Source organism: Streptomyces sp. NPDC059477, assembly GCF_042749375.1.
Classification (GTDB): Bacteria; Actinomycetota; Actinomycetes; order Streptomycetales; family Streptomycetaceae; genus Streptomyces.
Window position 1 is genome coordinate 1 of sequence record NZ_JBHYUG010000049.1, and the last position, 42196, is coordinate 42196.

The following is a 42196-nucleotide window of genomic DNA, read 5'->3' on the forward strand; positions in this document are numbered from 1 at the left end:
CTCCGACGTGGTGTCGGAGTACGCCGCCGTGGTGCGGTACCGCGTGGTTACTTCGGGTCGCGGTTGAAGAGGGACTTGGACCAGAAGTAGCCGAGGACGGCCAGGGCGAGGCACCACAGGACGGCCAGCCAGCCGTTGTGGCCGATCTCGGTGCCGAGGAGGAGTCCGCGCAGGGTCTCGATGGCCGGAGTGAACGGCTGGTATTCGGCGACCGGCCGGAACCAGCCCGGCATCGAGTCGATCGGGACGAAGGCGCTGGACAGGAGGGGGAGGATCATCAGCGGCATGGCGTTGTTGCTGGCGGCCTCGACGTTGGGGCTGGACAGGCCCATGCCGACCGCGATCCAGGTGAGGGCGAGGGAGACAAGGGCGAGCAGGCCGATGGCCGCCAGCCATTCCAGGGGGGTGGCGTCCGTGGACCGGAAGCCGATGGCGACCGCGACGGCCGCGACGAGGAGCACGCTCATCACGCATTGCAGCACGCTGCCGATGACATGCCCGATGAGCACCGACCCGCGGTGGATCGCCATCGTACGGAAGCGGGCGATGATGCCCTCGGTCATATCCATGGAGACGGACACCGCGCTGCCGATCGTGGTGCCGCCGATGGTCAGCAGGAGGATGCCGGGGACGACATAGGCAAGGTACTGGGATCGGTCAGCCCCGCCCGCCCCGATACCGGCGCCCATCGCGTCACCGAAGATGTAGACGAAGAGCAGGAGCAGCATCACCGGCGTGAGCAGCAGGTTCAGGGTGAGGGAGGGGTAGCGCCGGGCGTGCAGGAGGTTGCGGCGCAGCATCGTGGACGAGTCACGGACGGCGAGGGTGAGGGCGCTCATCGGGCATCTTCCTTGGACTGGGCGGGGACGGTGGACGCGGTGGCGGGTGCGGTGGTGGAGGCGGTCAGGGCGAAGAACACGTCGTCCAGGTCGGGTGTGTGCACGGTCAGTTCGTCCGCCTCGATGTGCTCCGAGTCCAGCCAGTCGAGGATGGACCGCAGTTCGCGCTGGCTGCCGTCGCTGGGGATCTGGAGCGCCAGCGCCTCGTCGTCCCGGGTGACCTCGCGCAGCGCGGCGGCTGCGCTCTGGTACGCGGCCGGGTCGGCGAACCTCAGCCGCACATGCCCGCCGGGGATCATGCGCTTCAGTTCCTCGGCACTTCCCTCGGCGGCGATCTTTCCGTTGTTCAGCACCGCGATGCGGTCGGCGAGTTCGTCGGCCTCCTCCAGGTACTGGGTGGTGAGGAAGACGGTGACTCCGTCGGAGACCAGTTCGCGGATGATCTGCCACATGTTGTGGCGGGAGCGTGGGTCGAGGCCGGTGGTCGGCTCGTCGAGGAAGATGATCCGCGGGTTGCCGACCAGGGTCATGGCGATGTCAAGGCGTCGCTTCATGCCTCCGGAGTAGGTGGAGGCGGGCTTCTTCGCCGCCTCCACCAGGTCGAAGCGGGCGAGGAGTTCGGCGGCGACCCGACGTCCCTCGCGCTTGGACAGGTGGTGCAGGTCGGCCATGAGGAGCATGTTCTCCTCGCCGGTGATCAGGCCGTCCACCGCCGAGAACTGACCGGTGACACCGATCGCCGCCCGCACTCCGTTCGGGTGAGCGGCGATGTCATGACCCGCCACCTGCGCCTGCCCGCCGTCGGCGGTGATCAGCGTGGAGAGGATTTTCACGGCCGTGGTCTTGCCGGCGCCGTTCGGGCCGAGCAGTGCGAACACGGACCCGGCCGGGATCCGCAGATCGATGCCGTCGAGCACGGTCTTGTCACCGTACGACTTACGCAGAGCGGTGGCGGAGACGGCGACCGGGGACGGGTGACCGCCGCCTCGCTTGGACGTGGGCATGACAGATGAAGGCATGGAGCCCTCCCGTTCGAAGGCTGGAGTGATGAGGGGATCAGGTGGGATGAGGCGCTTGGGATCTGGGGATGCGGGGAGAGCCGTGGCTCAGGGCTTGGCGCGGAGGATGTCGATGTTGCCCCAGTTGGTGCGGGCGCGGACCTTGACCGTCTCCTCGGTCTCCGTCGGGGTCTCCGAGGTGGCGAGCATGTTGCGCACCTGCCCACGGTGGGAGCTGACGTCGAGCCAGGCGGCGGTGCCCTCGCGGACACCGACCTCGATGTGACCGTTGGAGGTCTCCAGACTGACCTCGCCGCGGACGACTTCGGCGACACGGAGGGCGCCGTTGGTCGTGGTGGCGGTGACCGACGCCTCGGCGTGTGCGATGTCGATGCCGCCGTTGGCGCCGTTCACGCGCAGCTCGCCGGTCACGGCGCCGACGGTCATGGTGCCGTGCGAGTTCTTCAGGACGGCCGGTCCGTCGATGAGGCCGACGCGCACATTGCCGGAGCTGCTGGTGATCTCGGCCGGGCCTTCGACCCGGTCCACGGCGCTGGCGCCGTGCGACGCCTTCAGCCGGAGGGGGCCGGTGGTGTCGAGCCGCACATTGCCGGAAGAGCTGTTCACCCGCACCTCCCCGAGCCGGCCCTCGCCGATCACATGGGCCCCGGCGCTGGTCATGTCGATGTGCGAGCCCACGGGGAGTTCCACCGTCACGTTCACGGAGCCCGCGCGTCCCAGCAGATTGGCCTTGGGCGTGGTGATGGTCAGGGTGCCGCTCGCGTAACCGACCTCGGTCTGGTCGGCCGCCCGCACGTCCATGTCCTTCTTCGGGTCGAGGGGCCGCACCTCCACGACGGTGTCGAGGCGGTCGCCCGCGGCGAACTGCACGGAGCCGGTGTACACGTAGGCGGTGACCGAAATCGGTTCGGGAGTGTCGAAAGAAGGCATGACTGTACCGTCCTCATGGGTCCTTGAGCCGTCCCCGCAGGTGGGGCGCGGTGTGGGTGGAGTGACCTACTGAATGACCGAAGTGAGCGAAGTGACCGAAGCGGTGCGGCGCGGGTGCCGCTAGCGCACCCAACCGGTGAAGCTCTGCCCGACGGTGCGGGTCCGTTCCGTCGTACGCGGTCGGGTGCCGCCGTCGACCGCGGCCGAAACGGCGCGGACCAGCCAGGCGTTGACCGACAGTCCCTCACGCGCCGCGACTTCCTCGGCCCGCGCCTTGAGGTGCGCCGGCAGCCGCAGGTTGACCCGGGCGGTGCCGCCGTCGTCGCCGTCGGCCGGGGCCTTGAGCGGTTCGACGGGCAGGGCCGGCATCTCGGGCGCTCCACCGTCGCTGGGCGGCGGTGTCACCACGAAGTCGGGGTCCAGGCCGCGCAGCCGCAGGTCGACCGAGCCGGGGGCGAGTTCGCGAGTGATCTCGTCCATCGCGGCGGAGAGCACATTGAGCAAGGTCAGCCGGGTCGCCGACTCCAGCGGAGCGGTGAGCCGCTCGGCCAGCTCGCGGGCATCTTCCCCGCCGGCTTCGGCGGCCACCGCGAGTTCGCGGCGAAGGTTGTCGACGTAGGGCGTGAGGTCCATAACGTCATCATGGCATCACTATGGCGCCATCCGCAAGCCCGAATGGCACCGAGAGGGGCAGAGGAGTGACGAGTACCCGCCTGAGCTGCGTAAACAGCGTGACACCACCCTGGGTCCTGGTGGCATCACGCCCGCCCAGACGGCACGCGGGGGCACGAAATGGCGCCGGATGGCACTGGATGGCACTGGATGGCGCCAGGCGACACCAGCTGGCACCACCCGGCGCCACGCGTTCATGGCGCAGCCCGACGCTCGTCATGGCCGGCCCGGTCCTCCGGTCGCCCGGTCACCGTCGGCGGATTAGCTTGGTTGCGGTAAAGCAACCAAACCAGACGTATCCGATGGAAGTGATGTCCATGGGGACGAGCGAGGTCCGTGCCGCAGTGCCGTTCGGAAAGGGGACGGACCCGCCGCCGGGGCCCCGCTACCGCTGGGTCGCCCTGTCGAACACGACGCTGGGCGTCCTGATGGCCTCCATCAATACGTCGATCATGCTGATCGCGCTGCCGGACATCTTCCGTGGCATCGGCGTCGATCCGCTCCAGCCGGGGAACACCGGGCTGCTGCTGTGGCTGATCATGAGTTATCTGGTCGTCACCGCCGTGCTCGTGGTCAGCTTCGGCCGGCTCGGCGACATCTACGGCCGTACCCGGATGTACAACGCGGGCTTCGCGATCTTCACGCTCTTCTCCGTTCTGCTCTCGGTCACCTGGATGCACGGCACGGCCGCGGCGTTGTGGCTGATCGCCATGCGTGTCTTCCAGGGCGTCGGGGGTGCCATGCTGATGGCCAACTCCAGTGCGATCCTCACCGACGCCTTCCCGCCCGACCGGCGGGGGCTCGCGCTCGGGCTCAACCAGGTCGCCGCGATCGCCGGATCCTTCCTGGGGCTGCTGCTCGGCGGACTGCTCGGGCCGGTCGAGTGGCGGCTGGTGTTCCTGGTGTCCGTGCCGTTCGGGCTGTTCGGCACGGTCTGGGCCTACCTCAAGCTGCGCGATCAGGGGGTACGGGCTCCGGCCCAGCTCGACTGGTGGGGCAATGCCACCTTCGCCGTCGGCCTGATCGCGATACTGGCAGGTATCACGTACGGCATCCAGCCCTACGGCGGCCATGCCATGGGCTGGACCAATCCGGCCGTGCTCGGCGCGATCGGCGGCGGGATCGCCGTGCTCGTGCTCTTCTGCGTGATCGAGACACGGGTGGCGGCGCCGATGTTCCGCCTCGGTCTCTTCCGTATCCGCGCCTTCACCGCGGGGAACGTGGCGGGACTGCTCGCCTCGCTGGGCCGTGGCGGGCTCATGTTCATCCTGATCATCTGGCTCCAGGGCATCTGGCTGCCCCGGCACGGATACAGCTTCGCCGAGACACCCCTGTGGGCCGGGATCTACATGATTCCGCTGACCATCGGATTCCTGGTCGCCGGGCCTGTCTCCGGGTGGGCCTCCGACCGGTTCGGCGCACGGTTCTTCGCCACCGGGGGCATGCTGCTGGCCGCGGCCAGCTTCGCCGCGCTGGCAGTGCTGCCGGTGAACTTCGCGTACCCGTACTTCGCCGTGATCCTGCTGCTCAACGGCATCGGCATGGGTATGTTCGCCGCGCCCAACCGGGCCGCGATCATGAACAGTCTGCCGTCCGACCAGCGGGGCGTGGGCGCCGGCATCAGCTCCACCTTCCAGAACTCCGCGATGGTCCTGTCCATCGGGGTGTTCTTCTCCCTGATGATCAGCGGGCTCGCCAGTTCCCTGCCCGGCGCGCTCACCCAGGGCCTCACCGCGCAGGGGGTACCGGCGGCCGACGCGGCCCGGGTCGCCGCGCTGCCCCCGGTGGGCGTGCTCTTCGCGTCCCTCCTCGGCTACAACCCCATCCAGACGCTCCTGGGCACCCAGGTCCTGGACCGCCTCCCGCCCGGCGACGCCGCCTACCTCTCCGGCCGGGAGTTCTTCCCCCAGCTGATCTCCGGCCCGTTCCACAGCGGCCTGACCGTGGCCTTCACCTTCGCGATCGCCGCGTGCCTGATCGCCGCGCTGGCTTCGCTGATGCGTGGGGGGAAGTACGTCCATGAGGACGGGGGCGGCCCGGCGCGGGGCCGTGAGAGTGGCGAGGGAGGAAGGGAGAACCCGGAGCCCCGGAAACCGGGCAACACTCAGGTCACCGAGGTCACCGAGGTCACCAGGGAAACCCGGGACAAGCCGCCGCCGACGACGACACAGCCGACGGATCCGCCGCCGACGACACCAACGCCCACGCCGACGCCGACGACGCCCAGCCCGACACTGATGATGCGAGCCGCAAGGCGTCTGTACGGCGGGCAAGGAGGCGGACGATGACAGAGCAAGGGTTCGACGACCGGGCCGGGACGGCCGACGCGGAGTTGGCGGGCCGCCTCCGTATGGCTCTCCAGTACCTGGTCCCTCTCCTCCGGAGCAATCGGCGCACCCATCCCGACCTCACGCCCACCCGACAGGCCGCCCTCGGTGTCCTCGACGACGCCGGCCCGCTGCGCATCGGCGAACTGGCCACCCGGATGGGGATCTCCCTCTCCACCACGTCCCGTATGGTCGACCTCCTCGCCGCCGACGAGTGGATCGACCGCAGCCCCGATCCCACCGACCAGCGCGCCAGCCTGATCTCCCTCAGCGGGGAAGGCCGCTCGGTCCTCCACACGGCCCGGCGCGAGACCACGAGCGCGCTGTGCCACGAGATCTCCCGCCTGGACGACACATCGCGCCGCCTGCTGCGCGAGGCCCTGCCCGCTCTGGAGGCCCTCGGCAGGCAGACACGCGGCCGTCTCTCGCCGCCCGGAGGAGGAGTACGGGGCGTCCGCGACTCCGGGGAGAAGACCCGAGGACGGGATCAACTCCCCCCGTCGCCCCTGGGGGTGTCGCGGACGGCGAAGTAGAGTCCTGTCCATGGACGCCCTTATCCCGTTCCTTGTCGCGACCGCGTTCTTCGCCACCGTCGCGGGCCTCTTCGCGTGTCTGGCGGTGCGTATCCGTCGCCGGGGCCTCGGGGGCGGGGCCATGGGCGCGGCCCTGGCCTCGTACGAGGAGGCGTTCCGGATCACGGCCCATGAGTCTCATGTCGAGATCCGCGCCCAGGCGGAACGCAAGGCGCCGCTCCTGTCGCCCGACGGCCATCGGGGGCGGAACTCCGGCGAGGGCGGTGCTGCCGGGGCGGCGGATCCTCGACTGCGTCAGGCGCGTCCGCGCCGGTCACGGCGGGGTCTGGGCCGCTGGGTCGGCCGGCTGGGGCGCGGTCGCTGACCCGTGGACACCGTGGTGCTGGTGACGGGAGTGGTCGTCGGGCTGGGCGTCGCCGTGTTCCTGACGGATCGGGTGCTGCTGGCGACGGAGGCGCGGGGCTGGATCTACTGGCGCCGGACCAAGGGCCTGTCGTCCATCGGCGCCGACCTCCTCCAGGAGGGGGACCCGGGGGCCCAGGCCGTCAAACGCGCCATGGAACAGGAACGCGTACGCAAGAACGTCAGACCGGCCCAGAATCCGCCGTTCAGGGTGGACTTGGAGGCGGGTACGGTGCGGGTGCGCCGCGCGGCTCCGGTGAAGGACGAGACGTGAGCGTCGCTCGGCAGCGGCTGAGGCGGCCGACGTTCCGGTACTGGACGAACATCGCGGCGAGGGCGTCGATCCGTTCCTGGCGCCGGGCCACCCCGGGGTGCGTGGTGGCGACCTCGTCCCGGAACGGCATGGTGTGGACGATGCCGTTCGATTTCGTCGCCGAGGTCGTCGGGTGAAGGCGGCGCGGAAGCTGACGGTGACGTCGGGGTAGTGCTCGGGCGACACGCCGTTCCGTCCGGCGGCGATGGACGCCCGCCTACGTACGCTGCTTCTCCGATCCGGCGGCCCTTCACGCGTCGTGCGAGCACTACCGCGCGGCCGTCACCGTCGATCTCGCGCACGACGACGAGGACTTCGCGGCCGGGCGCCGGGTCGGCTGCCCGGTGCCCGCCCTGTGGGGCGAGCATGGCTTCGTCGGCCGCACCTACGACGTCCCCGAAGACGTGGCGGGCGTACGCGGCGGATGTGCGCGGCCGGGCGCCCCACTGCGACCACTATGTTCCCGAAGAGGCGCCCGCCGGCCCGGCGCGGCTGCTGTCCGACTTCCTTGCCGAGGTGAGCTGAGTGGCCGACGTCCCCGAATCCACCGGGCGGCAACAGCCCGCCCCCGGGCAGGACGCCCGTACCCGGCGCATGGTGCGGCGGCTGGCGGAGCTGGTCGGCTGCGAGAGTCCGTCCGGGCATCGCGCCGGGCTGGAATCCTGCTACGACCTGCTGGAGGGCTGGGCCCCAGAAGGGCTGGGCGAGGCGCGGCGGGTGGTGCGCGATGGGGTGCCGCATCTGTACTGGCCCGGTCCGGGCGGCTCGCCGCGGGTGCTCCTGCTGGGGCACGCCGACACGGTGTGGCCGCTGGGCACCCTCACCCAGCGCCCGTTCCGCGAGGACGGCGACCGGTTGAGCGGCCCCGGCGTCTTCGACATGAAGGCCGGTCTGGTCATCGCCCTGGAGGCGCTCGCGCTGGTCGGCGACCTCGGCGGGGTGGGTGTGCTCGTCACCGGCGACGAGGAGACGGGTTCGGTGACCTCGCGGGCGCTGCTCGAAGAGGTGGCCCGCGACGCCTCGGCGGTGCTGGTGCTGGAGCCGAGCGACGACGGCGCCGTCAAGACGGCCCGTAAGGGAGCGGCCTTCTACCAGGTCGCGTTCCGGGGCAGGGCGGCGCACGCGGGGCTTGAGCCGGAGAGGGGGGCGAACGCGCTGATCGAACTGGCCCACCAGGTCATCGCCATGGGCGAGTTGAGCGATCCGGCGGCGGGCACGACCGTGACGCCGACGCGGGCCCGGGCGGGCACCGCGATGAACGTGGTGCCGGACGCCGCCGAGCTGTGGGTGGACGTGCGGGCCTGGACGGCGGGTGAACTGCTGCGGGTGGAGGACCGGCTGAAGAACCTCACCGCGCGCACCCCCGATGTGGCGGTGACGGTGACGGGCACCGTGAACCGGTACCCGCTGGAGCCCGAGCGGTCGGCGTCACTGCTCCGGGTGGCCCGTGCGGTCGCCGCCGCCCGTGGTCTGCCGGAGGTCGGCGCGGTCCGGGTGGGCGGCGCGTCGGACGGCAACTTCACCGCGGCCCTGGGCGTGCCCACCCTCGACGGGCTCGGCCCGGTCGGCGACGGAGCACATGCCGTGCACGAGTGGGTCCAGGCCGGTTCGCTGGTCCGGCGGGCCGAGTTGGTGGCCGGGATCGTCGAGGCGCTGGGACGACCGGCATGAGACACCTCATCGTCCACGGCCGGGCGGACAGCCGCCGCCTTCCCGGCCAGGCCCGCCTGAAGGGCGTCCAGGAACAGCTCGACCGCCCCGTCGAACCAGCAAGGCTCCTTGGCGCTGAGGGGGCTCCCTGGCAGCGGCGCTTTCCTCCCGATACAACGTATCGTACAGTGACTCCCATGCCCCGCAGCTCTCCTTCCCTGGACCGTGCGACCCCCGAGCGCATCGCCACGTCCGCCCTTCAGCTCATCGACGAGGGCGGCCCCGGGGCGCTCACCTTCCGGGCGCTCGCGGCGCGGCTGGGGATCTCGCTGGCGTCGGTGCAGCGGCGGTGCACGGATCTGGCCGGGCTGCTGGACCTGTGCACCGATCATCTGGCGGCGCGGCTGCCGGACGTGGCGCCGGATACGCCGTGGGCCGAGGCCACCGAGACCCGGTTCTCCGCGCTCTACCGGCTGCTGGTGGCCCATCCGGGGCTGATCGCCCTGCGCGGGACGCGGCCCTGGCTCGGGCCCCATCTGCTGGGCCGGCTCGTGGAACCGCAGCTCGCCCACAACCTCGCCGCCGGGATGGGTCCCGAGACGGCGTTCGCCACGTACCGGCGGATGTATCTGCTGACCCTGGGCTGCGCCGGATTCGTCGATCACCGGGAGCCCGGCATCACCCGGACGGCCACCCGTACGGCGCTCGCCGCGCTCGATCCCCGGGAGTTCCCGGCGCTCACCGGCACCCTCGCGGCGCTTCTGCCCGTCATGACCGACCACGAGGTGTACTACGGCGCCCTCCGCCAGCTCATCCATGCCGCCGACCCCGAGACCGCCCCCGGCGACGAAGCCGCGGAAGAGACCGAAGGAACCTCCCGATGAGCAACGCCACTCCCCCGGCCCGCGTCTTCAGCAGCGACAACGCCGCGGGTGCCTCGCCCGAGATCGTCGAGGCCCTGGTCCGGGCCGCGACCGGTCAGGCCCTGCCCTACGGCGCCGACGACCTCACGGCCACCGTCCGGCGCCGACTGGGCGACCTCTTCGAACGTGAGGTGGACGTGCTGCTGGTCTCCACCGGGACGGCCGCCAACTCACTGAGCCTGGCCGCGCTGACACCGCCCTGGGGCAGTGTGCTGTGCCACCGGGACAGTCACATCAACAACGACGAGGGCGGAGCGCCCGAGTTCTACACCAACGGCGCGAAGCTGGTCCCGCTCGGCGGTGCCGACGCCAAGATCGACCCGCTGGAGCTGCGCGCGGCCGTACGGAACAAGACCGGGGACGTGCACAGCGTGCAGCCGTCCGTCGTCAGCATCACCCAGGCCACCGAGACCGGCGCCGTCTACGGCCTTGAGGAGGTCCGTGCCCTCGGGGCGGTCACCAAGGACGCGGGGCTGCGGCTGCACATGGACGGCGCCCGGTTCGCCGGTGCCGTCGCCGCCCTCGGCTGCACCCCGGCCGAGGTCACCTGGCGGGCCGGGGTGGACCTGCTGTCCCTCGGCGCCACCAAGAACGGCACCATGACGGCCGACGTGATCGTGGTCTTCGACCGGACCCTGACCACCGAACTCGCCCATCGCGGCAAGCGCGCCGGTCAGCTGACCTCCAAGATGCGCTATCAGGCAGCCCAGTTGGACGCCTACCTCGCCGGTGATCTGTGGCTGCGCAACGCCACCCGTGCCAACGCCATGGCCGCGCGGCTCCAGGACGGTCTCAAGGCCATACCCGATGGAGAACTCCAGGGGGTGACCGAGGCCAACATCGTCTTCTGCCGGCTGCCGCAGCAGGTCATCGACGGTCTTCTCGGCGACGGCTATGTCTTCTACCACGACCGCTGGGAGCCGGGCATCGTCCGCTTCGTCACCAACTTCACCACCACCGAGCGCGATGTCGACGCCCTCCTGCACGCGGTCGGACGGCACGCGGGCCGCCCGGACGCCCGCGCCTGAGCCGGGACACCCTTCCCTGCTCACCTCCCTCACCGCACCACCTCCACCAGATGCGGCACCACCCGGGTCAGCCGCAGAACCCCCCAGACGATCAGGCCCACCCCCAACGCCTCCGGGAGGAGCCACCACCCCGTGCGGATCGTCTCCTCGAAGAGGACGACACCCAGCAGGAGGCTCACGGACGCGTCACCGATGGTCAGCGCGGGCTGGGAGGCGGCGAGGGGACCGGCCTGGAGGGCGTTCTCCAGGAGGAGGAGCGCGGCGATCCCGGTGAGGGCGAAGCCGTAGGTCTGCCAGGCGGTGAGAAAGGCGGGCAGGCCCGCGTCGGCGAAGCGGCCCGCAGCCGATTTCATCAGGGCGGCGGTGAGGGCGTTGCCGATGGCGGCCCCCGTGGCCAGGGCGGCGGCCCGGAACAGGGGCGAGGTGGAGGTACGGGCGAGCAGCACCGCGGCCGTGATCGCGCCCACGGTGAGCAACAGCACCGGGAGCCACCGGGTCATCGGCGCCTGCTGCCGGCTACCGGCGGGCGCCGCGGAGGCGAGCAGCACGGTCAGTCCCGCGACCATGGCGGCGACGGCCCACCAGCCCTGGGCGTTCAGTCTGCGGTGCATCAGGGGGATCGCGACCAGCAGGGCGAACGGCAGTTCCAGGATGAACAGCGGCTGGACCAGCGCCATGGGCCCGTTGACCAGAGCCAGCGCCTGGAACAGCGCCGCTCCCGTGACCCCCGCGATGCCGATGGCCCAGGCCGGGCGGTGGACGAGTGCGCGCAGCAGCCGCACTCCGCCGCCCTGGGACACGGTGGAGGCGGCCTTGCGCTGGAACGCTGTGCCCACCGCGTTGCTCATGGCGCCCAGGACGGCGAACAGCACAGCGAGGACCATCATCACCCCACCATGCCCTGACGGTGCCGGGGCCGCCCCCGGTGCGCCTCGGGTGGACGGGTCGGGCCCCTCCCCGACCCACCCGCTCGGCGACGGCGGCCCGCCGGTCGATCCGTCAGAAGGGCTCCAGGTCGCCGGGCTGGAAGGGGCCCAGGTCGCCGGGAGGGTCAGACGGACATGAGCAGACGCTCCAGCGGCCTGGGTACGTGGGTCAGGTCGAGGTGGGTGACCAGTGCCCGCGCGTACTGGGCCTTGCGGCCACTGTGGGTGCCCAGGAAGCGGCGCAACTGGTGCTCCACGGGGCGTTCCCGCTGGGCGGGCTGGCCCTGGAAGGTGTGGAAGGGGCGCGTCTCGCCCTGGGCGTCGATGACCTGCCGGACTCCGTCGGCGCCGAGGGCGCGGATCAGTTCGTCCTCCAGGTCGGCGACACATACGTAGAAGCCCAGGGACTCCAGTTCGTCGGGCGTGCGGCCCGTGGCGAGGCCGACGCGCTCCAGATGGCGGCGGAAGTGCCGTTCCTCGCCGATGTCGCAGAGTCCGGCGAGCGGGAGACCCAGCCCCGGTGGGCCGCAGACGTCCAGGAAGCGGCCGATGTTGGTCGCGCCGCCGAGCGGGACCACGGCGACGCCCTCCGCGTCGAGGTCCCGGCCGTGCCGCGCGGCGAGCGCCGCCAGGGCCGCCTCGTCGCTGTGGCCCTCGACGAGCACGATCGTGCGGACCCCGCCGGCCAGCGCCCGCGCCTCGGACGCGGCCTCGCCCGCACGGGCCCCTCCGGCCGCCCATCCGCCCAGCGCCCGCCGGAACCGCCTCGACTCATCCACAGAACCTCGCCTCCCCCACACCATCCTGACATGGCGCTGATCCCGTACGCATGGGTGTTTACGGGGTGACGCGCCCGCGGAAATCTGTCGCGGTCCGCGAGGTCCGGGAGCTAGCCTGCGCGAGGGCGGGGGCGAGGGTCGTGTCCGCGCGTGGAGGCAGGGGGCCGCGGTGGAGACCGGGGACGTACGGACCGACCGTTTGAGTGTGCTGATCGACCAGTTCGACCAGGCCAGGGAGATGGCGGAGGTACGGCTCACGGGGCTCGGCGACGACGAGTATCTGTGGGAGCCGGTGCCCGGGTGCCACTCGATCCGGCGGCGTGACGAGGCGACGTCGCCCAGGGCGTTCGGGCCGGGTGACTGGCTGCTCGACCAGGGCGCGCCGGACATTCCGGCGAGCGAGTACGCCGAGGTGGCCCGGCAGGCCGAGAGCGGTATGCCGATCGAGAAGATCGCCGTGGACTGGAGCGTGAGCGTCGAGCGGGTGACGCAGGTCCTCGCCCACACCGGCCCGGTGGAGCCCGACGCGACGCCGGTCACCACCATCGCCTGGCGGCTGGGACATCTGCACTTCTGCTTCGCGGGCACCTGGGAGTGGACCTTCGGCGAACGGCAGCGGGATCCCAGACAACTGGTCGACTTCACCCCGTCCGCGTCCCTGGCCGTGGAGCGGCTCTTCTCGGCGCTGGACAGCTGGCGCGAGCGGATCGCCACGGTGACGCCGGAGCAGCTCGACACGATCGGCTTCTCCCAGTACCCGTACGGCTCCGACGCCGACGAGCCCTTCATCGGCGTGATCTGGGGCGGCAACCTCGAACTCATCCACCACATGGCCGAGATCGCCCTTCTGCGTGATCTGTGGCGGACGGGATTCAAGGGCGGGGGGAGGGCGTAGGGCCCACTTGATGGCCGATGGCCGGTGGCCGACGACCAGCTACCAGCTACCAGCTACCAGCCATCGGTCACCGATCACTGGCCACTGGTCACTGGTCACTGGTCACTGGTCACGTTCGCGCAAGTACGTCTCCAGTTCCGCCGCCCCGCCCAGTAGCGCGCGGCCCCGTGCCGACAGGCGGTTCCGCCAGTCGCGCAGGGCGTCTTCCAGGGGTTCCAGTCCGCCGGCCGCCCGTACCTGTGTGATCAGCGGGGCGATCTGCTCCAGCAGATAGCCGCCGCGCCGGAGCTGGTGGGCCAGCAGGGCGTCCCGTACGTCGGCCTCGGTGTAGACGCGGTATCCGGTCGCGGGGTCGCGGTGCGGGCGCACCAGTCCGGCGCGCTCCCACTTGCGCAGGGTGGCGGGCCGGATGCCGAGCCGCCCGGCCAGCGGCCCGATGAACATGCTGCCGCCGGGCGCCGGCTCCGGGCCGGGCTCGGGTTCCAGGTCGCGCAGGGCCCGTTCGACGGCCTCCAGGGTCCGCCGGTCGTCCAGGAGCTGAGTATGGCTCTGGTCGATGAGGCGGAACGCGTCCTCCGGCTCGCTCTCGTTCACCGCCCGCATGATCGCCGTGGCCGTGCGATGGCCGTGCCCGGGTACCAGGGCGAGGAAGGCGCGCAGGGCCGACGCGTGCAGGGGGGTGTAGGTGCGGTAGCCGTGGGGGGTGCGGTCGGCGGTGGGGAGGATGCCCGCGTCCTCGTAGTTCCTGACGGCCTGGGTCGACAGTCCGTGGGCGCGAGCCAGATCGACCGGCCTGAGCCTGGTCCGCCCTCCGCTTTGAAGGTTTTTCTCCATTCCCTCCCCTATCCCGCGCCGATCCCACGTAAAAGCTTCCACCGTTGGTTCAACGATACCGTTTAAGGCATGGCTACCGACATCGAGGACACCGTCCATGCCGTCGACGCCGCCGCGCTGCTGCGGCTGCTTCCGGCCCGGCCCCGGGTGCTCGCCCTGGGCGAACCCACGCACGGCGAGGACACCTTGCTGGAGACGCGCAACGCGTTGTTCCGGCAACTGGTCGAGGACGAGGGGTACCGGACCATCGCGATCGAGAGTGACGCTCTGCTGGCGCTGGTCGTGGACGACCATGTCACCTCGGGCGCGGGCACTCTCGATGACGTCATGGAGCACGGCTTCAGCCATGGGTTCGGGTCGTCCGCGGCCAACCGCGACCTCGTCCGCTGGATGCGCGCCCACAACGACGGCCGGCCGGTGGAGGATCAGGTCCGGTTCGCCGGTCTCGACGCCCCGCTGGAGATCACCGGCCCCGCGAGCCCCCGCCACGCCCTCCTCGCGTTGCACGGCTGTCTCGCGGCGGAGGTGGACGCCGAGTCGCTGCCCTGCACCGCAGCGACCCTGGACCGGTTGCTCGGCCCGGACGACCGCTGGACCGACGAGGGCGCGATGAGGGATCCCTCCCGGTCCGTGGGACGGTCACCGGAGGCGGGCGAGCTGCGGCTCCTCGCCGACGACATGACGTCCCTCGTCCACGAACGGTCGCCGCGGCTCATCGCGCGGACGTCCCGGGAGGCGTGGGACCGGGCGCGGTTGTACGGACGTACCGCCAGCGGGCTGCTGCGCTATCACTCCTGGCTGGCCGACACCTCACCGGGCCGGATGACACGTCTGCTGGGTGTGCGGGACCAGTTGATGGCCGACAACCTGCTCGCCCTCGCCGAGCGTGGCCCGACCCTCGCCTTCGCACACCATCTTCATCTCCAGCGGCACCCCGGCGAGATGCGGATGGGTGGGCAGCCGTTCCGGTGGTGGAGCGCGGGCGCGCTGGCCGCCGCGCGGCTCGGCCGGGAGTACGCCGTGGTGACGACGGGCCTCGGCACCATCCGGCACCGGGGTGTGGACACCCCGCCGAAGGACACCGTCGAGGGGCTCCTGTACGGGCTCCCGCAGGATCGCGTGCTCCTCGACACGCGGCGGCCGGCCACCGCCCTCACCGACCCGCCGCCCACCCCTCGGGTCTCCTCCTGGTTCGGCTACTTTCCGCTGACGCCGGAGCACCTGACCGGCAGCGACGCGATCCTCTACATCAGGGATGTGCCGCGGGTCTGACGCGTCCCCGTCCGTTCACAGCGGGACATCGTGATGACCAAGCGGCGGGTCAGCGCCTTCGCGGGCGGTGACCTCACCGGCGTACTGGGCGGCCTCGGGGTGTCCCGGCTGGTGCGTGTCGTGTCAGCCCCCGTCGCCGTCCCGGGCGGCCACCAGGTCGAGGGCGATGTCGACGATCATGTCCTCCTGGCCGCCGACCAGTCCACGGCGTCCGGCCTCCATGAGGATGGTCCGCACGTCGAGGCCGTACCGCTCACCGGCGGTCTCCGCGTGCCGCAGGAAGCTGGAGTAGACGCCTGCGTAGCCCAGGGTCAGGGTCTCGCGGTCCACCCGCACCGGACGGTCCTGCAAGGGCCGCACGATGTCGTCGGCGGCGTCCTGGAGGGCGAACACGTCACAGCCGTGCTTCCAGCCCATCAGGTCGGCCACCGCGACGAACGCCTCGATCGGGCAATTGCCGGCACCGGCGCCGTGCCCGGCGAGCGAGGCGTCGACGCGGACGACACCGTTCTCGACGGCGACGACGGAGTTGGCGACCGACAGGGAGAGGTTCTCGTGGGCGTGGATGCCGATCTCGGTGCCGTCGTCGAGGAGGTCGCGGTAGGCGCGGACCCGGTCGCGGACGCCGTCCAGGGTGAGTCGGCCGCCGGAGTCGGTGACGTACACACAGTGCGCGCCGTAGCTCTCCATCAGCTTGGCCTGCCGGGCCAGTTCGGCGGGCGGAGCCATGTGGCTCATCATGAGGAACCCGGCCACGTCCATGCCGATCTCGCGGGCGGTGGCGATGTGCTGGGCCGCCACGTCGGCCTCGGTGCAGTGGGTCGCCACCCGCACCGAGCGCACCCCGAGGTCGTAGGCACGCCTGAGTTCCTCGATGGTCCCGACGCCGGGCAGCAGGAGGGTGGTCAGCCGGGCGTCGGTCAGGTTGGCCGCCGCGGCCTCGATCCACTCCCAGTCGCTGTGCGAGCCGGGGCCGTAGTTGACCGAGCCACCGGCCAGTCCGTCGCCGTGGGCGACCTCGATCGCGTCGACCCCGGCCGCGTCGAGGGCGGCGACGATCCGGCCGACGTCCTCGGGGCTGATGCGGTGCCGGACGGCGTGCATGCCGTCGCGCAAGGTGACGTCTTGGACGAACAGGTCGACCTGACTCATCGCTGGCTCTCCTCCTGCTGGGCGATCCGCTCGGCCACCTGGAGTGCGGCGGAGGTCATGATGTCGAGATTCCCGGCGTAGGCGGGCAGGTAGTGGGCGGCGCCCTCCACCTCCAGGAACACCGAGACCCGGTGCGTGGGGCGGCTCGTGGCGCCGGGGGCGAGCAGGGTGTGGACCGGCTGGTCGTCCGGTATCGGGTCGATCTGCACGGTCTGCTTGAGCCGGTAGCCGGGCACATAGGCGGCCACGTCGCCGACCATCTCGGCGACCGAGGACCGGATCCGGTCGTGGGGGGCGGCGTCGGCGGCGTCGACCAGGCAGAAGACGGTGTCGCGCATGATGAGGGGCGGTTCGGCCGGGTTGAGGATGATGACGGCCTTGCCGCGCTCGGCGCCGCCGACGCTCCGGATGGCGTGCGAGGTCGTCTCGGTGAACTCGTCGATGTTGGCCCGGGTGCCGGGACCCGCGGAGCGGGACGAGATGGAGGCGACGATCTCCGCGTAGGCCACCGGGACGATCCGGGAGACGGCGGCCACGATCGGGATCGTGGCCTGTCCCCCGCAGGTCACCATGTTCACGTTCGGCGCGTCGACATGTGCGTCGAGGTTGACCGCGGGGACGACGAACGGGCCGACGGCGGCGGGCGTGAGGTCGATCAGCCGCTTCCCGAGGGGGGCGAGCCGGGCGTGGTTGGCGAGGTGGGCCTTGGCGGAGGTCGCGTCGAAGACGATCCCGATGTCCGCGAAGCCGGGCATGGCCAGCAGGCCCTCGACGCCCTCGTGGGTGGTGGGGACGTTGAGCCGGGTGGCGCGGGCCAGTCCGTCGGAGGCCGGGTCGATGCCGACCATGGCGCCCATCTCCAGTCGCCTGGAGTGCCGGAGCACCTTGATCATCAGGTCCGTGCCGATATTGCCGGAGCCGATGATCGCCACTTTGGTCTTCCGGGGGTCAGTCACTTGTCCCACTCCTGCTGAGGGCCGGGGGTGCCGGGGGTGCCTTGGGGATCGGGAGTGCCTTGGGGACCGGGGGTGCTCCGGGTGCCGGGGGTGCCCGGGATACCGGCGGTGCCCGAGGTGCCGTGCCTGCCCGGGGTGCCCTGGGTGCCGGCGGTGAATCTCGCGGTCACGGTCCCGAGTGGCCGGATGGTGGCCTGGACGGTCACTCCGGGCCGTACGGGGCTGAGCGGGCCGAGGGCTCCGGAGAGGATCACCTGACCGGAGCGGAGCGGGTCGCCGAACTCCCGGGCCCGCTGGGCCAGCCACGCGAGCGCGTTGAGGGGATCACCGAGGCAGGCGGCACCGCTGCCGGACGACACGAGTTCGCCGTCGACCTTCAGTGCCATGACCACATCGGCGGGTTCGAACGCGTCGAGGGTGTGCCGCTCGCGGCCCAGGACGTAGACACCGGCGGACGCGTTGTCGGCGATCGTGTCGGCGAAGGTGATGTCCCAGTCGGTGATCCGGCTGTCGACGATTTCGAGGGCGGGCATCGCACAGGCGACGGCCGCGCGGCACTGGGCGGCGTCCAGGGGACCCTCCGCGAGGTCGGCGCCGAGAACGAAGGCGACCTCGGCCTCCACCCGGGGTTGCAGCAGCCGCTCTATGGGGATCAGGGCCCCGTCGCCGTACTGCATGTCGTCGTACAGCACACCGAAGTCGGGCTGATGGACGCCGAGTTGGACCTGTACGGCTTCGGAGGTGGCCCCGATCTTGCGTCCTGTGACGGTCCTGCCCTGGGCGCGGAGGCTGTTGAACCGCTCCTGGATCCGGTAGGCGGCGACGATGTCGTCCGGGCCGATCAGATCACTGACCGGCGGACAGGTCACGCCGGTGACGGCGGCCGTGGCGAGCCGGTGTGCGGCCTCGTCGACGACCGAGTCCGGGACGGGCGCCCGCCGCGCGCCGGGAGATTGCTCGGATGACATACACACTCCTTCGTTGACACGTCCAGTGGACATGCCGGTCTTGGCCGCGCACCATGAACGTGGTCCACTGAGCGGACCGTTTCTTCGAGAGGTCCGTATGCCCGACACCCGCCCCGAAGCCCAGTTGGACGACCGCTCCGTGCTGGGCAGGGCCATGCGCATCCTGCGGTGCTTCCGCACGGAGGACCGGGGCGTGGGGCTGTCGGAGCTGGTACGCCGGACCGGGCTGCCAAAGGCGACCGTGCACCGGATCGCCCAGGATCTGGTGGCGGCCCGGATGCTCGCGGCGACCGACCGCGGCTACCGGCTGGGCGGCGGCCTGTTCGAGCTGGGCATGCTGGCGGCCCCCGAACGCAGTCTCATCGAGGTCGCCGTGCCGTTCATGCAGGACCTGTTCCTGCGGACCGACGAGACGGTCCATCTGGGGATCCGGGAGGGCACCGAGGTCGTCTACATCTCGAAGATCGGCGGTCACCGCCAGGCACCCTCACCCACCCGCCTCGGTGGCCGGATGCCGCTGTACTGCACGGCCATCGGCAAGGCCCTCCTCGCGCACGCGCCCCGGCCGGTCACCGACGCCGTACTGAACGGCCCGCTGGAGCGGCGCACCCCCCGCACCCTGATCCAGCCGGGGCTGCTGCGCAGACAGCTGGAGCAGATCGTCGAGCAGGGGGTGGCCTACGAGTACGAGGAGTCGGTGCCGGGGCTGGTGTGCATCGCGGCGCCGGTACTGGACGCGGGCGACCGGCCGCTCGCCGCGATCTCCGTCACCGGGCCGTCAACCCGTTTCCGCCCGGACCGCCACCAGGCCCCGGTCCGCGCCGCCGCGGCCGGAACGGCCTCGATCCTGGCCCGCCGGGGGCAGCTCGCACTGCCGGAGGAGGGCTGACCGCGTCCGCGGTGTCTGGTGGGGGCGGCGGCTCGGACACCAAACCGCAGGCGTCACGGCCACCTCCGCCACGCGCGTGACGCCCTCGGTGTCCGCGAGACCCTCGGCCCGCAGGAGTGGGTATGCGCGTGCCGTCCGGCCGATGGGGGTTCGCGGCGCGGTGAGCGGGCGGAACGCCACCCCGGTCACCGTTCAGTCGTCCCCCTGCGCCCAGGCGGCCACCGGCAGTGACAGATGGACGCCGAAGTCGCCGAGGGCGACGGTGGTGCTGATGCTCGTATGCAGCCGGTCCACCCGTTCCTGACGGTCGGCGGCCCGGCTCTCGACGTACGTGGACCGCACCTCGATCACCACGTCCAGTCCGCTGCGGTCGAGCGGCCCGAGCGCCCGGAAGCGGATCTCCACATCACCTGGTCGCAGTTCCCCGTCGTACGGCTCCTCCGGGCACCGAACGGCCAGCGACACCAGGTGGGGCAGCACGGAGCCCAGGTCACGCAGGGTCGCTTCGGGGACGTGGGGCGCGTAGGTGACTTCCACGAGAGGCACCGGCCCACCCTAGGTCATGGTCACCGGGACCCGTCAGGATTCGAGAAGCGTCCCCGACGCACCGCTCCTACGGTTGAGCCCATGACCGGCAGGACGACCGACGGAGGTGGCCCGATGACTCAGCAGCAGGCGGCGAAGCGCAGGCCGGGGACGCCCGGGGCGTTCTCCCGGTGGATGCAGCACAGGGCGAACGCCCGGCTGATGCGCAAGATCCGGCGCGGGGAGGGCGCGTTCATGGGCATGGACGTACTGATCCTGAACACGGTCGGCAGCAGAAGCCAGGAGCCGCGCGAGACGCCCGTGGCGTGGTGGGCCGACGGCGAGGGCGCCTGGCTGGTGGTGGCGTCGGGTGGCGGCACCCGGCATCCGGACTGGCACGACAACCTGCTGGCGCACCCCGACCGGGCGTCGATCGAACTGCCCGGCCGCGCCGCCCTGCCGGTCACCCCGCACCCGCTGGACGGCACCGAGCGGGAGCAGGCGTGGCAGCGCATCACCGAGACCCAGCCACGGATCGGCAAGTACCAGAGCAGGTCCGAGCGGCAGTATCCGGTCATCCGGCTGACCTCCCGCTGATCCCGACCCCCGCCGCCAGGGCTTTCCACGCGTCGGGTTTCGGACATTCCCCGGGTCCGGCCCGCCGTGCCGCCCTGACCCGACCACCATCGCCCTAAACTTCTACTCGCTTGTAGAGACAGCCCGGACCTGCCGGGATGTCCCGCGTGACGTACGCACGCACACAGACGCACGTACATGGATGCACGTAAAGGAGTGGACGCCGCGATGGTGTTCAAACGGCTGCTCGGTTCGCTCGGCGTGGGTGGGCCCACGGTGGACACGGTTCTGGAGGGAGGTCCGGCCGTGCCGGGCGGTGCCCTGGCGGGTGAGGTCCGGCTCAAGGGCGGGGACGCCGACTTCGAGATCGAGGAGATCGGCCTGGAGCTGGTGGCCCGGGTCGAGGCCGAGCACGACGGCGGGGAGAGCGAGGGGACCGTCGTCTTCGACCGGTTCACCGTGGGCGGCGGCTTCCGGCTTGCGGCCGGGGAGGAGCTGAGCACGCCGTTCCGTCTGACGCTGCCCTGGGAGACGCCGGTCACCGAGCTGTACGGCCAGCCGCTGGGCGTGATCCTGGGGGTGCGGACCGAGCTGGCCGTGGCGGGCGCCAAGGACAAGGGCGACCTCGATCAGCTCACCGTGGGCCCGCTGCCCGTGCAGGAGGCGATCCTGGAGGCGCTCGGCCAGCTCGGGTTCGGCTTCCGGACGGCCGACCTGGAGTACGGGCGGATCGGCGGCACGGGCCAGCAACTGCCGTTCTACCAGGAGATCGAGCTGACCCCGGCCCCGCGCTACGCCCACCAGGTCAACGAGATCGAGCTGACCTTCCTCGCCTCGCCCGGCGGCCTGGAGGTGGTCCTGGAGGCCGACAAGCGCGGCGGGCTGTTCTCCGGGGGACACGACGCGATCACCCGCTTCACCGTCGGGCACCACGACGTCCGTGACTGGAACGCCGAGGTCGACGGCTGGGTGCGGCAGTTGGTGGAGCACCGGGCGGCGTACGGCCATCAGGGCGGCCACGGGTATCACGAGCACCACGACGCCCACAGCTCTCACGGCTCCCATGGCTCCCATGACTCGGAGGGGCATCGCTCCGGTCCCGGGATGGGGACCGTCGTCGCCGCGGGCGCGGCCGGGCTCGCGGTCGGGGTCGTCGGGGGCATGGTCGCGGCCGAGGTCGTGGACGAGGTGGGTGACTTCTTCGAGGGGGACGACGAGGAGGAGTGAGCGGCCCCCGCCGGCCGCTACAGCGGGGTCGCCGCGTGCAGGATGACGACCAGGGTCACGGCCGAGTTCGCGGACGCCATCGCGGACACGGCCGTCCCCGCGGCGGCCGTCCACGCGGCGGCGCCGACCCCGGTGAACAGGGACGGCCAGGTGCGGGGTGCGGGCGGCGCGGTGCCGAGCAGGGCGGCGACCCGGCGCGGCACCGGGCCGGGCGCGGCGAAGCCCGCGAGAGCGGGCAGGGTGGTTCCCCGGGACACCAGGGCCGCCTTGCCGATGGCGCGGGCCACGGCCCGGCGGTCGCCGACCGCGCGGGCCGCCTCCTCGTCCGCCCAGCGTTCGGTGGTGTACGACACGGCGGTGCGCAGCGGGCGCAGGAATGGATTGGCGCGCGCCGCGAGCTGGGCGGTCAGCAGGAGGCGGTGGTGGCGGGCGGTCAGATGGGCGCGCTCATGGGCGAACAGGGCCCGGCGTTCGGCGGGCCCGAGGCGGTGCAGCAGCGCGGTCGTGACGACGATCCGGTCCCGGGTGCCGTGGCCGGGCAGGGCGTACGCGTAGGGCGTGGCGTCGGGCAGGACGGCGACCTCGGTGTCCGGCAGCCCGGCCAGTGCCCGGTGGGAGCGCCTGCGCACCCGGCGGTGCCGCCAGAGCGTACGGCCGCACGCGACGGCCACCACCAGCAGCGCGGGGATGGCGACGCGGCCCGCCACCTCGTCGTACGGCACCGCCGCGCGCACCTCGGCGTCGGACCAGCCGTCCGGCAGGGGGTTGCCGGGCAGTTGCGCGGTGCCGACGACCATCAGCAGGGCCAGGCAGACCGTGCTGCACAGCGCCATCACGCCCGCGACGGCGGTCAGCAGCCGGGTCGCGACGCGCGGGTGCAGATGCTGTTCGGCCAGCCGGGCGATCGGCCAGGCCGTGAGCGGCAGCAGCAGTGGGAGGAAGACGAAGATCCCCATCGCGGATTCAGTGTTCCCCTTCGCCCTCGTCCTCGTCCTTGGCTCTGTCGAGGAGGTCGCGCAGCAGGCGTTCGTCCTCGGGTTCCAGGGCGGTGAAGAAGCTGGCGAGGACCGCCTCCCGGTTCCGCTCGGCGTCCAGCACCTTGCGCATCCTGCGGGCGGCGAGTCCGGCCTCGTCGGAGGCGGGCGTCCAGGCGAAGGACCGTCCCTCGCGCCTGCGGGTCACCGCTCCCTTGTCCAGCAGCCGGGTCAGGATGGTGATCACCGTGGTGTAGGCGAGGTCACTGCCGAGCCGCTCCTGGACCCAGCCGGCCGTCGCGGGCCCGTCCGCCTCGCGCAGGGCGGCGAGGACCTGTGCCTCCAGCTCGCCCTGCCCCCGCCGCCGGGGCCGCCGGTGATCTGTCACGTCCTGTCTCCCTTCCGCTGCCATGCCCTTCGCAAGCGGTCCATCGTAAGGACACATGGTGCTCCGGGCACGCCACTCTACTTCTACAGTGTTGTAGAGTCGCAGGTAGTGCTGTGACTCAGTCGAACAGCTTGAACTAGGAGGATGACTGTGGGGGTTTCCCTGTCCAAGGGCGGCAACGTATCGCTCACGAAGGAGGCGCCCGGCCTGACCGCGGTCCTGGTGGGCCTCGGCTGGGACGTGCGCACCACGACCGGCGCCGACTACGACCTCGACGCCTCGGCGCTGCTCCTGGACACCGCGGGCAAGGTGCTCTCCGACCGGCACTTCATCTTCTACAACAACCTCACCAGCCCGGACGGCTCGGTCGAGCACACCGGTGACAACCTCACGGGTGAGGGCGAGGGCGACGACGAGGTGGTCAAGGTCAACCTCGCCGCCGTGCCCGTCGAGATCGACCGGATCGTGTTCCCGGTGTCGATCCATGACGCCGAGAACCGCGGCCAGAGCTTCGGTCAGGTGCGGGGCGCGTTCATCCGCGTGGTGAACCAGGCGGGCGGCGCCGAGATCGCCCGCTATGACCTGTCCGAGGACGCGGCCACCGAGACCGCGATGGTCTTCGGCGAGCTGTACCGCAATGGTGCCGAGTGGAAGTTCCGGGCCGTGGGTCAGGGCTATGCCTCCGGTCTCGCGGGCATCGCCGCCGACTTCGGCGTCAACGTCTGACACGGAGTGGGGTCGATATGTTCGGACTGAGTGAGCTGGCGATCGTGCTGATCGTCATCGCCGTCGTCATCGCTGTGAAGAAGGGTCCCGAACTCGCCCGTTCGGCGGGCAAGTCGGCCCGGATCCTCAAGGCGGAGGGCCGGGCGATGAAGGACGAGCACCCGGCGCCGGAACCCCGGCTGATCCAGGGCGAGACCGTCAATCCCCAGGGACCGCAGGGACCGCCGTCAGCGGAGGGCGGGCCGGGACACCCGCGCGGCTGACCGGCCCACCGGGGCCGGACGCAGGACGCCGGAGCCGCGCGACGGACACGGATGCGTGTCGTCGCGCGGCTCACGCGTGTCGTACGACATTCCCGGGCGGCCGGGCCCCGAGTGCCCGGACCCCCGAACGGCAGGGCCTCGGGCGGCCGGACCTCGCAGATCGGACCCGGCGGCCGAACTCCACACGGCCAACACCTCGAACGGCCGGACTCCGCTCCTCCGGACCCGGATGGCCCGGCCCCACGGATCGGACCCGGCGGCCGAACTCCGCACGGCAGAGCTTCCAACGGCCGGACTCCGATCTTCGGGACCCGGAGGATCGGAACGGGAGGGTCGGAACCTGGGTGGCAGAAGCCCGGGCGTCAAGACTCCCCGCCGCCGGGCCCGGGGCGGCAGAACCACAGGTTGCAGCACCCCGGTCGGTAGCACCCCAGGCCGCAACACCCCGGTCGGCAGAACCCCGGGCCGCCGGACTTCAAGGGCCAGAACCCGGGCGGAACCCCGGGCCGCCGGACCCCGACGGTCAGTGCGCGGGCGGCCGGACTTCGCGCCGTGCGGCCCCGGGCGTCACGCCCCCGACCCCACCCGCTGCTCCCGCCCCCGGCCGGGGACAGGCGCCCGTTCCCCGCGGCGCACGAGCAGTCCGTACGCCGTGTCCGCGATGTCGGACGGGTGGGCGCCGGCGAAGACAGGTACCTCGATGTAGCGGGTGCCGCTCGCCTCGTGGCGGGCCCGGACCGGGGCGGGTGGGCCGTCCGCGGCGCAGGGGGCGATGGCGACGATGCCGTTGCGGGCCAGCACCTCGGCCAGCAGGCCGGTGCGTTCGAGGGCCTCGCCGGGCGCGGACCCAGCGGACTCAGTGGCGAGAGGGCGGTCGATGATCTCGGCCCGCCTGCCGTCGGCCGTCAGGAGTTCGGCGAGGGCGCAGGCCGCGGCGCGGCGATCGGCGACGGACGGGCCGGTCACCCAGACGGTGGCTCCGGGGCACGTACATCGGCAGCTGGGGTCGTGCGGGTCGGTCAACATGGATACCCCCAGGCACGCGTGATCTCGCGCAGGGGGGCGGGGACATCCGCCGCCTCGGGCAGCGGCCGGGCCTTCTGGATCTTCCCGGACTTGATGTTCTCGCTCCAGTCGCCGATGAACGGCACGAACGGACCGTGATCGCCCTTGCGGTAGTCCAGCATCCTGGCGGTCCAGGGGACGCCGAGGTGGGCGCAGATCTGGCGGGTGACGTCCTCGGGGCGCTCGGTCAGGTCCTCGTAGCGGACCGTGAGGCCGGGCAGCGCGTTGCGGGCGGCCTCGACGCCCTCGACGTATCCGCGCACCTCACGGACGGTGGCGTTCAGGTCGCGGTCCGGCCGGTTGTTGATCAGCGAGCTGACCATGGAGGCCGGGTGACGCAGCAGGAAGATGTAGCGGGCGTTGGGCCAGCCCTCGTGCAGACGCTCCCACACGCCCGCGTTGCCCGGCGTCTTGTCGACCATGACCCGCTTGCCGCTGCGCAGCAGTTCCCGGTGCATGATCCGGTCCCACAGCAGGTACTCCAGCTCCCGCTCGTCCAGGCTGAGTTGTTTCATCGCCTTGACGGTGTAGGGCTTGGTCAGGCCGATCGACAGGGTGCGCAGATGCATCTCGTGCGGGGCGCGGATCTGCGGGTGACTGTTGAGCAGCACCCGCAGCAGGGTGGAGCCGGAACGTACGGACGACAGGACGAACACGGGGTCAGGTACCAGCCGGTGGGCCGACTCGGGCACCGGCGGCGCGGACCATCTCCGTATCCGCCGCTTCACCCCACGCGCCACTCGGCGCACCTGCGGACCCACCACCGTCATGTCCTGCCTCCCTCGACCCCCCGGTTGTCTGAAGCCTCACCCTCCCCCAGGTGGCTTTGACCTTACTGTGACGACCACATGGTTTCGCCATGGAATGCGGATGAGAGTTTCCTGAGATACGGGGGGCGGAGCCAACCACATCGCCCCTTCGGACATCAGGGCGTCAGGGCCGCGCGGGACGGCTCAGTCGGTGTAGAAGAGCCGGGTGGGTGTGTCGACCAGGATCCGGTGGCGGTCGGCCGCGTCGGGGGCCCAGTCGGCGAGGAGGTTGAGGTACTCCCCCGTGTCCCGTGCGCCGTCCGTGAGATGGGGCCAGTCGGAGCCCCACACCAGACGGTCGGGGCGGGCGGCGACCAGGGCGCGGCCGAGGGGGGCGACCGAGGACAGTGGCTTGTTCCCGGCGACACGGTAGGCGCCGGACAGCTTGATGTGGCAACTGCCGTGGTCCAGAACGCGGATGAGCTGCGCGTAGTCGTCGGCGGTCAGGCCGTCGGACTCCTTCATGTATCCCATGTGGTCGATGACATAGGTGTCCTCGAAGTCCGCGAAGAAGGGCAGCAGGTCACGTACGACGGTGCCGGGTGTGTAGAACTGGAGGTGCCAGCCGCGCGGCCGGGCCCGGTCGGCCATCGCCCGGATGTAGGCGATGAGGTCGGCGAGCGGCCAGCCGGCACGGGCGAACAGGTCGAGGCGGATCGCGCGCACGCCGAGGCGGTGGTAGGTGTCCAGTTCGGCGTCGGAGGTGTCGTCCGCGATGCGCACCACTCCCCGGCAGCGCGGTCCGACCGACTTGAGGACGTCCACGAGCAGGCTGTTGTCGGTGCCGTAGTAGGTGGGCTGGACCAGCACCATGCGGGTGATGCCGAGCCGTTCCATCGCGGCGAGGTACTGCTGGAGGGTGCCGTCGGGGAACTGGTACAGCGGTCCGGGTTCGACCGGGTAGCCGGGTTCGAAGACATGGAAGTGGGTGTCGCAGCTGTCCGGCGGGATCTCGAACACCGGCTCGGTGAGGGTCTCGGCGGCCCGCATGGGGGTGGGCCGGGGCAGGTCGGCGGTCATGGCGGCTCTCTCTGTGCGTAGGGGTGAGTGGGTGGGTGCCGGGCCTATGGGTGGGTGGGGCCGAAGGCGTCCAGGGTCCGGCGGGCGCGGGCCGCGGCGGCTTCGTGGAGCAGCGCGGTGTCGGTGCCGGTCATGCGCAGCGGGCACACCCCGAGCGGTACGAGTTCGTCCATCAGCTTCTGGTCGCCGATGCCGCCGAGGACCATGAGCTTGCCGTGCCGGCGGCAGGCGTCGGTGAGCTGTGCCACGGCGTCACGGACGCGCGGGTCGTCGTACTGTCCCGGGATGCCCAGTTCGGCGGTGAAGTCATTGGCGCCGAGGGCCAGCATGTCCACCCCGTCGAGGGCGGCGATGGCATCGGCGTCGGCGATGCCGCCGGGGGTCTCCAGGAGGATCTGCACGATCGTGCCGGCGTCGACGGCGGGGTTCATGGTGGCGGCCGGGGTGGGCCGCATGCCCAGTTGGGGGACCATGTTGGTCTGGGAGCGCTGGCCTCGGGGCGGGAAGCGGCAGGCGCCGACGATCTGGCGGGCCTGCTCGACGCTCTCGATGCGCGGGGCGACGATCCCGTGGGCGCCGCCGTCGAGCAGCCGGCCGATCATGCCGTACTCGCGTTCCGGGACGCGGACCAGCGCGGTCAGTCCGAGGCTGCCGGCGAGGGCGCACAACTGGGCCGCGGTGTCGGTGGACATGGTGGAGTGTTCGAGGTCCACCATGACGCCGTGGTGCCCGGTGGACGCGGCGATGTGGAGGGTGTCGGCCGTCCGGGCGGTGCGCACGATCAGCATCAGGGTGGGGTCGCCCGCGTGCAGGCGACCGAGGAATCCGGGGTGCGGGGGGTGGTGGGCCATCGTCGGGTCTCCTGCGGGTCAGGCCGCCGCGGACGCGGTGCCGAAGGCGGGGTAGGGCTCGTTGTCGAGGCCGGGGACCGTGACGGCCGACGGGTTGTTGTCATGGGCGATGAGCTGCTGGGCGGCGTAGTCGGTGACGGCACCGGAGAGCAGTTGGCGGGGGTCCTCCATCACCAGGCGGAGCCGGGTGACCAGGGAGAGCCAGTCGTCGACGGCCCGGATGACCGGCTGTTCGGTGACCAGGGCACTGGTGCCGGGGCCGGTGACCGGGTGGGGGCGGCCGGTGGTCTCGTCGCCGGGGTCGAAGGCGGGGTAGCCGTCGAACATGGCGCCGCCGAGTTCGACGGTGACGCGGGTGCCCGCCCACAGCTGGCGTAGCTGTTCCTCCACGGCCCTGACCTCGCGCAGATCGCCGTCCACGGGGGTGGCGAAACCGGCGGCGTGCGGGGCGATGTAGAGGTGGCTGAGCGGGAGTTTGCCCCGGGAGGCGGCGAGCACCATCCCGGCGACACTGTTGGTGCGCCAGGTGACCCCGGCCGTGGGGCGGCCGATCTGGCCCACCACGACGACCATGGCACGGGCCCAGTCGATGCCCCGCTCGTCGAGCCAGGTGATGAGCCGGTACGACGTGTCGAGCCCGACGAGGAAGAAGGTGGCGACCATGATCCGGTTGAAGGAGACCGGTGTCTCGGGGTGACCGTCGTCCAGGTAGGTGTCCCGCAGGGTCTGGTGGTTGAAGTAGCGGGCGGGTTCGGCCAGGGCGCGCAGCAGATAGCGTTCGGTGATCGCGCAGGCGTAGTCGACCATGGCCGCGACGGACTCCTCGCGCCCGCGCAGGGCCGCCGCGTCGATGCGGTCGCGCCACAGGGCGGCGCTGTTGGCGGCGCGGGCCCGCCGGGTGCGGCGCAGCAGCAGTTCGGCGTCCTGGCGCCAGACGCCGTCGGGTTCGCGGTGGTACAGCTCGGCGAGGGAGGAGAGGGCGGTGCCGAGGTGGGACACGGCGGCCAGTTCCTTGAAGCCCCGGTTGGTCATCCGGTACGGCAGCACGGTGGGCGGGGTGCCGTCGCCCGGGTACAGCGCCATGTCGGCCCCGGTGACGACGAGCAGGGGGTCGCGGGAGCGTCCCCGGGCCGCGCAGGCGCGCAGATGGGCGCCGATGGAGTCGGGGCCGGCGGTGTACGCCGTGAACAGATCGACGAGCTCGGGGCTCTCGTGGTCGGACATGTCATCTCTCCTTGGCCACGCCGTGGGCTGCCGGGTGGTGGTCACCGGGAACGCGGGGCGGGTCATCGGTCCGTGAAGCGGTAGACGCGTACGTGGGCGGAAAATCTCAGGTCGGGGCTGAGGGCATTGCTCTGGACGACGAGCGGGCCCTCGGCGCCCCGGAGGACCTCCAGGTCGGTTCCGCCGGTGGTGGGGAACTCCTCGACGAGTTCGAGGTGGTCCTTGTCCCAGCGGTAGATCTGGGACATCAGGGCCGCGGTGGGGTCGGCGGGGGTGCCGTGGATGAAGTTGACCCGGATCAGGTAGAGCGCCCGGTCGGTGCGGACGAGGGCGAGTTCCCGGCCGCCGGGTCCGTCGAGCGACTGGTGCTCGGTGAAGGTGCCGGTGGCGGCGTCCCAGCGCAGTACCCGGGACGGTCCGTCGATGCGGGCGACGACGAGGTGGGTGTCGTCGCCGCCGGGGTCCTGGAAGGTGGCGAAGGCGCGGCCCCCGGTCGGGGCGAGGTCCTGGTGGGCGACGAAGCGGGTGCCGTCCCAGTGGTGCAGCACGCTCGGGGCGGCGTGGTCGGCGTGCGCGAGGAAGAAGTGGCCGCCGACGGTGAACGGGTGCCAGTTGTAGCCCCATTGGGAGTCGATGTCCTGGAAGTGGGTGAAGCGGGTGCCGTCCCAGGTGTAGAGGGCGGAGGGCCGGTTGATGTCCTTGGTGTGGGGCAGGGCGACGCCCTGGGCGAGGGCGAGGAAGTGGCGGCCGTCGACGGTGAAGTGGCGCCACTGCTTGGCGGCGAAGCCGTCGAACGACTGGAAGGGCGTGAAGCCGCTGCCGGTCCACTCGTGGACGACGGAGGGCACCTGGTAGTCGTAGGGCCCGGCGCCGGTGCGGATGCTGGCGACGGCGAGGAAGGTGCGGTCGCCGATGGTGAAGGGTTCGGCGTCCTCGCCGCCCGGGGCGGGCAGGGTGCCCCAGGGGGTGAAGCGGTCGCCCTCGCGGCGCAGCAGCAGGAGTTCGGTCTCGCTGTCGCCGCCGTTGATGTGCGCGGGGGTCCCGGGGACGTCGTAGGCCAGTTGCGGGATCGCGAGGAGTTCCAGGTCCCCCACACGCAGACTGTGCGCGGCGCGCGCACCGGAGGCCGGGATGTCCTGAAGGGGGATGAGATGGCTGTGGGTCACGGCGACTGGTCTCCGTCGGTGCGGCTGGTGCGGCGGACCGGCCCATGGCGGGGGCCGTCCTCGGGTGGCGGTGAGGTGCGGTGGTGGCGGTGATGACGGTGGTACGGGGCTGTCTGCCGCGGCGCCTGGGGGTGCCCGGCGGGGTCGGACCGGCTCGCGGTGGTGGGCGGGGTGGAGGGGTGCGGCCCGGTCAGGCGGCGTTGGGAGGTGTGGTGGGTCGGGCCGTCTCCCGGTCGTGGGCGGTGTTGGGGGGTCCGGCCGGTCAGGCGGCGGCCTCGTGGTCGTAGGTTCGGGCCGGTCGGGAGACGTCGTGTCCGGCGTTGCCGCGCCGGATGAGGGCAGCGGTGTGGCCGCGTGCGGCGGGCAGCGGTCTCAGGGGCACGTCGAGCCGGGTGGCGAGGTCGGCGATCAGGGCCTGTGCCTGGGCGAGGCCGCCGATGGTGGCGATGGAGGCGGCCTCGCCGCCGGTGAGGGCGGCGGGCAGACAGTGGTCGAGCATGCTGCTGGCGCCGGGTGCGGACATCAGGACCCGTTTGCTCTCCCGGGGTGGCAGGCCGAGCCGGGAGATCAGGGCGGCGGCCTCGGCGGCTGCGTACAGTCCGACCAGCAAGTGACCGATGAGCAGGGCGGCCGGCAGTCCGTCGTCCGCGCGGTGGCAGCGGTCCTTGGGGGTGCCGTCGGGGAAGCTGTTGAGGATGACTTCGCAGTGGGCGAGGTGCTCGGGGCGGGTGACGAGTTCGGCGCCCGCCTCCTCCAGGTGGGTGGCGTCGACCCAGGAGGGACGCAGGCGGTGAGCCGGTGTCCGGCCGCGCTCAGGCGGCGTGCGACGGGCAGGGTGAGCGGGCTCGCCCCGGCCAGGCCGACCCGCAGGGGCGCGGTCATGACGGCTCGCTGTGTTCGGGGGCGGCGCCGAAGAACAGCCGGGCCATGTCCGGGTCGGCGAGCAGGGCCTTGGCGTCTCCGGTGTGCAGCACCCGGCCGCTCTCCATCACGACGGCGTGTTCGGCGAGGGTGAGCCCGAACCGTACGTTCTGCTCGACCATCAGGACGGTGACGTCGGAGTCCTTCAACGCCCGGATGGACGCGCCGAGTTGGGCGCACGCCTTGGGGTCCAGGCCCAGGGTGGGCTCGTCCAGGAGGACCACCCGGGGGCTGAGCATGAGGGCGCGGGCGAACTCCACCGTGCGGCGCTGGCCGCCGGACAGGGAGGCGGCCTTGTCGCCCGCGCGTTCGGCGACCAGCGGGAAGACCTCGGTGATCTCCTGGTAGCGGCGGCGGTTGCGTTCCTTCTCGCGGCGCCGGGTGTAGGCGCCGAGCATGACGTTCTCGCGGACGGTCATGGTGGGGAACAGTCCGTGGTGCTGGGGCACCTGGACGACACCCTGGCGCAGGATGTCGCCGGGGCTGCGGCCACTGATCTCGTCGCCGCCGATGTGCACCTGTCCGGCGCGCGGGTCGAGCAGCCCGCTGCACACCTTGAGCACGGTGGACTTGCCGGCCCCGTTGGGTCCGACGATGCAGGTGATGGCGGCGGTGGGGGCGGTGAAGTCGACGCCCCGCAGGATGTCGCCCGCTTTTCCGTAGCCGGCGACCAGGCCGGTCAGGGTGATCATGCGTCAACTCCCGTGGCGGTGGTGGTGCTCGCCGCTCCCGGTGCGTGGTCGCCGAGGTAGGCCTCCAGCACGGCCGGGTCCTGCTCGATCCGCCGGGGCGGGCCGCTGGCGATGACATGTCCTTGGGCGAGGACATGGATGTGGTCGCACAGGGACAGCACGAGCGGCATGTTGTGCTCGACGATCACGACGGTGGTGCCGGCGGCGTTGAGTTTGCGGATGATCTCGGCGAGCCGCTCGATGAGGGTCGGGTTGATGCCGGCGGCCGGTTCGTCCAGGAGCAGCACCTCGGGCTCCAGCATCAGGGCCTGGGCGAGTTCGATCAGCTTCTGCTGACCGAAGGAGAGGTCGCCCGCCTGGTGGTCCGCGTACTCGGCCATGCCGACGAACTCCAGCCATTCCCGGGCGCGTGCCGCCGTTCTGCCGCTGATGGCGGAGTCGGCGAGCTGTCCGGTGGAGAAGGTGCGGCTGGGCACGGCGAGGTTCTCCAGCGCGGTCAGGTGCGGGAAGATCCTGGTCGCCTGGAAGGTGCGGGCGAGGCCGTGGTGGGCGCGCTGCCAGCGGGGGGTGCCGTCGAGGCGGCGCTCGCCCAGGTGGATGGTGCCGCTGTCGGCGGCGAGGCTGCCGTCCAGGAGGTTGAAGACGGTGGTCTTGCCGGAGCCGTTGGGCCCGATCAGCCCGGTGATGGTGCCGCGTCGCACGGTGAACGAGCAGTCGTCGACCGCTCTGACGCCGCCGAACGACTTGCTGAGTCCTTCGACCCGCAGCAGGGTGTCGTCCGCGGGTGCCGGGCCGGTGTCCGAGGGGTGCGCGGTGTGCTGGGTGAGTGCCTTGGGCGGCAGTTCGACGGCGGCCATGCTGAGCCGGGCTCCGGCCAGGGCCTGGGGGCCGGTGCGGCGCAGCCGGGCCAGCCAGTCGACGCCCTCGGTGAGGACTCCGCGCGGGAAGAACAGCACGATGGCGGCGAGCAGGGCGCCGTAGATGATCAGGCGCCAGGAGCCGGCGTCGGGGCCGCTCAGGCTCTGGTTGGTGAACTGGTTGAGCGGTTCCAGCATGAAGGCGCCCAGGACCGGGCCCCACAGGGTGCCGACACCGCCCAGGTGTGCGGCGAGCACGATCTGCATGGCGATGACGATGTCGAACATCGACGCCGGTTCGAGGAAGGCGATGTAGTAGGCGTAGACACCGCCCGCGATGCCGATGGGGAAGGCGCTCGCGGCGAAGGCGAACATCTTGTAGCGGTCGGTGCGCACCCCGATGCCGTCGGCCTTGGACTCGTCGTCGCGGATGGCCATGAGGCCGATGCCGAACCTGGAGCGGCGGATGGCCCAGGAGCCGAGCACGGTCAGGCCGAGCAGGACCAGCAGGTAGTAGTAGAAGGGCCAGTTGAGGAAGGCGCGGTCCCAGTCGGGCAGCGGCAGGTTGAGTCCGTGGTTGCCGTTGGTCAGGGATGACCAGTTGGAGGTCAGCAGGGCCGTGAACTCCAGGAACGCGAAGCTGATGATCACGAAGGCGGCGCCCCGGGTGCGCCGCCCGACGAGGCCGAGCAGCATGGCCGCGAGGGCGGCCACGACTCCTCCGGCGGGGGCGGCGATGAGCGGGGAGACACCGGTGTGGATGGACAGCAGGGCGGTGGTGTAGGCGCCGAGGCCGAGGAACGCGCTCTGGCCGAGCGAGATGTAGCCCGCGTAGCCGGAGATGATGTTCCAGCCGGAGGCCATGATGGCCAGCAGGAACGCCATGATGGCCATGTTCTGCCAGTAGGCGTTGTCGGACAGGATGGGGAAGAGGGCCAGCGCGACGGCACCGGCTCCGATGCCCGCGGCCCGCAGTCGGGTGATGCTCATGCGCGGCTCATGTCCTCTCGCAGTCGTGTCCCGAGCAGGCCCTGCGGGCGGGCGGCGAGCACGACGATGATCGCAATGTAGGGCACCGCCACGGCCCAGTCGGGCGAGACATAGGTGGAGGTCAGTGACTCGGCGACGGCGATGACGAGCGCGCCCAGGACGCTGCCGGGCAGGCTGCCCATGCCGCCGAGCACGATGATCGCCAGGGTCAGGCCGATCCAGTGGTCGGAGGAGCTGGGCATGAAGGGGTAGAGCACACTCAGCAGGGAGCCGCCGGCCCCGGCCGCCGCGACGCCGATGGCGTAGGCGGCGGCCCAGGTGGAGCGGACGTCGATGCCGATGAGGCGGGCCCCTTCGGCGCTGGCGGCGGCGGCCTGGATGGACCGTCCCATCCAGGTGCGGCGCAGCAGCAGATACAGGCCGGCCAGGACGACGGCGGCGACCAGCCAGGAGTACACCTGGGCCTGCGGGAAGCGCATCCCGAGCACACTGAAGGACTCGTTGGCGTAGCCGGGGGTCACCGAGTGCGGTTCGTTGCCCCAGATCAGGGCGATGACCCCCTTGACCATGAGGGCGAGGCCGAAGGTGGTGACCAGGGCCATGGACGGGTCGGTGGTGCGGGAGCGCTCGATGAAGATGTAGTAGGTGACCCAGCCGACGACGAACAGACACGGTGTGGTGATGACGGTCAGCAGCAGCGGGTCGATGCCGGTGGCTTCCCACAGTGAGTAGGTGAGGTAGGCGCTCAGGATGAGCATGCTGCCCTGGGCGATGTTGACCACCCGCATGACCCCGAAGACGAGGTTCATGCCGGAGGCGGCCAGCGAGTACACCCCGCCGATCAAGAGCCCGAGAATGAGCGCTTGAAAGAACATCGACACTACGACCACCCCGGCTTGGGGTTGACCGCCTCGGGCACGGTCTGCTGACCCTCGGGGAGGATGAACTCCAGGTTGCCCTGCTGCCATTGGGCGAGCAGCATGTCGCCCTCGGGCACCCCGCGCTCGTCCCAGCGCAGGCTGCCGACGATGGTGGAGACGGGGTGGGAGTGCAGCCAGTCGGCGAGCGCGGTCTGGTCGAGGCTGCCGACCTGCTCCACGGCCTCGCCCAGCACCTGGGCGGCGGTGTACGCGTTGGCGGCGTCGTCGGTGGGCGGGGAGCCGTAGGACTCGGTGTACGCCTTCACGAACTCGGCGTTGCCCTGGTAGGTGGACTCGGGGCTCCACGCGGTGGTGGTGAAGACGCCCTCGGTGTTGGCCTCGCCGACGGCCTGCGGGTAGGAGCCGACCAGGCTGGGCGCGTTGGTCTGGAACATCATGTCCGGGCTGAAGTCCTGCTTCTGGAGCGCCTTGACCAGTCCGGCGCCGTCATTGGCGGCGACCGCGCCGTGGATGACCAGATCGGGGTTCTCGCGGGCGATGGCGCTGGCGATCGGGTCGAAGTTGACCGTCTCGGGGGCGTACTTCTCGTTGTAGACCGACTCGACACCCAGCTCGGTCAGCCGCTCGCGGAACTCCTCGATGGTGACATCGGTGTTGGGGTCGTCCTGGGTGGGATAGGCGGCGGTCCTGGGCCGCTGGTCGGCCGGCAGTGAGGCGATGTAGTTGACGAACTGCTCGGGCAGATCGAGGGAGGTGCTGGGCTGGGCGAAGAAGAGGTACTCGTAGCCGCGGGTGAAGATCTCCTCGGCGCCGCCGGAGGGTTCGACGTAGAGCATCTTGTTGCGCTCGGCGACGGAGGACGCGGGCAGGTTGAGTTTGGAGGAGAAGGTGCCGAGGAGCAGGTCGACCCGGTCCTGGCTGATCAGCCGGTTGTAGTTGCTGACCACGGTGTTCTGGTCGAATCCGTCGTCCAGGACCTTGAGTTCCACCTGGCGGCCCAGCAGTCCGCCTTCGGCGTTGATCTGCTCGACCCAGACTTTGTAGCCCTCGTAGGCGGGTTTGGAGGCGTCGGCGACGGGGCCGGACAGCGGCAGGGAGATGCCGATGGTGATGGGGCCGTTGGTCGAGCCGGAGCCCGAGCCGCACGCGGCGGCGGTGGCCATCAGGAGTGCTGCGGTGCTGAGGGCGGCGTAGCGCCGTCCGCCTCGGCCGATTCCTGGCATGAGACCCACCTTCAGTCGGTGACAGGTTCTGATGGTGCGCTTGGACAGCCCCTCGCTCCGTGCATGGGTGAGCGGCTCAGCCCCGGTGGGGTTGGGGCGGCGACGTCCGGCATGGCGGCGCGTCGGTCTGGTCCGGCGTTCTCCGGTGAGGGCCTGTCCCTGGCACTTCGGAGTTCTCCGGGGGCGCTGGTGGCGCCCTAGTCGGCTGAGGCTGCGGGCCCCTTCGCCTTCATGTGCAATGTATACATTGCACATGAAGGGTCGGCAAGACATCGCGCAGAGGATGTGGAGTGAAATCTTCTACCGCCGGGTAACCCGGTGAATCTCTGGGGTACGAGGGGTTGTGGACGCGCGGTGGGCGCCTCTTGCCGCCTCTTTCAAGGCCATGATCTCGGCCGTGGCGGGGGGTGTTCCGGGGCCCGGTGGAGAGGGATCGGAGGCGGCGAAACACCGAAGGGGGCGGCTGGGCCGCCCCCTTGCGATCTCGCGCCGCCGACAGCGACCCAGGCGATCAAGTGGTGGAGTGATCAAGTATTGGAGTGCTCGTGGCTGTACATCACCACGGCCTGGTGCACATGCTCGGCCGCCGCAGCCTCGGCCCGCTCCGGGTCCCCGGCGAGGATGGCGCCGAGGATCGCGTCGTGGTCGCGCGGGGTGAGATCGGTACGGCGGTTGATGTTGGCCAGACTGCCGACGGCGAACCGCGCCCAGATCCGGTCCAGAGCGTCCGTGAGCAGTGGGTTTCCGGCCAGCCGGGCGAGCAGCATGTGGAACGCCAGATTGGCATGCCAGGCACCGGTCGCGTCCCCCGCCTCGGCACGCTCCTCGACGGCGTGCGCAGCCGATTCCAGTTCGCTCAACTGGGCCGGGGAGAGCCGTCCGTCGCGCTGGGCGGTGGCCGCGAGCTTGGCGGCCAGCGCGTCCAGGGCGCCCTGGAGCTGCATGGCGTGGAGCATCTCCTGCCGGGTCAGGGAGCTGACCACCACGCCCCGGCCGGTCGACGCGACCAGACCATCGCTCTGGAGCCGGCGCAGCGCCTCGCGGACCGGGGTCCGGCTCATGTCCAGGTCCTTGCACAGGCCCAGTTCGGTCAGCCGGTCGCCGGGCCGGTAGTGCCCTTCGACGAGCCGCTCCCGCAGCCGTCGGTAGGCGACCTCGGCCTGATTGTGAATCCCTGGACGCTCCTCGACAGAGCCACCGGATGACAGCATGACTAACGTATACATTGTATTCAGTCGCACCCGCAATACGCCGGAGTCACCGCGTGCCACATGCTTCCACGTCAGGCTGTGGGTAACGGGGGTGGGTCCTGGCGGAGTGGGGTGGGTGCGCGGGCTGGGCGGATCGGCGGCCGATCACCCGGTCGGCGGCCGGGCCGGGCCGATCCGGGGTTGAACAACGGGGGCGCCAGGGCTCAGACGGATCCGGTGTCGATCGAGGTGCGGGCGGGGCTGAGGGGACGGGTGCCGCCTGGGCGGGCGGATCGGCGGCCGATCACCGGGGTGACGGATGCGCCGGGTCGATACGGCCTCTCACCTCCCCCGGGCCGACCCGGATCACCTCCCCCAAGCCGCCCCGGTCGCCGACCGGCCCAGGCGCCGACCCGAGATCGTGGTCTCATCACCGACGCCCCGCGAAACCATTCACCCAACCGTCCGGCAGGGTAGGGGCCTGGGCCCGCGCCGAGGCACCGATCCCGATACCGGATGGCGGACCCTCACCAGGCCGACGGGCGCGCCGACTCGACACGGCCTCTCACCTCCCCCGGGCCGACCCGGATCAGCTCACCCAAGCCTCCCGGCCAGGCGCGCACCCCAGAGGGTGGCCTCGTCACCGGCGCCGATGAAGCCACGCGCCCGACCCCGTCCAGCAGGGTCGGGCACGGGGCCTGACCCAAGTCGGCTGAGGTGCGGACCCCCGCGCCGAGGCGTCCGCTCCCTACCCGGCTGCACGGGTCCTCAGCCGGTCGGCAGACGCGCCGGGTCGATGCGGCCCGTCACCTCACCGAGGCCGATCCGGGCGCCCGACCGGCCCGGTGCCGTGCCGGAGATGGTGATCACGTCGCCGTCCTCCAGGAAGCCGCGTACCGAGCCGTCCGGGAGGGTCAGGGGGCGGGTGCCGCCGTGGGTCAGTTCGATGAGGGAGCCCGCCTCGCTCGCCGCCGGGCCACTGACGGTGCCGGAGGCGTAGAGGTCGCCGGGGCGGGTGGCGGCTCCGTTGACGGTCATGTGGGCGAGCATCTGGGCGCCGGACCAGTACATCGCGGCGAACGGCGGCGTGGAGATCTCCTGGCCGTTGAGCCGGACCGACAGCGCCAGGTCCAGCCCGTCCTTCCCGGCGTCCGCGAGATACGGCAGCGGCTCGGGGTCGCGGACCGGCAGCCCGGTCCAGGCGGCCTCCAGCGCGTCCAGCGGGACGATCCACGGCGAGACGGACGTGGCGAACGACTTGCCGAGGAACGGTCCGAGCGGGACGTACTCCCACGCCTGGAGGTCACGCGCCGACCAGTCGTTGACCAGGCAGACACCGAAGACATGGTCCCGGAAGTCACCCACGCCGATGCGGCTGCCGATCGGTGAGCCCGTGCCGAGGACGAAGCCGACCTCGGCTTCGATGTCCAGGCGCTGGGACGGGCCGAAGACGGGGGCCGCGCTCTCCGGGGGCCTGCGCTGGCCGCAGGGGCGGGTGACCGGCGTACCGGAGACGACGACCGTGCCGGACCTGCCGTGGTAGCCGATCGGCAGATGCTTCCAGTTGGCCGGCAGCGGGTCGCTGTCCGGGCGGAAGAGCCGGCCCAGATTGCTCGCGTGGTGCTCACTGGCGTAGAAGTCGACATAGTCGCCCACCTCGAACGGCAGCCGCAACGCGACCTCGTCCAGCCGGTACAGGGCTGCCTCGGCGCCCGCGCGGTGCCGTTCAGCGGTGAGCACCTCGCGGATCCGCTCCCGGGCCGCCGACCAGGCACCTCGCCCCTGGGCCAGGAACGCGTTCAGCGTCGGCTCCGCGAAGACCGGGTCGGCCAGTACGTCGGCCAGGTCCAGCACCCGCTCCCCGACCCGCACCCCGACACGGGGATGACGGCCGGGCGGCGAGAACACCCCGTAGGGCAGATTGTCGATGCCGAACAAATCGTCGGAGGGCAGGTCCAGCCACGTCATGGTGGGTGACTTCCAGGTCGAGGGAGAGGTGGGTGGGAGGGAGGGGCGGCGCCGGGAGCCGGCCGGCCGTGGGTGCCCTGGTGGCACCCGGCGCCCACCGGTCAGAAGTTGCCGCGCCGGGCCTGCTCGCGCTCGATCGCCTCGAACAGGGCCTGGAAGTTGCCCTTGCCGAAACCGAGCGAGCCATGACGCTCGATCAGCTCGAAGAACACGGTCGGGCGGTCACCGAGCGGCTTGGTGAAGATCTGGAGCAGATAGCCGTCCTCGTCCCGGTCGACGAGGATGCCGCGCTTCTGCAACTCCTCGACGGGGACCCGTACCTCACCGATCCGGGCGCGCAGCTTCGGGTCCTCGTAGTACGAGTCGGGGGTGGCCAGGAACTCGATGCCCTCGGCGCGCAGCGCGTCGACGGAGGCGATGATGTCGTTGGTGGCCAGCGCCAGGTGCTGGGCGCCGGGGCCCTGGTAGTACTCAAGGAACTCGTCGATCTGGGACTTCTTCTTGCCCAGCGCCGGCTCGTTCAGGGGGAACTTGACCCGGTGGTTGCCGTTGGCGACGACCTTGGACATCAGCGCCGAGTACTCGGTGGCGATGTCGTCGCCGATGAACTCCGCCATGTTGGTGAAGTTCATGACCCGGTTGTAGAAGTCGACCCACTCGTCCATCTTGCCCAGCTCGACATTGCCCACCACATGGTCGAGGGCCTGGAAGATGCGGCGCGGGCTGCCCTCGCGCTTGACGAAGGACGAGGTGCGCACGACATAGCCGGGCAGGTAGGGGCCGTCGTAGCGGGAGCGGTCGATCAGGGTGTGGCGGGTCTCGCCGTAGGCCGCGAGGGAGGCGATACGGACCGTGCCGTGCTCGTCGGTGATGTCGTACGGCTCCTCCAGGACGGTGGCGCCCTGGGCGCGGGCATGGGTGACGCACCGGTCCACGTCGGGCACCTCCAGGGAGATGTCGATGACCCCGTCGCCGTGCCTGCGGTGGGCGTCCGCCAGCGGGCTCTTCGGGTCCACCGCGCCCTTGAAGACGAACCGGATGGCCCCGCTGCGCAGCACGTACGCCTGGTGGTCACGGTTTCCGGTCTCGGGGCCGGAGTAGGCGATCAGCTCCATGCCGAACGCCGACTGGTAGAAGTGCGCGGTCTGGGTGGCGTTGCCGACCGTCCACACCACGGCGTCCCAGCCGGTCACCGGGAAGGGGTCGCTCTGCGCGTCGTACTCCACCAGCCCGACGAGCTGCTTGAGCTGAGGAAGGTCCAGTTCGGCCAGGCGCTCCTGACTGGTGAGGATCTGGTCGATGCTCATGTGTCACCCCTCTTCTGTGGCTGCTGTGACCGCTACGGGAGGGTGCGGCACGTCCGCATCACGGCCCGTTCTGCCCCCAGCACAGCCGTTGACCGGGGCCTGTGCAAGAGTGACGACATCTGCTGGGCATCGTGCTCAATCTGCTCAGCACATTCACCGAGGGCGTATACATCTTGTACAGCGAAGGCGGCCAGGTTCTGGAGGACCGGCGCGTCCATCCCGCGCGGGCCACCTGGACGGCCGGTACGGCGAGCGCGCCACTGACGCGCACACGTACTGCATTACAAGATGCCGTCTCGCCCATTGACGGGTGGTTCGCCCGCCTCCTATCGTGGAGCAACTTCTTGAAAGGACGGGACCCGCATGAGGCCAGTCGCCCTGATCGGCGCCTTGCTCGTTTCGTGCGCCGGCCGCCGGACCTACGACGAACCGCTCCGCTACTCCCCGCCCCGGGAAGGACTGCGCCCCGGCACGGCTGTCGGCGTCCCTCAGACACCCTTCTGAAGACCGCTCTTCCGAAGACCGCTCTTCCGAAGACCAACCTTCTCAAGGCCACTCTTCTGAAGACACTCGTCTGAGCGCCCGCGTCGCCCCGCGCGACGCACATCGCCGCACCGAAGCCTTCGCCGTCCGCCGTGTTGCCGCCGGCAGGCCGTTCCATCCCATTTTCGCGAGGAGTGCATCACCGTGACCACCACCGCCCCCCTTGAGCAGATCCCCGGGCCGTCCGCCTGGCGCGGCGACGAACTGGCGAGGTCGACCGACTGGATCTACGTCCTCAGTGACGCGGAGCGCGCCGAACTGGAGGACCTGGGCCGGCGCTTCGTCGCCGACGACCCCGACCTGCGCACGGTCACCGCCGCCGACTACCCGCTCGACGCCGCCCGTGCCCTCAACGACGAGTGCGCCCGCCAGATGGACGCGGGCCGGGGGTTCATCCTGGTGCGCGGGCTGCGCACCGACGAGTACGGCCCCGCCGTGGCCGCGGCCATCTTCTTCGTCATGGGCCTGCACCTCGGCCGGCCGATCGGGCAGAACCAGCGGGGCGATCTGCTCGACCATGTGATCGCCACGTCCAACAAGACGATGGACGACGAGGGCGCGCTGCCCTCCCGGGTGCGGGACCGGCTGCCGTTCCACTCGGACAGCTCCGACGTCGTCGCCCTGATGTGCCTGCGCGGCGCCAAGGAGGGCGGGGCGTCCAGCCTGGTCAGCGGCACCACGATCTACAACGAGATGCTGCGCCGCCGCCCGGATCTCGCCCCGCGTCTCTTCGACACCTACCACTGGGACTGGCGGCGCCAGGACCCCGACTCCCCGGAGATGACGTACACCTCGCCGATCATCAGCTACGTCGACGGTGTCTTCAGCACCTACGCCGGCAACTCGATGATCTTCAGTGCCCAGGAGTATCCGGGTGTGCCCCCGCTGACGGCCGACCAGTCCGAGGCCATCGCCCTCTTCGACGAGATCTCGCAGGAGGCGGGCCTGCCGATCGACATGGACTTCCAGCCGGGGGATGTCCAGTGGCTGCTCAACTACGCCGCCCTGCACTCGCGCACCAGCTACGTCGACCACCCGGAGCCGGAGCGCCGTCGGCATCTGCTGCGGCTGTGGCTCAAGCGGGACGTCGGCCGGCCGCTGGCCCCCAAGTTCGGCAAGCACGTCGTCGTCATGGGTGAGCCCGCCACTCCCCCGGTGCCCGGCGGCCGGTTCCGGATCGCCGACGCCGTCACCGTCAATGACGACTGGGGCGCGTGACGTCCTGGCTCCTCCGGGACCGCCGTAGCTCCTCCGGGACCGCCGTAGTACTTCCGGTACGGCCGTAGCGCCCCCGGTACCGCCGCAACTCCCGACCGCCGCAGCCAGGGCTCAATCCGGCTGCGGCGGTCGTCCGTCGTCTGCCTGGCCGAGGCGGGCCGGGGGCCTGCCAGGGAGCACGGGGGGGGGGGCGCGCCCCCCCGGTGGGGGTTCTTAGCGGGCGCCCCGGCCGGGGGGGCGGGGGGACCCCCCCCCCGCCTGGATCACGGAGGCGATATTGAACGC

General features: G+C 71.2%; 44 protein-coding genes. 17 read left to right on the plus strand and 27 right to left on the minus strand.

The genetic code is table 11. The features are described from left to right. Positions 1–47 precede the first annotated feature (47 nt). The 4 genes from ACFXAZ_RS23560 to ACFXAZ_RS23575 all read right to left on the minus strand — a co-directional run bounded on the left by ACFXAZ_RS23560 (position 48) and on the right by ACFXAZ_RS23575 (position 3421). On the minus strand, positions 48–839 hold the full coding sequence (locus ACFXAZ_RS23560; RefSeq protein WP_384594570.1) for an ABC transporter permease: 792 nt from the start codon (positions 837–839) through the stop codon (positions 48–50). Next, positions 836–1843 (minus strand): ATP-binding cassette domain-containing protein, encoded by a 1008-nt coding sequence (locus ACFXAZ_RS23565; protein WP_384594747.1) that lies wholly within the window; start codon positions 1841–1843, stop codon positions 836–838. The genes ACFXAZ_RS23560 and ACFXAZ_RS23565 overlap by 4 nt, the downstream gene beginning before the upstream one ends. Before the next feature lie 102 nt (positions 1844–1945). Beyond that, positions 1946–2788 (minus strand): DUF4097 domain-containing protein, encoded by an 843-nt coding sequence (locus ACFXAZ_RS23570; RefSeq protein ID WP_384594573.1) that lies wholly within the window; start codon positions 2786–2788, stop codon positions 1946–1948. A 120-nt stretch (positions 2789–2908) separates the two neighbouring features. Beyond that, positions 2909–3421: a hypothetical protein gene (locus ACFXAZ_RS23575; protein WP_384594576.1), complete on the minus strand. Its 513-nt coding sequence runs from the start codon at positions 3419–3421 to the stop codon at positions 2909–2911. Positions 3422–3777: 356 nt separating this feature from the next. Between ACFXAZ_RS23575 and ACFXAZ_RS23580 the strand changes: the two genes are divergently transcribed. The 9 genes from ACFXAZ_RS23580 (at position 3778) to ACFXAZ_RS23620 (ending at position 10636) form a co-directional block, all read left to right on the plus strand. After that, a complete protein-coding gene (locus tag ACFXAZ_RS23580; RefSeq protein ID WP_384594578.1) occupies positions 3778–5748 on the plus strand; it encodes an MFS transporter in 1971 nt (656 codons plus the stop codon). Beyond that, positions 5745–6320, plus strand: a complete 576-nt coding sequence (locus ACFXAZ_RS23585) for a MarR family winged helix-turn-helix transcriptional regulator (protein ID WP_384594581.1) — start codon at positions 5745–5747, stop codon at positions 6318–6320. The genes ACFXAZ_RS23580 and ACFXAZ_RS23585 overlap by 4 nt, the downstream gene beginning before the upstream one ends. Before the next feature lie 10 nt (positions 6321–6330). Further along, positions 6331–6684 (plus strand): hypothetical protein, encoded by a 354-nt coding sequence (locus tag ACFXAZ_RS23590; RefSeq protein ID WP_384594584.1) that lies wholly within the window; start codon positions 6331–6333, stop codon positions 6682–6684. Between the two features lie 3 nt (positions 6685–6687). Beyond that, on the plus strand, positions 6688–6996 hold the full coding sequence (locus tag ACFXAZ_RS23595) for a hypothetical protein (protein ID WP_384594587.1): 309 nt from the start codon (positions 6688–6690) through the stop codon (positions 6994–6996). Further along, positions 6993–7172, plus strand: coding sequence for a hypothetical protein (locus ACFXAZ_RS23600; RefSeq protein WP_384594590.1), 180 nt, complete (start codon positions 6993–6995; stop codon positions 7170–7172). The genes ACFXAZ_RS23595 and ACFXAZ_RS23600 overlap by 4 nt, the downstream gene beginning before the upstream one ends. 229 nt (positions 7173–7401) lie before the next feature. Beyond that, positions 7402–7560 carry a hypothetical protein gene (locus ACFXAZ_RS23605; RefSeq protein ID WP_384594593.1) on the plus strand — a complete coding sequence of 53 codons (159 nt, stop codon included), beginning with the start codon at positions 7402–7404 and terminating at the stop codon, positions 7558–7560. After that, on the plus strand, positions 7561–8706 hold the full coding sequence (locus ACFXAZ_RS23610; RefSeq protein ID WP_384594596.1) for a M20 family metallopeptidase: 1146 nt from the start codon (positions 7561–7563) through the stop codon (positions 8704–8706). A 176-nt stretch (positions 8707–8882) separates the two neighbouring features. Next, positions 8883–9569 carry a TetR/AcrR family transcriptional regulator gene (locus ACFXAZ_RS23615; protein WP_384594599.1) on the plus strand — a complete coding sequence of 229 codons (687 nt, stop codon included), beginning with the start codon at positions 8883–8885 and terminating at the stop codon, positions 9567–9569. After that, positions 9566–10636, plus strand: coding sequence for a threonine aldolase family protein (locus ACFXAZ_RS23620; protein ID WP_384594602.1), 1071 nt, complete (start codon positions 9566–9568; stop codon positions 10634–10636). Before ACFXAZ_RS23615 ends, ACFXAZ_RS23620 begins: the two co-directional genes overlap by 4 nt. A 29-nt stretch (positions 10637–10665) precedes the next feature. On the opposite strand, the gene ACFXAZ_RS23625 is transcribed toward ACFXAZ_RS23620, so the two are convergent. Together ACFXAZ_RS23625 and ACFXAZ_RS23630 are read right to left on the minus strand one after the other, a co-directional pair. Continuing rightward, entirely contained in the window at positions 10666–11523 is an 858-nt protein-coding gene (locus tag ACFXAZ_RS23625; RefSeq protein WP_384594605.1) for a DMT family transporter, read from the minus strand. A gap of 164 nt (positions 11524–11687) precedes the next feature. Continuing rightward, a complete protein-coding gene (locus tag ACFXAZ_RS23630; RefSeq protein WP_384594608.1) occupies positions 11688–12341 on the minus strand; it encodes a TOPRIM nucleotidyl transferase/hydrolase domain-containing protein in 654 nt (217 codons plus the stop codon). 169 nt (positions 12342–12510) lie between these two features. Here ACFXAZ_RS23630 and ACFXAZ_RS23635 point away from each other — a divergent pair, with 169 nt between their 5' ends. Beyond that, positions 12511–13236 carry a DinB family protein gene (locus ACFXAZ_RS23635; protein ID WP_384594611.1) on the plus strand — a complete coding sequence of 242 codons (726 nt, stop codon included), beginning with the start codon at positions 12511–12513 and terminating at the stop codon, positions 13234–13236. Positions 13237–13338: 102 nt separating this feature from the next. On the opposite strand, the gene ACFXAZ_RS23640 is transcribed toward ACFXAZ_RS23635, so the two are convergent. Further along, positions 13339–14070: a TioE family transcriptional regulator gene (locus ACFXAZ_RS23640; RefSeq protein WP_384594614.1), complete on the minus strand. Its 732-nt coding sequence runs from the start codon at positions 14068–14070 to the stop codon at positions 13339–13341. A gap of 69 nt (positions 14071–14139) precedes the next feature. Here ACFXAZ_RS23640 and ACFXAZ_RS23645 point away from each other — a divergent pair, with 69 nt between their 5' ends. Continuing rightward, complete coding sequence (locus tag ACFXAZ_RS23645; protein ID WP_384594617.1) at positions 14140–15342, plus strand: erythromycin esterase family protein; 1203 nt, start codon at positions 14140–14142, stop codon at positions 15340–15342. A 123-nt stretch (positions 15343–15465) separates the two neighbouring features. Here ACFXAZ_RS23645 and dmpG read toward each other — a convergent pair whose 3' ends face one another. Genes dmpG through ACFXAZ_RS23660 form a run of 3 tightly spaced genes read right to left on the minus strand, consistent with a single transcriptional unit; the run spans position 15466 to position 18418 of the window. After that, positions 15466–16494, minus strand: a complete 1029-nt coding sequence (dmpG, locus tag ACFXAZ_RS23650) for a 4-hydroxy-2-oxovalerate aldolase (protein ID WP_384594620.1) — start codon at positions 16492–16494, stop codon at positions 15466–15468. Then, entirely contained in the window at positions 16491–17450 is a 960-nt protein-coding gene (locus ACFXAZ_RS23655) for an acetaldehyde dehydrogenase (acetylating) (protein WP_384594623.1), read from the minus strand. Before ACFXAZ_RS23655 ends, dmpG begins: the two co-directional genes overlap by 4 nt. Continuing rightward, entirely contained in the window at positions 17447–18418 is a 972-nt protein-coding gene (locus ACFXAZ_RS23660) for a fumarylacetoacetate hydrolase family protein (RefSeq protein ID WP_384594626.1), read from the minus strand. Before ACFXAZ_RS23660 ends, ACFXAZ_RS23655 begins: the two co-directional genes overlap by 4 nt. Positions 18419–18515: 97 nt before the next feature. Here ACFXAZ_RS23660 and ACFXAZ_RS23665 point away from each other — a divergent pair, with 97 nt between their 5' ends. Then, on the plus strand, positions 18516–19307 hold the full coding sequence (locus tag ACFXAZ_RS23665; protein WP_384594629.1) for an IclR family transcriptional regulator: 792 nt from the start codon (positions 18516–18518) through the stop codon (positions 19305–19307). Positions 19308–19499: 192 nt separating this feature from the next. Here the strand turns inward: ACFXAZ_RS23665 and ACFXAZ_RS23670 are convergent, their stop codons facing one another. Next, positions 19500–19853 (minus strand): hypothetical protein, encoded by a 354-nt coding sequence (locus tag ACFXAZ_RS23670; RefSeq protein WP_384594632.1) that lies wholly within the window; start codon positions 19851–19853, stop codon positions 19500–19502. An 81-nt stretch (positions 19854–19934) separates the two neighbouring features. On the opposite strand from ACFXAZ_RS23670, the gene ACFXAZ_RS23675 reads away from it, so the two are divergent. Next, positions 19935–20429 (plus strand): nitroreductase family deazaflavin-dependent oxidoreductase, encoded by a 495-nt coding sequence (locus ACFXAZ_RS23675; RefSeq protein WP_384594635.1) that lies wholly within the window; start codon positions 19935–19937, stop codon positions 20427–20429. A 207-nt stretch (positions 20430–20636) separates the two neighbouring features. Next, the gene (locus ACFXAZ_RS23680) at positions 20637–21635 is read left to right on the plus strand and encodes a sporulation protein (RefSeq protein WP_384594750.1); all 999 of its coding nucleotides are present in this window, start codon (positions 20637–20639) and stop codon (positions 21633–21635) included. Positions 21636–21652: 17 nt separating this feature from the next. Here ACFXAZ_RS23680 and ACFXAZ_RS23685 read toward each other — a convergent pair whose 3' ends face one another. Further along, a complete protein-coding gene (locus tag ACFXAZ_RS23685) occupies positions 21653–22591 on the minus strand; it encodes a M56 family metallopeptidase (RefSeq protein ID WP_384594638.1) in 939 nt (312 codons plus the stop codon). A 7-nt stretch (positions 22592–22598) separates the two neighbouring features. Further along, entirely contained in the window at positions 22599–22997 is a 399-nt protein-coding gene (locus ACFXAZ_RS23690) for a BlaI/MecI/CopY family transcriptional regulator (protein ID WP_384594641.1), read from the minus strand. A 150-nt stretch (positions 22998–23147) separates the two neighbouring features. Between ACFXAZ_RS23690 and ACFXAZ_RS23695 the strand changes: the two genes are divergently transcribed. Beyond that, on the plus strand, positions 23148–23723 hold the full coding sequence (locus ACFXAZ_RS23695) for a TerD family protein (protein WP_384594753.1): 576 nt from the start codon (positions 23148–23150) through the stop codon (positions 23721–23723). Between the two features lie 17 nt (positions 23724–23740). Next, positions 23741–23986 (plus strand): twin-arginine translocase TatA/TatE family subunit, encoded by a 246-nt coding sequence (locus ACFXAZ_RS23700; RefSeq protein ID WP_384594644.1) that lies wholly within the window; start codon positions 23741–23743, stop codon positions 23984–23986. Positions 23987–24553: 567 nt separating this feature from the next. Here ACFXAZ_RS23700 and ACFXAZ_RS23705 read toward each other — a convergent pair. The 14 genes from ACFXAZ_RS23705 to hppD form a co-directional block, all read right to left on the minus strand. Further along, positions 24554–24952 (minus strand): hypothetical protein, encoded by a 399-nt coding sequence (locus tag ACFXAZ_RS23705; RefSeq protein ID WP_384594646.1) that lies wholly within the window; start codon positions 24950–24952, stop codon positions 24554–24556. A gap of 53 nt (positions 24953–25005) precedes the next feature. Continuing rightward, complete coding sequence (locus tag ACFXAZ_RS23710) at positions 25006–25821, minus strand: sulfotransferase family protein (protein WP_384594649.1); 816 nt, start codon at positions 25819–25821, stop codon at positions 25006–25008. A 183-nt stretch (positions 25822–26004) separates the two neighbouring features. Then, positions 26005–26880 (minus strand): amidohydrolase family protein, encoded by an 876-nt coding sequence (locus tag ACFXAZ_RS23715; protein WP_384594651.1) that lies wholly within the window; start codon positions 26878–26880, stop codon positions 26005–26007. A 44-nt stretch (positions 26881–26924) separates the two neighbouring features. Further along, entirely contained in the window at positions 26925–27731 is an 807-nt protein-coding gene (locus tag ACFXAZ_RS23720) for an HpcH/HpaI aldolase/citrate lyase family protein (RefSeq protein WP_384594654.1), read from the minus strand. Positions 27732–27749: 18 nt separating this feature from the next. Next, positions 27750–28955, minus strand: coding sequence for a DUF5624 domain-containing protein (locus ACFXAZ_RS23725; RefSeq protein WP_384594657.1), 1206 nt, complete (start codon positions 28953–28955; stop codon positions 27750–27752). 62 nt (positions 28956–29017) lie between these two features. After that, positions 29018–30121 carry a hypothetical protein gene (locus ACFXAZ_RS23730; protein WP_384594660.1) on the minus strand — a complete coding sequence of 368 codons (1104 nt, stop codon included), beginning with the start codon at positions 30119–30121 and terminating at the stop codon, positions 29018–29020. A gap of 262 nt (positions 30122–30383) precedes the next feature. Beyond that, positions 30384–30731: an NAD-binding protein gene (locus ACFXAZ_RS23735; protein WP_384594663.1), complete on the minus strand. Its 348-nt coding sequence runs from the start codon at positions 30729–30731 to the stop codon at positions 30384–30386. Positions 30732–30999: 268 nt separating this feature from the next. Then, positions 31000–31734: an ABC transporter ATP-binding protein gene (locus tag ACFXAZ_RS23740; protein WP_384594666.1), complete on the minus strand. Its 735-nt coding sequence runs from the start codon at positions 31732–31734 to the stop codon at positions 31000–31002. Next, positions 31731–33581 (minus strand): ATP-binding cassette domain-containing protein, encoded by a 1851-nt coding sequence (locus tag ACFXAZ_RS23745; protein ID WP_384594669.1) that lies wholly within the window; start codon positions 33579–33581, stop codon positions 31731–31733. Before ACFXAZ_RS23745 ends, ACFXAZ_RS23740 begins: the two co-directional genes overlap by 4 nt. Further along, the gene (locus ACFXAZ_RS23750; protein WP_384594672.1) at positions 33578–34426 is read right to left on the minus strand and encodes a branched-chain amino acid ABC transporter permease; all 849 of its coding nucleotides are present in this window, start codon (positions 34424–34426) and stop codon (positions 33578–33580) included. Before ACFXAZ_RS23750 ends, ACFXAZ_RS23745 begins: the two co-directional genes overlap by 4 nt. 35 nt (positions 34427–34461) lie before the next feature. Further along, complete coding sequence (locus ACFXAZ_RS23755; protein WP_384594676.1) at positions 34462–35685, minus strand: amino acid ABC transporter substrate-binding protein; 1224 nt, start codon at positions 35683–35685, stop codon at positions 34462–34464. A gap of 527 nt (positions 35686–36212) precedes the next feature. Next, a complete protein-coding gene (locus ACFXAZ_RS23760) occupies positions 36213–36896 on the minus strand; it encodes a GntR family transcriptional regulator (protein WP_384594679.1) in 684 nt (227 codons plus the stop codon). A 747-nt stretch (positions 36897–37643) separates the two neighbouring features. Continuing rightward, entirely contained in the window at positions 37644–38843 is a 1200-nt protein-coding gene (gene fahA, locus ACFXAZ_RS23765) for a fumarylacetoacetase (protein WP_384594682.1), read from the minus strand. A 101-nt stretch (positions 38844–38944) separates the two neighbouring features. Then, the gene (gene hppD / locus ACFXAZ_RS23770; RefSeq protein WP_384594685.1) at positions 38945–40150 is read right to left on the minus strand and encodes a 4-hydroxyphenylpyruvate dioxygenase; all 1206 of its coding nucleotides are present in this window, start codon (positions 40148–40150) and stop codon (positions 38945–38947) included. Positions 40151–40837: 687 nt separating this feature from the next. On the opposite strand from hppD, the gene ACFXAZ_RS23775 reads away from it, so the two are divergent. Next, on the plus strand, positions 40838–41911 hold the full coding sequence (locus ACFXAZ_RS23775) for a TauD/TfdA family dioxygenase (RefSeq protein ID WP_384594688.1): 1074 nt from the start codon (positions 40838–40840) through the stop codon (positions 41909–41911). Positions 41912–42196: the final 285 nt, after the last annotated feature.

Bases quoted from the DNA above. Each gene is read 5' to 3' on its own strand.
- ACFXAZ_RS23560 (WP_384594570.1), bottom strand. From the start codon at position 839: ATGAGCGCCCTCACCCTCGCCGTCCGTGACTCGTCCACGATGCTGCGC.
- ACFXAZ_RS23565 (WP_384594747.1), bottom strand. From the start codon at position 1,843: ATGCCCACGTCCAAGCGAGGCGGCGGTCACCCGTCCCCGGTCGCCGTC.
- ACFXAZ_RS23570 (WP_384594573.1), bottom strand. From the start codon at position 2,788: ATGCCTTCTTTCGACACTCCCGAACCGATTTCGGTCACCGCCTACGTG.
- ACFXAZ_RS23575 (WP_384594576.1), bottom strand. From the start codon at position 3,421: ATGGACCTCACGCCCTACGTCGACAACCTTCGCCGCGAACTCGCGGTG.
- ACFXAZ_RS23580 (WP_384594578.1), top strand. From the start codon at position 3,778: ATGGGGACGAGCGAGGTCCGTGCCGCAGTGCCGTTCGGAAAGGGGACG.
- ACFXAZ_RS23585 (WP_384594581.1), top strand. From the start codon at position 5,745: ATGACAGAGCAAGGGTTCGACGACCGGGCCGGGACGGCCGACGCGGAG.
- ACFXAZ_RS23590 (WP_384594584.1), top strand. From the start codon at position 6,331: ATGGACGCCCTTATCCCGTTCCTTGTCGCGACCGCGTTCTTCGCCACC.
- ACFXAZ_RS23605 (WP_384594593.1), top strand. From the start codon at position 7,402: ATGGCTTCGTCGGCCGCACCTACGACGTCCCCGAAGACGTGGCGGGCG.
- ACFXAZ_RS23615 (WP_384594599.1), top strand. From the start codon at position 8,883: ATGCCCCGCAGCTCTCCTTCCCTGGACCGTGCGACCCCCGAGCGCATC.
- ACFXAZ_RS23620 (WP_384594602.1), top strand. From the start codon at position 9,566: ATGAGCAACGCCACTCCCCCGGCCCGCGTCTTCAGCAGCGACAACGCC.
- ACFXAZ_RS23625 (WP_384594605.1), bottom strand. From the start codon at position 11,523: ATGATGGTCCTCGCTGTGCTGTTCGCCGTCCTGGGCGCCATGAGCAAC.
- ACFXAZ_RS23640 (WP_384594614.1), bottom strand. From the start codon at position 14,070: ATGGAGAAAAACCTTCAAAGCGGAGGGCGGACCAGGCTCAGGCCGGTC.
- ACFXAZ_RS23645 (WP_384594617.1), top strand. From the start codon at position 14,140: ATGGCTACCGACATCGAGGACACCGTCCATGCCGTCGACGCCGCCGCG.
- dmpG (WP_384594620.1), bottom strand. From the start codon at position 16,494: ATGAGTCAGGTCGACCTGTTCGTCCAAGACGTCACCTTGCGCGACGGC.
- ACFXAZ_RS23660 (WP_384594626.1), bottom strand. From the start codon at position 18,418: ATGTCATCCGAGCAATCTCCCGGCGCGCGGCGGGCGCCCGTCCCGGAC.
- ACFXAZ_RS23665 (WP_384594629.1), top strand. From the start codon at position 18,516: ATGCCCGACACCCGCCCCGAAGCCCAGTTGGACGACCGCTCCGTGCTG.
- ACFXAZ_RS23675 (WP_384594635.1), top strand. From the start codon at position 19,935: ATGACCGGCAGGACGACCGACGGAGGTGGCCCGATGACTCAGCAGCAG.
- ACFXAZ_RS23680 (WP_384594750.1), top strand. From the start codon at position 20,637: ATGGTGTTCAAACGGCTGCTCGGTTCGCTCGGCGTGGGTGGGCCCACG.
- ACFXAZ_RS23685 (WP_384594638.1), bottom strand. From the start codon at position 22,591: ATGGGGATCTTCGTCTTCCTCCCACTGCTGCTGCCGCTCACGGCCTGG.
- ACFXAZ_RS23700 (WP_384594644.1), top strand. From the start codon at position 23,741: ATGTTCGGACTGAGTGAGCTGGCGATCGTGCTGATCGTCATCGCCGTC.
- ACFXAZ_RS23710 (WP_384594649.1), bottom strand. From the start codon at position 25,821: ATGACGGTGGTGGGTCCGCAGGTGCGCCGAGTGGCGCGTGGGGTGAAG.
- ACFXAZ_RS23715 (WP_384594651.1), bottom strand. From the start codon at position 26,880: ATGACCGCCGACCTGCCCCGGCCCACCCCCATGCGGGCCGCCGAGACC.
- ACFXAZ_RS23720 (WP_384594654.1), bottom strand. From the start codon at position 27,731: ATGGCCCACCACCCCCCGCACCCCGGATTCCTCGGTCGCCTGCACGCG.
- ACFXAZ_RS23725 (WP_384594657.1), bottom strand. From the start codon at position 28,955: ATGTCCGACCACGAGAGCCCCGAGCTCGTCGATCTGTTCACGGCGTAC.
- ACFXAZ_RS23740 (WP_384594666.1), bottom strand. From the start codon at position 31,734: ATGATCACCCTGACCGGCCTGGTCGCCGGCTACGGAAAAGCGGGCGAC.
- ACFXAZ_RS23745 (WP_384594669.1), bottom strand. From the start codon at position 33,581: ATGAGCATCACCCGACTGCGGGCCGCGGGCATCGGAGCCGGTGCCGTC.
- ACFXAZ_RS23755 (WP_384594676.1), bottom strand. From the start codon at position 35,685: ATGCCAGGAATCGGCCGAGGCGGACGGCGCTACGCCGCCCTCAGCACC.
- ACFXAZ_RS23760 (WP_384594679.1), bottom strand. From the start codon at position 36,896: ATGCTGTCATCCGGTGGCTCTGTCGAGGAGCGTCCAGGGATTCACAAT.
- fahA (WP_384594682.1), bottom strand. From the start codon at position 38,843: ATGACGTGGCTGGACCTGCCCTCCGACGATTTGTTCGGCATCGACAAT.
- hppD (WP_384594685.1), bottom strand. From the start codon at position 40,150: ATGAGCATCGACCAGATCCTCACCAGTCAGGAGCGCCTGGCCGAACTG.